The 57,671-nt window shown below is 58.9% G+C and carries 49 protein-coding genes (2 of these 49 only partly in view); 28 read left to right on the plus strand and 21 right to left on the minus strand.

Annotation, left to right across the window (positions count from 1 at the left end):
- The 6 genes from rplR to CA51_RS21735 all read left to right on the plus strand — a co-directional run.
- Nucleotides 1-250, plus strand: the 3' portion of a protein-coding gene (gene rplR, locus CA51_RS21710) for a 50S ribosomal protein L18 (RefSeq protein ID WP_145123252.1). Its footprint begins 119 nt before the window's first position; only the last 250 of its 369 coding nucleotides appear in the window; its start codon lies off the left edge, out of view; its stop codon occupies nucleotides 248-250.
- An 84-nt stretch (nucleotides 251-334) separates the two neighbouring features.
- Nucleotides 335-823: a 30S ribosomal protein S5 gene (gene rpsE / locus CA51_RS21715; protein ID WP_197451380.1), complete on the plus strand. Its 489-nt coding sequence runs from the start codon at nucleotides 335-337 to the stop codon at nucleotides 821-823.
- Between the two features lie 48 nt (nucleotides 824-871).
- The gene (gene rplO / locus CA51_RS21720) at nucleotides 872-1,384 is read left to right on the plus strand and encodes a 50S ribosomal protein L15 (RefSeq protein WP_145123254.1); all 513 of its coding nucleotides are present in this window, start codon (nucleotides 872-874) and stop codon (nucleotides 1,382-1,384) included.
- 217 nt (nucleotides 1,385-1,601) lie between these two features.
- Nucleotides 1,602-2,978 carry a preprotein translocase subunit SecY gene (gene secY, locus CA51_RS21725; protein WP_145123255.1) on the plus strand — a complete coding sequence of 459 codons (1,377 nt, stop codon included), beginning with the start codon at nucleotides 1,602-1,604 and terminating at the stop codon, nucleotides 2,976-2,978.
- 181 nt (nucleotides 2,979-3,159) lie between these two features.
- The gene (locus CA51_RS21730; protein WP_145123256.1) at nucleotides 3,160-3,750 is read left to right on the plus strand and encodes an adenylate kinase; all 591 of its coding nucleotides are present in this window, start codon (nucleotides 3,160-3,162) and stop codon (nucleotides 3,748-3,750) included.
- Between the two features lie 126 nt (nucleotides 3,751-3,876).
- A complete protein-coding gene (locus tag CA51_RS21735) occupies nucleotides 3,877-4,692 on the plus strand; it encodes an aminotransferase class IV (protein WP_197451381.1) in 816 nt (271 codons plus the stop codon).
- A 14-nt stretch (nucleotides 4,693-4,706) separates the two neighbouring features.
- On the opposite strand, the gene CA51_RS21740 is transcribed toward CA51_RS21735, so the two are convergent.
- Complete coding sequence (locus CA51_RS21740) at nucleotides 4,707-5,579, minus strand: SDR family oxidoreductase (protein ID WP_197451382.1); 873 nt, start codon at nucleotides 5,577-5,579, stop codon at nucleotides 4,707-4,709.
- Between the two features lie 197 nt (nucleotides 5,580-5,776).
- Between CA51_RS21740 and CA51_RS21745 the strand changes: the two genes are divergently transcribed.
- Together CA51_RS21745 and CA51_RS21750 are read left to right on the plus strand one after the other, a co-directional pair.
- The gene (locus CA51_RS21745; RefSeq protein ID WP_145123259.1) at nucleotides 5,777-6,814 is read left to right on the plus strand and encodes a S1C family serine protease; all 1,038 of its coding nucleotides are present in this window, start codon (nucleotides 5,777-5,779) and stop codon (nucleotides 6,812-6,814) included.
- 109 nt (nucleotides 6,815-6,923) lie between these two features.
- A complete protein-coding gene (locus CA51_RS21750; RefSeq protein WP_197451383.1) occupies nucleotides 6,924-7,958 on the plus strand; it encodes a PDZ domain-containing protein in 1,035 nt (344 codons plus the stop codon).
- Between the two features lie 326 nt (nucleotides 7,959-8,284).
- On the opposite strand, the gene CA51_RS21755 is transcribed toward CA51_RS21750, so the two are convergent.
- A complete protein-coding gene (locus CA51_RS21755) occupies nucleotides 8,285-8,509 on the minus strand; it encodes a hypothetical protein (protein WP_231745825.1) in 225 nt (74 codons plus the stop codon).
- A gap of 559 nt (nucleotides 8,510-9,068) precedes the next feature.
- Between CA51_RS21755 and CA51_RS21760 the strand changes: the two genes are divergently transcribed.
- Nucleotides 9,069-10,088 (plus strand): polyprenyl synthetase family protein, encoded by a 1,020-nt coding sequence (locus CA51_RS21760; protein ID WP_231745826.1) that lies wholly within the window; start codon nucleotides 9,069-9,071, stop codon nucleotides 10,086-10,088.
- Nucleotides 10,089-10,177: 89 nt separating this feature from the next.
- On the opposite strand, the gene CA51_RS21765 is transcribed toward CA51_RS21760, so the two are convergent.
- Nucleotides 10,178-11,479, minus strand: coding sequence for a protein kinase domain-containing protein (locus CA51_RS21765; protein ID WP_197451384.1), 1,302 nt, complete (start codon nucleotides 11,477-11,479; stop codon nucleotides 10,178-10,180).
- A gap of 396 nt (nucleotides 11,480-11,875) precedes the next feature.
- On the opposite strand from CA51_RS21765, the gene CA51_RS21770 reads away from it, so the two are divergent.
- Both CA51_RS21770 and CA51_RS21775 read left to right on the plus strand, forming a co-directional pair.
- Entirely contained in the window at nucleotides 11,876-12,646 is a 771-nt protein-coding gene (locus tag CA51_RS21770; RefSeq protein WP_145123263.1) for a hydroxypyruvate isomerase family protein, read from the plus strand.
- Between the two features lie 210 nt (nucleotides 12,647-12,856).
- Entirely contained in the window at nucleotides 12,857-13,369 is a 513-nt protein-coding gene (locus tag CA51_RS21775; protein ID WP_145123264.1) for a hypothetical protein, read from the plus strand.
- Nucleotides 13,370-13,465: 96 nt separating this feature from the next.
- On the opposite strand, the gene CA51_RS21780 is transcribed toward CA51_RS21775, so the two are convergent.
- Nucleotides 13,466-13,873 carry a hypothetical protein gene (locus tag CA51_RS21780; RefSeq protein WP_145123265.1) on the minus strand — a complete coding sequence of 136 codons (408 nt, stop codon included), beginning with the start codon at nucleotides 13,871-13,873 and terminating at the stop codon, nucleotides 13,466-13,468.
- 50 nt (nucleotides 13,874-13,923) lie between these two features.
- A complete protein-coding gene (locus CA51_RS21785; protein ID WP_145123266.1) occupies nucleotides 13,924-14,847 on the minus strand; it encodes a DUF1559 domain-containing protein in 924 nt (307 codons plus the stop codon).
- A gap of 708 nt (nucleotides 14,848-15,555) precedes the next feature.
- Here CA51_RS21785 and CA51_RS21790 point away from each other — a divergent pair.
- The gene (locus tag CA51_RS21790; RefSeq protein ID WP_145123267.1) at nucleotides 15,556-16,866 is read left to right on the plus strand and encodes a homoserine dehydrogenase; all 1,311 of its coding nucleotides are present in this window, start codon (nucleotides 15,556-15,558) and stop codon (nucleotides 16,864-16,866) included.
- Between the two features lie 369 nt (nucleotides 16,867-17,235).
- On the opposite strand, the gene nadB is transcribed toward CA51_RS21790, so the two are convergent.
- Entirely contained in the window at nucleotides 17,236-18,870 is a 1,635-nt protein-coding gene (gene nadB / locus CA51_RS21795; RefSeq protein ID WP_145123268.1) for an L-aspartate oxidase, read from the minus strand.
- Between the two features lie 606 nt (nucleotides 18,871-19,476).
- On the opposite strand from nadB, the gene pssA reads away from it, so the two are divergent.
- The 4 genes from pssA to CA51_RS21815 all read left to right on the plus strand — a co-directional run bounded on the left by pssA (nucleotide 19,477) and on the right by CA51_RS21815 (nucleotide 23,497).
- Entirely contained in the window at nucleotides 19,477-20,304 is an 828-nt protein-coding gene (pssA, locus tag CA51_RS21800) for a CDP-diacylglycerol--serine O-phosphatidyltransferase (protein ID WP_145123269.1), read from the plus strand.
- Nucleotides 20,305-20,364: 60 nt separating this feature from the next.
- Entirely contained in the window at nucleotides 20,365-21,048 is a 684-nt protein-coding gene (locus CA51_RS21805) for a class I SAM-dependent methyltransferase (RefSeq protein WP_145123270.1), read from the plus strand.
- A 323-nt stretch (nucleotides 21,049-21,371) separates the two neighbouring features.
- Nucleotides 21,372-22,604 (plus strand): GTP cyclohydrolase II, encoded by a 1,233-nt coding sequence (gene ribA / locus CA51_RS21810; RefSeq protein WP_145123271.1) that lies wholly within the window; start codon nucleotides 21,372-21,374, stop codon nucleotides 22,602-22,604.
- The gene (locus tag CA51_RS21815; protein ID WP_145123272.1) at nucleotides 22,601-23,497 is read left to right on the plus strand and encodes a prephenate dehydrogenase; all 897 of its coding nucleotides are present in this window, start codon (nucleotides 22,601-22,603) and stop codon (nucleotides 23,495-23,497) included. The genes ribA and CA51_RS21815 overlap by 4 nt, the downstream gene beginning before the upstream one ends.
- Here CA51_RS21815 and CA51_RS21820 read toward each other — a convergent pair.
- The 5 genes from CA51_RS21820 to CA51_RS21840 form a co-directional block, all read right to left on the minus strand.
- Nucleotides 23,489-24,034, minus strand: a complete 546-nt coding sequence (locus CA51_RS21820; RefSeq protein WP_145123273.1) for a hypothetical protein — start codon at nucleotides 24,032-24,034, stop codon at nucleotides 23,489-23,491. The two genes, CA51_RS21815 and CA51_RS21820, sit on opposite strands and share 9 nt — an antisense overlap.
- Nucleotides 24,035-24,472: 438 nt before the next feature.
- Nucleotides 24,473-25,399, minus strand: a complete 927-nt coding sequence (locus tag CA51_RS21825; RefSeq protein ID WP_145123274.1) for a PIG-L deacetylase family protein — start codon at nucleotides 25,397-25,399, stop codon at nucleotides 24,473-24,475.
- Nucleotides 25,400-25,608: 209 nt separating this feature from the next.
- Nucleotides 25,609-27,723, minus strand: a complete 2,115-nt coding sequence (locus CA51_RS21830) for an alpha/beta hydrolase family protein (RefSeq protein ID WP_197451385.1) — start codon at nucleotides 27,721-27,723, stop codon at nucleotides 25,609-25,611.
- A gap of 481 nt (nucleotides 27,724-28,204) precedes the next feature.
- On the minus strand, nucleotides 28,205-29,665 hold the full coding sequence (locus CA51_RS21835) for a hypothetical protein (protein WP_145123276.1): 1,461 nt from the start codon (nucleotides 29,663-29,665) through the stop codon (nucleotides 28,205-28,207).
- 189 nt (nucleotides 29,666-29,854) lie between these two features.
- Nucleotides 29,855-30,178, minus strand: coding sequence for a hypothetical protein (locus CA51_RS21840; protein ID WP_145123277.1), 324 nt, complete (start codon nucleotides 30,176-30,178; stop codon nucleotides 29,855-29,857).
- A 338-nt stretch (nucleotides 30,179-30,516) separates the two neighbouring features.
- On the opposite strand from CA51_RS21840, the gene CA51_RS21845 reads away from it, so the two are divergent.
- Nucleotides 30,517-31,386 carry a DUF1559 family PulG-like putative transporter gene (locus CA51_RS21845; RefSeq protein WP_145124294.1) on the plus strand — a complete coding sequence of 290 codons (870 nt, stop codon included), beginning with the start codon at nucleotides 30,517-30,519 and terminating at the stop codon, nucleotides 31,384-31,386.
- Nucleotides 31,387-31,396: 10 nt separating this feature from the next.
- Here the strand turns inward: CA51_RS21845 and CA51_RS21850 are convergent, their stop codons facing one another.
- A complete protein-coding gene (locus CA51_RS21850) occupies nucleotides 31,397-32,539 on the minus strand; it encodes an iron-containing alcohol dehydrogenase (protein WP_145123278.1) in 1,143 nt (380 codons plus the stop codon).
- A 304-nt stretch (nucleotides 32,540-32,843) separates the two neighbouring features.
- Here CA51_RS21850 and CA51_RS26560 point away from each other — a divergent pair, with 304 nt between their 5' ends.
- The 3 genes from CA51_RS26560 (at nucleotide 32,844) to CA51_RS21860 (ending at nucleotide 35,409) form a co-directional block, all read left to right on the plus strand.
- Nucleotides 32,844-32,942 (plus strand): 50S ribosomal protein bL37, encoded by a 99-nt coding sequence (locus CA51_RS26560; protein ID WP_391556736.1) that lies wholly within the window; start codon nucleotides 32,844-32,846, stop codon nucleotides 32,940-32,942.
- A 69-nt stretch (nucleotides 32,943-33,011) separates the two neighbouring features.
- Nucleotides 33,012-33,539 (plus strand): 3-hydroxyacyl-ACP dehydratase FabZ family protein, encoded by a 528-nt coding sequence (locus tag CA51_RS21855; RefSeq protein ID WP_231745827.1) that lies wholly within the window; start codon nucleotides 33,012-33,014, stop codon nucleotides 33,537-33,539.
- A gap of 379 nt (nucleotides 33,540-33,918) precedes the next feature.
- Nucleotides 33,919-35,409, plus strand: a complete 1,491-nt coding sequence (locus CA51_RS21860) for a Do family serine endopeptidase (protein WP_145123279.1) — start codon at nucleotides 33,919-33,921, stop codon at nucleotides 35,407-35,409.
- 61 nt (nucleotides 35,410-35,470) lie between these two features.
- Here the strand turns inward: CA51_RS21860 and CA51_RS21865 are convergent, their stop codons facing one another.
- Nucleotides 35,471-36,073, minus strand: coding sequence for a metallophosphoesterase family protein (locus tag CA51_RS21865; RefSeq protein WP_145123280.1), 603 nt, complete (start codon nucleotides 36,071-36,073; stop codon nucleotides 35,471-35,473).
- 253 nt (nucleotides 36,074-36,326) lie between these two features.
- Here CA51_RS21865 and CA51_RS21870 point away from each other — a divergent pair, with 253 nt between their 5' ends.
- Entirely contained in the window at nucleotides 36,327-37,775 is a 1,449-nt protein-coding gene (locus CA51_RS21870; RefSeq protein ID WP_197451386.1) for a DUF1501 domain-containing protein, read from the plus strand.
- 97 nt (nucleotides 37,776-37,872) lie between these two features.
- Nucleotides 37,873-38,721 (plus strand): rhomboid family intramembrane serine protease, encoded by an 849-nt coding sequence (locus tag CA51_RS21875; protein WP_145123282.1) that lies wholly within the window; start codon nucleotides 37,873-37,875, stop codon nucleotides 38,719-38,721.
- 54 nt (nucleotides 38,722-38,775) lie between these two features.
- Here the strand turns inward: CA51_RS21875 and CA51_RS21880 are convergent, their stop codons facing one another.
- Both CA51_RS21880 and CA51_RS21885 read right to left on the minus strand, forming a co-directional pair.
- On the minus strand, nucleotides 38,776-42,864 hold the full coding sequence (locus tag CA51_RS21880; RefSeq protein WP_145123283.1) for a family 10 glycosylhydrolase: 4,089 nt from the start codon (nucleotides 42,862-42,864) through the stop codon (nucleotides 38,776-38,778).
- 170 nt (nucleotides 42,865-43,034) lie between these two features.
- On the minus strand, nucleotides 43,035-43,280 hold the full coding sequence (locus CA51_RS21885) for a hypothetical protein (RefSeq protein ID WP_145123284.1): 246 nt from the start codon (nucleotides 43,278-43,280) through the stop codon (nucleotides 43,035-43,037).
- Nucleotides 43,281-43,296: 16 nt separating this feature from the next.
- Here CA51_RS21885 and CA51_RS21890 point away from each other — a divergent pair, with 16 nt between their 5' ends.
- Complete coding sequence (locus CA51_RS21890) at nucleotides 43,297-44,940, plus strand: hypothetical protein (protein ID WP_145123285.1); 1,644 nt, start codon at nucleotides 43,297-43,299, stop codon at nucleotides 44,938-44,940.
- Here CA51_RS21890 and CA51_RS21895 read toward each other — a convergent pair.
- Nucleotides 44,925-45,275, minus strand: coding sequence for a 4a-hydroxytetrahydrobiopterin dehydratase (locus CA51_RS21895; RefSeq protein WP_145123286.1), 351 nt, complete (start codon nucleotides 45,273-45,275; stop codon nucleotides 44,925-44,927). The two genes, CA51_RS21890 and CA51_RS21895, sit on opposite strands and share 16 nt — an antisense overlap.
- A gap of 262 nt (nucleotides 45,276-45,537) precedes the next feature.
- Here CA51_RS21895 and trxA point away from each other — a divergent pair, with 262 nt between their 5' ends.
- The 3 genes from trxA (at nucleotide 45,538) to hisA (ending at nucleotide 48,477) form a co-directional block, all read left to right on the plus strand.
- Nucleotides 45,538-45,864, plus strand: coding sequence for a thioredoxin (trxA, locus tag CA51_RS21900; RefSeq protein ID WP_145101349.1), 327 nt, complete (start codon nucleotides 45,538-45,540; stop codon nucleotides 45,862-45,864).
- Nucleotides 45,865-46,027: 163 nt separating this feature from the next.
- Nucleotides 46,028-47,389, plus strand: coding sequence for a right-handed parallel beta-helix repeat-containing protein (locus CA51_RS21905; protein WP_145123287.1), 1,362 nt, complete (start codon nucleotides 46,028-46,030; stop codon nucleotides 47,387-47,389).
- Nucleotides 47,390-47,715: 326 nt separating this feature from the next.
- Nucleotides 47,716-48,477 carry a 1-(5-phosphoribosyl)-5-[(5-phosphoribosylamino)methylideneamino]imidazole-4-carboxamide isomerase gene (hisA, locus tag CA51_RS21910; RefSeq protein WP_145123288.1) on the plus strand — a complete coding sequence of 254 codons (762 nt, stop codon included), beginning with the start codon at nucleotides 47,716-47,718 and terminating at the stop codon, nucleotides 48,475-48,477.
- A 388-nt stretch (nucleotides 48,478-48,865) separates the two neighbouring features.
- Here hisA and CA51_RS21915 read toward each other — a convergent pair whose 3' ends face one another.
- From CA51_RS21915 to CA51_RS21925, 3 genes are all read right to left on the minus strand, one after another.
- On the minus strand, nucleotides 48,866-49,327 hold the full coding sequence (locus CA51_RS21915; RefSeq protein ID WP_145123289.1) for a hypothetical protein: 462 nt from the start codon (nucleotides 49,325-49,327) through the stop codon (nucleotides 48,866-48,868).
- 40 nt (nucleotides 49,328-49,367) lie between these two features.
- Complete coding sequence (locus CA51_RS21920; RefSeq protein WP_145123290.1) at nucleotides 49,368-50,303, minus strand: DUF1559 domain-containing protein; 936 nt, start codon at nucleotides 50,301-50,303, stop codon at nucleotides 49,368-49,370.
- A gap of 749 nt (nucleotides 50,304-51,052) precedes the next feature.
- Nucleotides 51,053-52,045 (minus strand): NHL repeat-containing protein, encoded by a 993-nt coding sequence (locus tag CA51_RS21925; RefSeq protein ID WP_145123291.1) that lies wholly within the window; start codon nucleotides 52,043-52,045, stop codon nucleotides 51,053-51,055.
- Between the two features lie 402 nt (nucleotides 52,046-52,447).
- On the opposite strand from CA51_RS21925, the gene CA51_RS21930 reads away from it, so the two are divergent.
- Complete coding sequence (locus tag CA51_RS21930; protein ID WP_145123292.1) at nucleotides 52,448-53,326, plus strand: MYG1 family protein; 879 nt, start codon at nucleotides 52,448-52,450, stop codon at nucleotides 53,324-53,326.
- Nucleotides 53,327-53,597: 271 nt separating this feature from the next.
- Here CA51_RS21930 and CA51_RS21935 read toward each other — a convergent pair whose 3' ends face one another.
- Nucleotides 53,598-54,329, minus strand: coding sequence for an SGNH/GDSL hydrolase family protein (locus tag CA51_RS21935; RefSeq protein ID WP_145123293.1), 732 nt, complete (start codon nucleotides 54,327-54,329; stop codon nucleotides 53,598-53,600).
- Nucleotides 54,330-54,664: 335 nt separating this feature from the next.
- Entirely contained in the window at nucleotides 54,665-56,743 is a 2,079-nt protein-coding gene (locus CA51_RS21940) for an FAD-dependent oxidoreductase (protein ID WP_145124296.1), read from the minus strand.
- A gap of 563 nt (nucleotides 56,744-57,306) precedes the next feature.
- On the opposite strand from CA51_RS21940, the gene CA51_RS21945 reads away from it, so the two are divergent.
- A protein-coding gene (locus CA51_RS21945; protein ID WP_145123294.1) for a Gfo/Idh/MocA family protein crosses the window boundary here: on the plus strand, nucleotides 57,307-57,671 show its beginning. 592 nt of this gene lie beyond the right edge of the window; only the first 365 of its 957 coding nucleotides appear in the window; it begins with the start codon at nucleotides 57,307-57,309; its stop codon lies beyond the right edge, outside the window.

The raw sequence follows: 57,671 nt of genomic DNA on the forward strand, positions 1-57,671 counted from the left end.
CAGTTGCCAATTGGTTGACGATATCAACGGCAAGACCCTCGCCAGCGCGAGCACCAAAGATAAATCATTGCGCGATGGTTTGAAATTTGGTGGGAGTTGTGAAGCTGCTGCAGCGATTGGCAAAGCCGTCGCTGAGCGAGCAGTCGCAGCAGGAATCAAACGCGTCAAGCTGGACCGCGGTCACTGCAAGTACCACGGTCGCGTCAAAGCCTTCGCTGAGGCTGCACGCGAAGCAGGACTGGAATTTTAATTTCGCTTTGAATCGTTGGCCTTGGCATCAGCCTAGTCAGCGAGCATAGCACCACCGCAATCAATCATCGAAGAGAACGAACTGGTGTCTGATAATTCTGGACAAGGCGATCTGCTTGATCGCGTCGTAAAGATCAAACGATGTGCGGCCGTTGTAAAAGGCGGTCGTCGTTTCAGTTTCGCTGCGATGGTTGTCGTTGGCGACGGAAAAGGCAAAGTTGGCTGGGGCTACGGCAAAGCTAACGAAGTACCACCAAGCGTGCAGAAGGCCACCAAGCAGGCTACTCGCGACATGGTCGCTGTTCCGTTGATCTCCGGAAGCATCCCGCACCAAGTGTGGGGCAAGTTTGGCGCTGCCAAGGTGCTGCTGATGCCCGCGGGTGCTGGTACTGGTATCATCGCCGGACAAGCTGTCCGTGCCGTCTGCGAATCGGCTGGTATTCACGATATTTTGACCAAGAGCTACGGAACCAACAATCCTGTGACTCTTGTGAAGGCGACCATCGACGCACTCAGTAAATTGCGCACGCGAGAGACGATCGCGGCCCTGCGTGGCGTTGAGCTAGACCAATAGATCGACTGAACAATTCGCCCAATTGTTCTACAAATCAGAGCACACGAAATGAAACTTCACGACGTCAACACCGGCATTACCAAGAATCGCAAACGCAAGCGGATCGGCCGCGGCCCCGGATCGGGACACGGCAAGACTGCCGGTCGTGGTCATAAGGGTCACAAGAGCCGTAGCGGTTACAGCCGCAAGCCGAGCTTCCAAGGTGGTTCGATGCCGTTGTTCCGCCGCATTCCTAAGCGCGGTTTCAACAACGCATTCGCGCCGACCATCAAGGTCATGAACGTTGCAGATCTGGAAGCGTTGTGCGATGACGGCATGGAGATCACTCCCGAATTGCTGACATCGACTCGCGTGCTGACCGGTATCTTCGATGAACTGAAGATCCTCGGTAATGGCGAACTGACGAAGAAACTGAAGGTTTCGGCGCATCGCTTCAGCAAGAGCGCTGTTGAAAAGATCAAAGCAGCGGGCGGTGAAGTCACCATCCTGACAGCCAAGCGTCTTCCAAAGGAACGCGCCGAATTGTTGAAGTCGGGCGAAGTTCAACGAGCTCACAAATAGTGTGGCTCTTCGGGGTCGTTCCCGAAGGAAGCACAAAAAAATTGGGCGATGCCCCGACTGTTTGTTGTCCATTGACGATAGGACAAACGTCGTTAAGCAGTCTCAAGATGCCAGACGCTTGTCGCAAACGAAACCAAAATTTACGAAGCTCAAGCATCTGATGAGGTCCCCGTTAACGAGGGACGCCGGTGGCGTGGGCCAAGGAACGGATTAGACCATGCTGGAAAAATTACGCGTCGTTTTTACGATCCCTGAGCTACGTAATAAAATCCTGCTCACGCTTGGATTGCTAGCCATCTATCGCATCGGCTTTCATATCTCGCTGCCGATGATGAACCAAAACCTGGCCCCTTCGGCCGGTGAGGACACCGCGTCGCAGTTCTTTGAGAAGGTCAGCTTGTTCGCCGCGAGCGATCTTCGCCAGGCGACGATCTTCGGTCTGGGTATCATGCCCTACATCTCGGCCTCGATTATCTTCCAGCTGCTCGGTAGCGTTTGGGCTCCTATCGAAGAGCTGAAGAAAGAAGGCGAAGCTGGCCGTAAGAAGATCAACGAATACACACGTTATCTGACCGTTGTCTTGTGCTTGATTCAGAGCTACATGTATCTGAAGTTCTGGCTGATGGCTGGCGGCGAGGGCGAAGCCAGTAAAGTCAATCCAAACTTCTTTGCCGACGATAGCAACACGCTGTATTGGGGTTGGCAAATCACCGCGGTCTTAATCATGACCTGCGGTACCATCTTCCTGATGTGGCTGGGTGAACAGATCGACGAATACGGTATCGGTAACGGTATCAGTTTGTTGATCATGGCAGGCATCTTGGCTCAAATGCCAGGTGCGTTGTTCGACCTGATCCAGAATATGAAGACCGAACTGGTTGGCCTTTCGAAGGGTACGGTCGGTATTGAGACGCTCATCATCTTGATAGTGCTCTTTGTCGCGGTGGTCTTTGGCGTGGTCTTTATCACGCTGGGACAACGTCGTATTCCTACTCAAAGTGCAAAGTTCACCCGCGGACGTCGCGTCTACGGTGGGAACCGCCAGTTCCTTCCACTGCGTATCAACCAAGCTGGCGTCATGCCGATCATTTTCGCTAGCAGTTTGTTGATGATCCCAGGCGTAATGCTTCAATTCCTGTCGAAATCGTTCACTCCCGGCACGATGATGTTCTCGGCTCTGAACGGCTTCGGATCGATCATGAGCAGCGGCACATCGTTTGTCTACAACATGCTGTATGTCGCTCTGATCTTCTTCTTCTGTTACTTCTGGACGGCGATCACTTTCAATCCGAAAGAGATGTCCGATCAATTGAAGGATCACGGAACGTTTATCCCCGGATATCGTCCCGGTAAGCGAACCGCCGACTATCTTGAGAAGGTTATGGTTCGGATCACCTACGTCGGTGCGGCGTTCCTGGCAATCGTCGCCATTGTTCCGACCATCGTTTACGGTTCGCTGGGCGTATCGTATTCGATCGCTGGTTTCTACGGTGGTACCGGATTGTTGATCGCGGTGAGCGTCGCGTTCGATCTGATTCAGAAGATCGATAGCCACCTGGTGATGCGGAACTACCGCGGTCTGCTGGAAGGCTAATTCGCCGGCTACGGCGATGTTCAAGTAGTACGCAGCGGCCGATCTTTCGGCGGCCGCTCGGATCGCCGATTCAACGTCGGTCGGTTGGCTTCGACGCAAACGTTGTTATGCTAAGGCCTTTTCGCGTCGCGGTTAGGCTTTGCGAGCGAATCGGCATCCTGCATTCCAAGGGAGAGATCCAATGCGAATCATTTTCATTGGGCCTCCTGGCGCGGGCAAAGGAACGCAGTGCAAACAGCTTGTGGACCATCTCTCGGTGCCACATCTTTCCACCGGCGACATGCTGCGTGAGATCCGTGGCGAATCCAGTTCGCTTGGAAAGCTTGTAGCATCGTACATCGATACAGGCCGTTTGGCCCCCGACTTTCTTGTCGTACGAATTGTCGAAGAGTTCCTGCGTCGCGAGCAATGTGACAGCGGATGCATGTTCGACGGCTTCCCGCGGACCCTGCTGCAGGCTCAATTGCTCGGCGAACAATTGGCGAGCAAAAACGACCGGATTTCGATGGTCCTGAATTTGGACGTTGATGAAGATGCGTTGGTGCAACGCTTGCTCAAACGAGCCGAAATCGAGAACCGCGCCGACGACAACGCCGAGACGATCCAGCAGAGACTGCGCGTCTACCACCGCCAAACCTCGCCGCTGTTGGACTTCTACGCTCAACGCGGTTTAGTCGAACGCATCGACGGCTGCCAAAGTCCCGAAGCTGTCTTCCAACAGATCCTCGATCGCGTTCGGGCCCGCATGGAACTTATGCGTAGCGCAAACTAGCAATTGATGGGCACAATGGATCAGTCGTTCTCGCGTCTGGTCCATCCGGCTTCATGACACGCTGAAGGCCTTCGCTCCAGGGCTTCTTTTTACGGTTTGCTTGTCTCCCAAATGGGTTTCACCGATATGTCGATCTGGTATCGCAGTGGGGAATGGATCGATGGGGAAGTCGCGTTGCCGGTCGACGACTTGGGAGTGTTCCAAGGCGTGATCGCTGTCGAGCGGTTGCGGACCTATTCGAGCCGAGTGTTTCGCTTGGACGATCATCTCTGTCGACTTCGCCACACGACGTCGCTGCTATCGATCGACGCAGGACCGGCTATCGATGCGATGCCCGCCTGCATCGAAGAACTCCTACGGATCAACGCGGCTCCACCGGACGTCGGGATTACTTTACTGATCACTCCGGGCAAGCTACGCGACCGGACGCCGACGGTGATTGCGCACCTATCGCCGCTCGATCTCGCCAGGCTGCAGCGTCTGCAGAGCGAAGGAGAAGCGTTGGTGGTCACTTCGGTGATCCAACCTCCCGATGAATCGATCCCCCGAGCTGCCAAACATCGCAGCCGAATCCACTACTACCTGGCCGGGGAACAGGCTCACCAGATCGATCCCTCGGCAACGGCTGTCTTGGTCGATACCGATGGTTCGCTTACCGAGACCGCATCGGCGAACATCCTGCTGGTTCGAGAAGGATGCATCTATTCCGCACCGCCACATCGCGTGTTGCCGGGCGTTTCGCTGGGCGTCGTCCGGCAATTGGCCGACGAGGCAGGGATCGCGTGGCGAGACCAACCGCTGCAACCGGCGATGTTCGCTGCCGCCGATGAGATCCTGCTGACAGGGACAGGCGCGGGCATCTGGTTCGGTAACAACCGCAGCGGTCCGATCTATCGACAGCTGGCCGATGCATTCCGGGCACTGACGGGCGAGTCGCAATGATCGAACCGACCGCGCTAGCGAAGCACGTCGCGCAGCCCGGCGCGGTAATCGGGGAATGCTAACCGAGGGCAGAGGTCGCGGCGAAAGCGAGCCGTCCAGATTCGCTTGCTGGTTGTCGCTCGTCGACTAACCATCGCCGCGGGGTCGGGTGAGACGAAGGTTGGCAATGGACGACCGAGAACCCGCGCGATCTCTTCGTAATAGGTGCGTCGAATCACCGGGGTGCCGTCGGCAACGACGTAGGTCTTCGCGCCGTCGGAATTGGTTTCCCAAGCCGCCATCACCGCGGTGGCTGCATCTTCGATATGGATCAGATTCAGATAGCCCTCGGTCGGTGCGGCCAACGGCTGCCCCGAGAGGATATCTCTCCCGCGGGGAACTCGGCCGGGGCCATACAGCCCTGCCATCCTCAGAATCGTTGACGGCGAGCCGGGACGGTTCTGCCGCAACAGCGCCTCGGCTTGTAGATGCGCCCAACCTCCCGATCCGATCGCGGGGCAGCAGGGAGAGGCCTCCTCGACCCATAGCCCCCCTGATTGATGGTAAACGCCGGTAGAACTGACATAAACCAAATTGGCTTGGGGCGATGTTGCTTGCAATGCATTCCGCAGCCCCCCAACATAAACGTCGTACTGGGATTGTCCTGCCTGGGGGTCCCAGCCAACGGCGATCAGGATCCGATCGGTTTGTGGCAGATCGCGTAGCATGGAGGGCCGGGTCCAATCAGCAACGATCGGAGCGATTCCGGTGGCTGATAGCTCGGTTGCCGTTTCGCGGCGGCGGGTCACCGCGCTAACATGCCAATCGCGATCCAACAATCGCTGGGCAACCCTTTTACCCAAGTATCCACAACCGAAGATCAGGGCCGTTTTTTTCGAATTTTCCAAAGATCTGGTGCTCCAGGGCGGTATCGATCGGTAGAAACGCGGGTTAGAAGAGTATTGGGTTCAGTTTTCTTAGGCGATTGAATGTTTGACGACGCGGCGGCAAATTGGCCATCTGGGGTCTCGAGCGTCTACAATGGACAAACCTATTTCGGGGCGACGTGTTCTATTCTTTTCCTCATTCGATCATTGGACAATAGATGATTTCTCGATCTCTTGTTCGCATCCAATGCGGCTTGCTGGCGTTTGCTGTCGGTCTATCGGCGTTACAGGCCGACGCCCAGCAGAAACCTTCGGGGTTAACCTTCGTATCGGCTCCCTCGGCGTTGACCGGCGTGCTGCAGGGCGAAGCTCCCAATTCCCTCGCGGAACTGAGAGCGTTGGAACACCAGCAGCAAATCGTTTCGCAACGCGTCGCCAAATGCACCGTCAGCGTGCAGATAGGCTTTGCCCAGGGCAGCGGCGTCGTGATCACGGCCGATGGCTATGTCCTGACAGCCGCCCACGTGGCGATGCGACCGGGCCAACAGGCGCTGATGACTCTCAGCGACGGGCGGCAAGTCCACGGCACGACGTTGGGTATGAATCGGCACGTCGATGCCGGTCTGATCAAGATCGACGATCCTGCGCCAGCCGAAGGGTGGCCCTTCGCCACGCTTGGTTCTTCCAGCGGAGTTGCTCCGGGAACTTGGTGCGTCGCCGTCGGCCACCCCGGCGGTTATGAACCCGACCGCGGCGCTGTGATCCGGATCGGCCGCGTGCTGATCAAACGCGAGACCTCGCTGGTCACCGACTGCGCTTTGATCGGCGGCGACAGCGGCGGACCGCTGTTCGATCTGACGGGCAAATTGATCGGCGTCCACAGCCGGATCGGCAACGACGTCACCGACAACTTGCACGTCCCGATCGATCATTACGATGAACACTGGACTCGGCTTGCCCGCGGTGAACTCTGGGGCCACCTGCCAGGCTTCCGTCCCCGAATCGGCGTGCAAGGTCGCAAGATCGACGAACGGGCGGTGATCGAAGTCGTCGGCCAGAACTCTCCAGCCGCCGAAGCTGGAATCCGGCCCGGCGATGTGATCATGAACTTTGGCGATGTCACGATCGCTGACTTTGAGTCGCTCAAGGCAGCCGTCGCCGACACGATGCCAGGGGAACATGTGCAGATCGTTCTGGAACGCGATGGGGTTCGCAAACGGATGATCTTGGTCGTCGGACGCGATCCGAACTCATAACCCATTCCGCGTCGTTCTCTCGATAGCTTGCACGTTCAAAATGCTTGCTGCCATCCGCCTAATCAACAGCAGCCACCAGGCCATGATCCGATCGAACCTTGCTCGCCTAATGATCCTCGCGCTCCTGGCCACCAGCACTCCCGCGGTGCAACCGGCTGTGGCGCAGCCCGCGGTGCGGAAACCGCTCCCGTCGGAAACCCTGTTGCCTGGGTACCTTCGCGATCGCATGCTGCGGCGGGTCGCCTCGCGTCGCGACAGCGCTGCGATGACCCTGCTGATGCAGCCGCTGGCGGTTCAAGCGGGCTCCAGCACCGTCGAAGTGCTACTTGGTGGTCAGCGGGTGGCGTTGGGAACGGTTGTCACCGCCGACGGCTACCTGGTCAGCAAGGCCAGCGAGTTAAAGGCTGATGGTGAACTGCGAGTGCGGTTGGCCGACGACCGGATTCTTCCCGCGAGGCGAGTCGATGAGAGGCGTTCGGTCGACCTGGCCCTATTAAAAGTCGAAGCGCAATCGCTGGTTCCGATCAGCTGGAACCCGCACGAACCTGCCGTCGGCAGCTTTTTGTTCAGCGTCGGCCGTCAAGGCGATCCCGTCGGGATCGGCGTCGTCAGCGTGGCGTCGCGCGAGGTGCAAGATCACGGACTACTGGGAGTGATGTTGCAAACCGATACCAACGGCGCTCGCGTGATCAGCGTGGTTCCGGGCAGCGGTGCCGACGATGCCGGCATCGGTGTCGGCGACTTGATCACCCAAGTCGAAGGGCAACCGATGACGACGCAGAAGCAGGTGACTGCGGAACTGCGAGCGCTTTATCCTGGCGATTCGGTGACGCTGACGATCCGCCGCAAGGATCGCCAAGACGACTTTGAATTGAGCGCCGAAATTCGCGAACTCTCCTCCTTCTCCGAATCGCAGGACGATACGCGAGTCAACGGGCCGCGGAACAGCCGCTTAGCCGGTTTCGAACTGGCTCTACAACACGACACGGTCCTGGGCCCCGATCAGTGCGGCGGTCCGGTGATCGATACCAACGGCAGGGTGATCGGAATCAACATCGCTCGCGCCGGACGCGTCTGCAGCTATGCCGTCCCCGCCGCAGCAATCCAACCGATCGTCGATCAAATGATAGCGGCGACCAAATAACGGCAGCGACCGGAGCGGTTGGCATCGCGCGAGAAACATCGGTGGTAAAGAAAACACCGGTGCAGAGAACCCCAGCTTGCGGGGGGAGAGTCGCATTTCAGCGAATCGGCCCCCGCTATCGCGTTGGGGTCGCGGAACCCAAGCATTGGGTTAGCGAAAAATCTTACAGCGTCCTGCGTTTCACCGCAGGGGTTCCGAAAAGCAGATCGGATCTCAAACGCTTCGATGGTTGCGTCGCGTCGGCGCCAAATGGGGACGCGGCGCCAGCCGTCCAGCTTGCGGCCAAACGACTCAAATGCCCTGGGAAGAAAGAGCCCAACAGGCGATTAACGGCGTCGGATCCGCTGCTTCCAATAGGACACGCCCATTTCGTTGACAGTTTCGCCGTTTAGTGTGACCTCGATTTTATCGGTGTCATCGACGACCTGCTTAAGCTGTTTGGCGGCTGCTTCGCTGCTGACCGCTTCGACCTGTTTTTCAGACAACACGGTCTTCTGAGAATCGATTTGACGGATGGTGTAGACGTTGGTGGTTGCAAATTCCGAAGTCAATGTAGCTCCTTGTGGTTGTGAAACGAACATCAATGGATCTCCTTACAACAAAGAGCATTCTGCGGCAGAAGTCAACCGCAAATATTTTGAGTTCCAACGATTCGTGCTGCTAGCGGCGGTAAAAGGGAGCTGAACGAAGCCCCCCGATTTACTTGAAATTCTTCGCTCCGGCCATCCGCTTCGCGCCGGAACTCTCTCTTCGGCAGCCCCCCTCGCCATCCGCATCGCAGGTCTCCGTTTGCATCGGTGGCGCAGGGAGGGCAAATCGCGGTTTCATTCTGAGGCATCATCCGCCACGCGCTCGCGTTCGGTTCCCTTCCGCGTTCGCTTCGCTTGCACGTCGCCGCGCTCGCGCGTGCCGGCGAATTCGGCTGAGCACAAACACTTAACAGCCTTGCCGGCGCGGGGATGCCCCTTAGCAGAGAACCTTAAGTCGTGTTAACTTTTCTATTTGAATTCGGTTATAACCCGTGTCACGCGCCGCACGCAGAATCTGCAATTGGAACCTTATATTGCGCTCGGCCGTCGGCTCGACTCCTGATCATTTATTTGGGCCGTGATGGATACGCAAACAACACTCCCGACAGACCGCGCGAAAGGCAAAGTTCCTGGCGGACGAGTCGACGCAAGCTTCGAGTGCATTCGTGAACAGATGCAGCAAGTGGAGCAATTGCTGCGGGAGCAGATGCAGAGCAAATACGAGGACCTCTCCCCGCTGCTGGCTCACGGTGCGCTGTTGGGCGGGAAACGCTTGCGTCCCGCCTTGGTCCTGCTGGCTGCAAAAGCCTCCGGCAAATCGACCCAAGATCATGTCGTGCTCGGCACGGTGATCGAGATGATTCACACCGCCACGTTGATTCACGACGACGTCCTGGATGCGGCGGATCAGCGTCGCCATCTGCCAACCGTCAACGCAAAGTGGAACGATCAAACCAGCATCCTGTTGGGCGACTATCTGTTTGCCCAGGCCTTCACGCTCTCGGCGACGCTTGGTTCGACGCAGGCGTGCCAGTGGATCGGCGATGCAGCCAGGCGAGTCTGCGAGGGAGAACTGCGGCAGATCTTCAGCAGCGGTTCGTCGCAGCTGAGCGAAGAGGACTACTTCGACATCATCCGCGGCAAGACCGCCGAACTCTGTCGGATCAGTTGCCGATTGGGAGCCGAACACAGCGGTGCGGATCAGGCGACGCAGACGGCACTCGCCGATTTTGGCGAGAACCTGGGGATCGCGTTCCAGATCGCCGACGATTATCTCGACGTCTGGGGGAGCACCGAACGGGTTGGCAAAACGCTCGGCACCGATCTTTTACAAGCGAAACCGACGCTGCCGCTGATCCGGTTGCTGCAATCGGATCCCGCGATGCAGTCGCAATTGGATGAACTCGCCGCGATGCCCGACGGCCCTCGTTGCGAAGCGATTATGGATCGCATGAACCGATGCGATTCGAAGCAGTACACGTTGGCGACCGCCGAACAGTTTGCGGCCAACGCCGTCGCGGCGATCGACTTCCTTCCCGAATCCGCCGCCAAGAGATCGCTCCAAGAGATCGCCTTCTTCAGCGTTCATCGCAACGTATAACCGGCGGTCAATTCTACGCTGCCGACCAACGTCGCTGGCAGGCAACTGCTGCGACGCGACCACACGTCAAACCCGATCGCCATCGGCGCCTACACCACACTGCGAGCGACAGCAAAGATGATGTTGTCGTTATCGACCGATTGGGCCATCCATTCGAGCACCTTGAAGTCGCCGCTGGCAGTGCGGTAGCGATTGCGAAACCCGACGACAGCTTGCCCCTGCTGCAACAACTGCATCTGCTTCACCGTTTCGGCAACGTCATCGGGGTGAACAAAGTCGAGGAACGGACGGGCCAACAAATCCGCATCCGTGTGCCCCAAGACTCTCGAAAAATTGGCGTTGATGCGTTGGAAGTAACCATCGGCGGTCGCGATGCAGAAGAGATCCAGCGACAGCTCAAAAAAGCGATTCATGTCGCTTTCCATCCGCTGAAACGCCGACTCGTGATAGGTAGCCATCGCTTGGGCGACCTCGACTGCCGACCGCGGACGATCTCGAACGCGGCGAGCCAGGCAGTTTTTGGCTAAGCGCACCAAAGCACAATCTTGGGCAGATTGATCGAGCACATCGAGCGTCTTTTGCATCGATCCCTTCATCGCCCGCCGGTGGATCTGATGGAGATCCTTCCCCTCGTAGGGAGCGTGCCCGATCAAGATCTCGCAGAGAATTGCACCGAGACTGAAGACGTCGGCTCCCGGCCCCAGCTTCCGCCCCCGCGCCTGCTCGGGAGACATATATCCAGGGGTTCCGTTGACGGTCCCCTTTGGTGCATCGGTGCGGCCAGCCCAATCGGACCCTTCGGGAGGCCCGGCTTCGAAGCGAGCCAAGCCCCAGTCCATCACATGGACCTCGCCAAATTCGCCGACCATCACATTCCCCGGCTTCAAATCGAGATGCACCACGCCACGCGAATGGGCAAAAGCAACGGTCTGGCAAACATCGGCGAAGATATACAACAGATGCGACGTGCTGAACGTCTGCGAGGCCAGCATGTCGGCCAGCGTCGTCCCATCGATCAATTTCATCACATAATAAGGACGGCCATCTTTGCACGTCCCCGATTCGTAGATCGGCGTGACTCCGGGATGCGACAAGAAGCTCATGATCCGAGCTTCGTCGTGGAAACCTTGCCGCGCCGAATCGTTTTCGATCCGGTCGGATCGCAGCACCTTGATCGCGACTCGACGCAACAACTGCAGATCGCGGGCGGAAAAGATCGCCCCCATTCCACCGCGCTCGATCTCCTCATCGATCCGATACCGCGGATTGTCCAACTCCGGTGTATCGTCGGTTAGCCCCGGCCCCGTTTCTTCGAGGCCTATCGAAGTCGAAAGCGGACGCGTTGAAACATGCTCCGCACGCCCATCCGATTCATCCGGAAGCTTATTCATGGTATCACGTGCTTGCCGTTTGTCATGCAACCTCGCCCTGTCCCAAGACGCCATTCTAATCCAGGGCAGCGACAGCAAAAAAGACCACCACCCCCAATCACCACTCAATTCCGTCCGATTCAAAAGCCAGCTTGCCCCCCGCCCCCCGAGCCTCTTGGTGTCGCCATGACGTCCTGCGCATTCAAGTTCCGACGGCGAGCCAGCAGCCGACGAATCGTCGCTGAGTCTGTCGCTGGTCCATCGCCCTGTTGATATACTGACGCCGCGCGATCGGCCGACGCAGCGTCTGCGAAACAAGCCAATCCTGCGTCGCCGCACGACATACAGATGGAAGAGAGTTCTCGATCCGGGAAGCTACTTCCGCCCATCCCCCCGAACGACAACCTCGAGTTAACGATGAAATTTGAATCAGGACTCCACCCCTCGGTTTGTATCGATGCGGTCTTTGAAAGCCTACCCGCCCCCCAAGCGATCCAACAAGTTGCCGACTGTGGACTCAAAGCCTTCGAGTTCTGGGGCTGGTGGGATCGCGATCTCGAAGCGATCGCGGCGGCGCGAGACCAACACGACATGACCATCTCCGCCTGCTGCACCCGTTTCATCAGCCTGGTCGATCCGACCCTCCGCGACGATTATCTCGCCGGCTTGGAAGCTTCGATCGCCGCGGCACAACGTCTGCAATGCAAGACACTGATATCGCAGGTGGGCGACTTGATTCCGGGGGTCGATCGCGAAGATCAATTCCGCAGCTTGGTCGACGGACTCACACAAGCGGCACCGATGCTCGAAGCTGCCGGCATCACCTTGGTGATCGAACCGCTCAACGAATTGGTCGACCACCCCGGTTACTATTTGATCCGCAGCGACGAAGCCTTTGCCGCAGTCGACCAGGTCGGGAGCGACAGAGTGAAGGTAGTTTTCGATATCTACCACCAACAGATCAGCGAAGGGAATGTGATCGCCAACATCGCGAAGAACATCGATAAGATCGGCCACTTCCACGCCGCCGGAAATCCTGGACGACACGAACTGACGCGCGGCGAATTACACTACCCGTCGATCTTCGCAGCGATCGCCGACGCCGGCTTCGATGGCTTTGTCGGACTGGAATATTGGCCTCAGGATGATCCCGCCACCGGATTGCGGCAGATCGCCGACTGGTTCTAACCAGCCAGCGGGCTCCACCGCCAGCATCCATCCACTGTAGAAATCCCTCCAAAGTGCAAGTTCACACGCACTGCGCTGCATGCTGCGGCGGGTTAATTCCCACAAAATGGATCTTTACAGAATTGGCGCTGGTCGATCGGGAAGACTAGAATCGGTCGGTCGACATTCGACAGTCTCAATTCACCCCGTTCCAAGAGGAGCACTTCCACGATGAGACGCAACACATTGGTGATGGTCATGCTTGCTGTTATCGCCCTACCTGCAGTTGCAGAAGAGGAGAAAGCGGGTAAGGGTAAAGCGAAGAAGGGTGGCCGAAACGTCGCCACTCAAATTCTCAAGCAACTGGCCGACGTCGACTTGACCGACGAACAGACCGAAAAGATCAAGGCGGCTGGAAAGGTTGCAAGCGTCGAGATGGCCAAGATCCGCGATGAAGCGGGGATCACCGGCGAACTGATGAAGAAGCGTGCGGAAGCTGCCAAGTCGCTTGCCGATTCGGACAAAAAGGGAAAGCAGCGGAACGACGCGATCAACGAAGCGGCGGGGCTGACCAAACCGCAGGCCGAAGCGATGACGAAGATGAACGCAGTCCGCTCGAAGTTCACCCGATCGGTTGTGGCGATGCTGACCGATGCGCAGAAGGAAAAACTGCCCAAGCAATTGCAGCGTGCGGCGCGGCCCGAGAAAGGTAAGAAGCCGAACAAGAAGAAGGCCGCCGCATAAGCGTTGGCAAACAAGCGTTTCTACGCTTTGAGAGATAACGAAAGTGGGTCGCGCAATCGATTGCGCGACCCACTTTTTTTGTAACGCAAGCCGCTGTTAAGACGACTGCAGATCAAAGTCGAACGTTCCGTCTTCCTCGGTAACTACAACCGACAACTCCGATTTGGAGTTGTAGTTTTCGGGGATGAACTGCTCGGTGATCTGAATCTTTTCACCCGGGTTCGATTCGTCGAACTTTCCCGGAACCGGGCGTGTCGCGGTGATCAACACCGTCTTCTCGCCTGGCATCGATTCAAAATCGAAGCTGCCGTCGACGATCGGGCCGGCGGCACTGATCGTCTTCCCATCGTTCGCTCGGAAGATAACGTGACCGGTGGTGACGGGTTCACCATCAAAAGTAACCTTGCCCGACACCTGCGACATCGCGGGTCCGCTGCTGCCACAGCCGATCGATGCGAGTGTCAGCAGCGCGACTGGCAACAAGGCAAATAGTTTGGTTTTCATGCAAATAGAACTCATTAGAGAAAGTTGACTCGTTAACGATCGAAGGCTGCTTAAGGATTGTCGCTGACGACTTCGCCATTGTCGATCGTCGCCATCGCACGATAGACGTCCAACTGGATCGTTTCGGACAGGAACTGAGTCGAACCATCGATTCGGAAACACTGCACACCGCCAGGATGTCGGCTGCGCAACGAGTTACGAGTCTCATCGGCACCGATCAAGCTGATGCAAGGCAGGTCGCGATAGGTGGTCGATTTGCAGGTGTAGTGTTGATCGGGAACCGGTGTGTTGGGAGCTTCCATCGCGGTGAAACCGTATCCACCCCAACGACCACCACCCCAGTATCCGCCAGCACCGCCCCAACCGCCGGTGTCGCCACCGCCACGGATCGATTCACCGCCCATCAGCGAGGTCGACGTTCCGTCGGTCACCGACGAGAACTTGGTGTCGGAATAAGCGTAGATCAAACCACGCCCACGAGCGGTGTGATACATGTATTGGTCGCCGGTGCACATGACATAGTTGCCTTGGAAACCAGCTCCGCCAGATCGCACGCCACCGTTGGCGCCAAGACCAGGAGTCGCGGTGTCCGATGGACACAACAACGCGGCGATCTGCCGGTCCTTGATCGTAACGTCGACATCCATAATCCACTCTGGATTCTGTTGTTCGTACAAGTCTTGCATGTTTCCTTCTTCGAAGAAGGGCAGCAACCGCTGCATCCAGCAATCGCGTTTACGCGTGACCATCCCGCTATCGACGTAGCCGTAGGGAAACTTGCGGAACGTATCGTGGTAGTTGTGCATCGCCAGGCCCAGCTGTTTCATATTGTTAGAACAGCTCATTCGGCGAGCCGCTTCACGGGCCGCTTGGACCGCTGGCAACAACAGGCCGACCAAAATTCCAATAATGGCGATAACCACTAACAATTCGACTAGGGTGAACGCACGCCGCGTCGGGGCATAGGTTTTCATCAAAATACTCTCAGAAAGGAAAGAAATCAGGAAAGCGGAAGTAACAGGCAGGCCCGGTAGGAATGTCGAGCGACTGCTGGAACGCTGGGCGCCAAAAAAAAGAAACGCCTCAGCCAGTGCCGACCTACCGGTAATGCAAACTTAATACCATCCCCCCCAACCGCAACCACCCAAGAAGAACAGGTCTCTTTCACCAACGGTGCTACCCATTTTTTTTGAGGTGCGGATTCCCACACCAACGCCTCCTTAACGAGGGCTGCTTCACGAAAAAGAATTCAACTTTTTTCAATTTCGTTGGAGCATCCGGTGCCGGCTTGGAGGGAGTGGCAACGATTGTTGACGCGCGGAGCATGCGATCTGAGCATCGCCGCCTAAGAATTGACCATTTGTGCAGCATCACGCTCCCGCCCCCCAAAATGCCGATTTGGCGAGCGTCGATCTAAATCGCGCCCGATCGAGGCTTTGCCAGAACATCCAGCGGGCAATCGCTCCGTAAATCGAGCAGCCGATGGCGGAGCGGTGTGTCGCATTTCAAGAAAAGATGGCAAAATTTGGAGCTGACGGGGGCCGAACACCGCTTCGGACATGGATTACGGTCGCCCATATGCCCTCTTCAAAGCAGCCGTGCTAGTAGCCAACGGTGGGAACGTCTACCATTCCGAACATCAGAACCTTAATAATATCTGCGATTTGAAGATTAATAGAACAATGGAAAAGACGAAGGTTGCAATCGTTGGGCTGGGTACCGTGGGAACCGGTGTGGCGAAGCTGTTGTTGGATCACGGCGATCGCACGGCGCGGCACGCCGGCCGCACGCTGTGGCTGCAACGGGCGGTAGTTCGCGATGCCAGCAAGCCTGAATACGCTGATTTGCCCGAGGGAGTTGTCACCGAAGACCTCGACGATGTCCTCAACGATCCGGAAATCAAAGTCGTCGCACAATTGATCGGCGGCTTGGAACCGGCCCGCACGATCATGCTGAAACTGCTCGAAAGCGGCAAAGACGTCGTCACCGCCAACAAAGCCCTGCTGGCCGAACATGGCCCCGAACTGTTTGGTCGCGCTCGCGAATTGGGACAGTGCATCGCGTTCGAAGCGGCCGTTGCCGGCGGCATCCCGATCATCACGAACATCAGCCAGTGCCTGTCGGCCAACCAGATCCTATCGCTCGAAGGGATCCTCAACGGGACCAGCAACTTTCTGGTCACGCAGATGGATCGCCTGGGGATGTCCTTCGACGACGCTGTCGCCCAGGCGCAGGAACTTGGATATGCCGAAGCCGATCCGACGATGGACGTCGACGGCACCGATGCCGCTCAAAAACTGGCGATCCTCGCCCACCTCGCCTTTGGTGCCCATCCACGCTGGGCCGACATCCCGCGTCTGGGCGTCGACCAATTGGACCCAGCCGACCTGCAGTACGCTCGCGAGCTGGGATATCGCATCAAGCTGCTAGCTGTCGCCCGCTTGGGCAGCGAAGGGCTCGAACTACACGTCTCTCCCACGCTGGTCAAAGCGGGAACGCCGCTGGCCGAAGTCCAAGATGCGTTTAACGCGATCGCGGTCTGCGGCGATGCCGTCGGCCCCGTCTTCTACCACGGTCTCGGCGCTGGCCAGATGCCAACCGCATCGGCTGTCGTCGCCGACATCATCGACACCGCAGTCGGACGCACGCGGCTGACCTTCCAGACGCTAAAGCAGTTCAACGGAGACGAACAGCCGCGTGTCAGCTTGCGTCCGTTCAGCGAACTCCCCGGACGGTATTATCTGCGTCTGCACGTCACCGATTCCCCCGGCGTGTTGGGCGAGATCACTGGAGTTCTGGGACGTCATCAGGTTTCGATCGCATCGGTGATCCAACACGAACCTGCCAGCGATGGGACCAACGATGTTGTTCCATTGGTGATCATGACCCACAGCGCTCCCGAAGGAGCCGCCGGTCGCGCCGCCAACGAGATCGAAAACCTCGATTGCGTCGTCGGCAAGGTGGTTCGCTTGCGAGTCAAAGTCGGCGAATAAGAACTTCGCCCCAACGTGAGCCGGCCACTCCCCGCACTTCACCCGCCCAGCGCAGCTGGGAGGATCGAAAAACGAGCGTCTAGCGAGTTTTTCGGGGAGGGCCCACCGACGCCGGATCCGCTGCACTTCCCTCCCCCAACCACGCTCCGCGGGTTCGACCCTCCCTGAGGGAGGGTGAAGACGAGCGCAACGGCCTGAGCGTCTCAAACTCCCGCGTTTCACCCGCTCAGCGGAACGCTGGGAGGGTCGAAAAATGAGCGTCTAGCGAGTTTTTCGGGGAGGGCATACCGCTGTCGGATTTGCCGCACTGCGATCCCCGAACCACGCTCCGCGGGTTCGACCCTCCCTGTGGGAGGGTGAAGTTGAGTGCTACAGGATCGGGGTTTGACGCGGGCGGCCGCCGTCGCGGTCGATCTGCACCGTTAGATGCCGCCGCCATTGCTCGTCGTTTGTCTCGGGGAAGTCGTTGCGGAAGTGAACGCCTCGCGACTCCTCACGGGCCAGCGCGCTGGCGGCCATCAAGCGAGCGGTCAGCAGCATGTTCTGCAACTCCCAACCCTCGACCGAATCGAACTGCCGCGGCAACGCATAACTGCAATAGGACTCCAGCGAATCGAGCGCCTGACGCAGCGACGCGGCATCGCGTTGCACGCCACACAACCGCCCCATCAGGCTTTTCATCGCGTTGCGAATGTCACCAATATCAAGCGGTTCCACGGGGGCAGATGTCGCTGGTCCTTCGATCTTAAGCGCTTCGTAGCGGTCGGGCATTTCAGCCGCAGCCCGCGCGGCACCTTCGCCGGCATGGGCTCCGTAGACGAGTCCCTCTAACAAACTGTTCGACGCCAACCGATTCGCGCCGTGCAGCCCGCTGCTGGTCACCTCTCCCGCCGCCCACAATCCCGGCAGCGAAGTCCGGCCTTCGATATCGACCGAGACACCGCCGATCATGTAGTGGGCGCCGGGACGAACCGGAATCCGATCCTGGGTGATATCCAAACCGAATTCTTGGCAGACCTTGGCGATCCCAGGGAATCGCGACTTCACCTCTTTCGGATCCAGATGGTTCAGGTCCAAGTAGACGCACGGATGCTGAGTCTTGCTCATCTGGCAGACGATCGATTGGCTGACCACATCGCGCGGTGCCAGTTCGCCGCGGGGATCGTATTCGGGCATAAACCGATGCCCCGAGGCATCGACCAAATGCGCCCCTTCGCCTCGAACCGCTTCGGTGATCAGGAATCGGGAACTGCCGGCGATGTAGAGGACCGTCGGATGGAACTGCATCATCTCCATGTCGCGCAATTCGACACCTGCCCGGTAAGCCGCAGCGATCCCATCGGCAGTCGCTACCGGTGGGTTCGTCGATTCGCGGAAGATCTGCCCACAGCCACCGGTGCACAGGATCGTCTGCTTGGCCCAAACCAGGGTCGGCTTGTCGGTCCCGACGCCCAGGGCGGCGCCGTGGCAGCGTCCTTCATGGGTTAACAGATCCATGGTGAAGGCGTTTTCCATGATCTGGATGTTCTGCCGTTCGCGCGTCCGCTGGATCACCGCCCGCATCACCTCGCGTCCGGTGGCATCTCCCAAGGCGTGGACGATCCGCTGGTGGCTGTGCCCTCCCTCGCGGCCGAGCATCAGCGAGCCCTCTTGGTGCGAATCAAATCGCGTCCCCCAAGCGATCAGCTCTTCGATCCGGCGGGGGGCTTCGCGAATTACCGTGTCGACGACCGATCGATCGCACAGATTGCCGCCGGCGTTCAAAGTGTCCTGAACGTGATTCTCAAAAGAATCGGTTTCGTCGATCACGCCGGCGATCCCGCCCTGAGCGTAATTGCTGTTCGATTCCTGGATCCGATCCTTGGTCACGACCAGGACCGATTGGTTCGCCGCTGCAGCATTGGCGGCTCGCAAACCCGAAAGCCCCCCACCAATAACCAAGAGGTCGGTGAAGCGATGCAGGGCCCGTTTTGGATGAAAAGCGACCAGATAGCGAGGTGTCATAGATTCTGCGGCCGGCGCGAGAGGAGATGATGGGTGCGAGGATCAAGGTTGCAGGAAGTGGCGTGGGAAAAGCCCGCATCTGCGTTAATTCGCCTCACCGATCCGATTGGACCCTTGTGTCGAATACGTTAACATTTTGCTAAATATAGTCGAGTATTGGGCCTCAATCATTGGTAGACTACGGCTGAAATGGCGGGAAAGGCCTACCTTTGCTCGGCATCTCGCGATTGTCGTCCCCGCAAATCGCTCAATTTGAATGGCCTTACCAAGGTCAACGCCCTCCCTTCGAAGCACCATGATTGCCACAGCGGATCAATCCTCCCAGCCCCCAGCCGCAGATCGTTCCAGCAAAACGATCCGCTTTCATGGCGCGGCAGGGGAGCGTGTTGGTAGCATTTCGAGGGCGGCCGAGCGATCATCAGAAGGAGTTCCCCGCCACGGCAGGCAGTCAAACTCTCCCATTTCTGCACAAGAAATGGCTCAGCGGTGCGAAGAGGAACATGGTTTGCGGTCTCAATTACCATTGAGTTGGAAACTCACGACGGGCAGCCCAGCGCCCGCGACCTGCCAACGATCCTTCAATTCCCTAGCGGAAACACCAAATACATGAGTTATCGACCCGCCCGCAAACGACGCCGCCCACGCATGAGCCTCAGCTTCCTGCCGACGATGCTGACCCTGGGCAACGGGGCCTGTGGCATGGCTAGTATCGCCATGGCTTATAATGCCGAACTGAACTGGTCGACCGAAAACAAGCTGTTTGCTGCCGGTTGCCTGATCTTCGCCGGCATGTTGTTCGACGCGTTTGACGGTTGGGCGGCCCGAGCGACCAAGCAGACCAGCGAGTTTGGTGCGCAATTGGACAGCCTGTGCGATGCGATCACCTTTGGCGTCGCCCCCGCGGTGCTGGTCTGGCAATACTCCAACGTCCTGCCACTGCGGGTGATCTACCCAATCGGCGTCCTCTTTACGCTCTGCACAATCCTGCGACTGGCTCGATTTAACGTCGAAACGCCAAGCGACGACGCCGAGGACCACGCTTATTTCGAGGGTTTGCCAAGCCCTGCTGCTGCGGGCACGATCGCCACCTTTGCGATCGCCACGCCCGAACTCTCGGCCATGCAGACATCCGTTGCCGATCCACGAGCTCAAGAATTGGCGGCCACCGTCCTGGCCAGCTGCCAATACCTTTTGCCAGCTCTGGCGGTAATATTAGCTTACCTGATGGTATCGCGATTTCGGTACGAGCACTTTGTTCCGAAATGGCTCGGCGGACACTGGTCTCCATTCCAGATCGGCCTGGCCCTTTTTGCTATTATGACAGTCGTGGTCGTGAAGGAATTAGCCCTGCCGCTGATGTTCTGCTACTACGCCTTTGAATCCCCGATCCGGAATTGGATGCGTCTGCCTGAATCGGCACGCGCAAGCGGTTAGCATCCCCCCCCCCTGCGAACCTCTCATTACCCAACAATCCCCCAACGGAATTGAAGAACAATGGAAATCGACGTCGCCCCGGCGGAAGACGAAAAAACTCAGCAGGCTGCCCCATCGCGCTCCGGTTCGAAAGTGAAGGCTGAGCGAGCGCAGTTGTACAAGCAACTGGCCCCCGCCTACGAAGTCCTCTTCCCGTTGGTCATCCGCAACCACATCCGCACCAGCATTCAATCGTTGAACATCCCCGAGGGAGCCAAGGTGCTCGAAGTCGGGATTGGGACCGGAATCTCGATGCCGGTCTATCCCCAGCACGCCAAGATCACCGGGATCGACCTCTCCGAACCGATGCTGGAAGTCGCTCAAAAACGGATCCAACGCGAGGGTTGGGATCATTTTGACCTGCGGGCGATGAACGCCGAACAGCTCGATTTCCCCGACGAAAGCTTCGACTTCGTGACCGCTTTTCACGTCGTGACCGTCGTCTCGAAGCCGCAAAAGATGATGGCGGAGATCACGCGGGTCCTCAAACCGGGCGGCCGTCTGCTGGTCATCAACCACTTCCGCAGCCGCCGCAAGTGGATCGCCAACATGGTCGATCGCGCCGACAGCGTCACCCGGCACCTCGGCTGGCGGACCAATCTCGAATGCCAATCGATCGTCGAGAATCTGCCGCTGGAAGTCGAGCACCGCTACAAATCGTCTCCCTTCTCGCTCTTTACGATCGTCAAGGCGAAACGCTGCTAGACGTCTCGGCATTGGTGGAAGCGTTTCCGACTTCCCCCGACGCGAACCCTCGCGGTCGCTGCCGGCTCCTAACCGACAGGACGCGAATCCCGATGGAGTCCACCGACGGCCCTCTTTAAGGGGCCTATCGCGTCGGCGTTTGAGCGATCGTTGCTCGAGCTGCGTGGGACAAACTCCAGCCGTCTCCTTCGCAGGCCCCTTTATCATCCCCGCGGGCTTAGAATAATAGGCAGTAGGCAGAGGCGTTCTTAAATTCAACCCGCTGCCCGCTTGAGCCACCCTTCCTCGACGACCAGATTGGTCAAATCAGGTGTTTCCGATATATGAGTTCCCCGTTCAACAGCGTCCCCGAAGCCGTTGATGCGATCGCGCGTGGCGAAATCGTGATCGTTCTCGATGCCGAGAATCGTGAAAACGAAGGCGACTACATCTGCGCGGCCGAAAAAGCGTCGATCGAAAACGTCAACTTCATGCTCTCCGGACGCGGCCAGCTGTGCGTCGCCGTCCTCCCCGACGTCTGCAATCGCTTGGATCTGCACCCGTTGGTCGAACGCAACGACGCACCTTTGAAGACAGCCTTCCAGACGCCCGTCGATCATCGCAACGCCAAGACCGGCATCACCGCGGCCGAACGTTCCGAAACGATCCAGGCGCTGATCCAACCCCACAGCCACGCCGAAGACTTTGTCCGCCCCGGGCACGTCTATCCGCTGCTGGCGAAAGAGGGAGGCGTGTTGCGTCGGGCTGGGCACACCGAAGCTGCTGTCGATCTCGCCCGCATGGCGGGGCTGGAACCAGCCGGTGCGCTCTGCGAAGTCCTCAACGAATCGGGGGACCGCGCCACCCGCGACGATCTGCTGGCTCTGGCCAAGAAACACAACCTGAAGATCATCACGATCGAAGAACTGATCGCCCATCGCCGGGTGAATGAAAAGCTGGTCTCGCGGAACGCACAAGCCGATCTACCGACATCGTTTGGCGACTTTAAGATCATCGTCTACGACGTCCAGTTCGAAGACCAAGAACCGATCGCGCTGGTCTACGGCGACCTCGCCTCCCAAGACGGCCCGCCGCCGTTGGTGCGAATGCACAGCAGTTGCTTCACCGGCGACCTAGTCGATTCGCTTCGCTGCGATTGCGGCGACCAATTGAAGATGGCGTTGAAGGTGATCAGCAGCGAGGGACGCGGTGCGTTGGTCTATCTGCCGCAAGAGGGACGTGGCATCGGGTTGGCCCAGAAGATCCGCGCCTACGCCTTGCAAGACCAAGGGCTCGATACCGTTGAAGCCAACCACGCGTTGGGCTTCAAAGCCGACATGCGCGACTACGGCATCGGGCTGCAGATCCTCAAAGACCTCGGGCTCCGCGAAGTCCGCCTGCTGACCAACAATCCCAAGAAGACCGAAGCCTTCAATCTCCGCGGCTTCGATCTGCAGGTCGTCGATCAAGTGCCGATCATCTCCGAATCGAACGTTCACAACGCGCGTTACTTGCAAACCAAGCGAGACAAGATGGGGCACCAATTGCCCAGCGATCCGGTCGAGTCGGCCGAATGAACCGCGAGGCGCAGGAAGCTTGGCGGCCGCGACGGATCGCCGTAATCGGTGTCGGTTTATTAGGCGGTTCGGTCGCGTTGGCAGCGAAGCGCCGCTGGCCCGACGCAACGCTTGTCGGTTCGTCTCGCAAGCCCGAGACGCGGCAGACGATGCTCGACCTACAAGTCGTCGACCACGCGTTTGCCGATGCGATCCAGTGTGTCGCCGATTGCGACCTGATCATCATCGCAGCCCCCGTTGGCCACATCGCGCGGTTGCTGCCCGAGATCGCCGATGCCAGCGATCCCAATGCGATCATCACCGATGTCGGCAGCACCAAACATGAAATCGTGACGGCAGCCGAATCGCACCCCGCCGCGGCGCTGCGGTTTGTCGGATCGCACCCGATCGCCGGCAGCGAGCGAACGGGAGTCGAAAACGCTTCGGTCGATCTGTTCCAAGGCAAGCTATCGATCACCACACCGACCGACCAAACCGATCCGATCCGCCACGACCGCGTAAAGCAGTTTTGGCAAGAGATCGGTTGCCGCGTGATCTCGATGAGTCCCGCCGACCACGACCTCGCATTGGCTTCTGCCAGCCATATGCCGCACATCGCATCAGCCGCTTTGGCCCTGGCGCTGCCACAAGAATTTGCCCATCTGACCGGATCGGGATTCCGCGACGCGACGCGGATCGCTGCGGGAGATCCATTGATGTGGCGACAGATCGTCGAAGCCAACGCGCCGGCGGTCTTGGCTCAGTTGCAGCAATACGAATCGGCGATCGGCCAGTTCCGCGGCGCGATCGCTAGCCAGGATTGGACTGGAATCGAAAAGCTGTTTGCCGACGCGCAAACCGCAAAACAAACGATCGATGCCGCGACGTGTGGCCCCGAAGACGACTCAGAATAACAACGTCTTCTGATGGGGCGGATCGCCGTCCCGGTTCTCCAGTTCGCGGCGGACCTCGCGCAAGCCGTAGGCGCACATCTCAAACTGCTCGCTCAATCGACGCAGCAGATCGCACGGCGGGCGATCGTCGCCCCCTTCGATGGAGCTTGCGATCGCGTAGGCTCGCTTGCCTTGTTGGCAATAATCGACGAAGTGATCGGCGTGGTCGCGCGACTTCATCTGCCGCAGGCTCTCGGGATACATCCCGCTCCAGAACAGCGTGAAATCGCCGACATGGCGGTGGACTTCGCGGCGAGCGACGCCGATTCGCTTGTCCGCTTCGATCAGCATCTCGACAACTTCGGTTGCCGGTCTGCCGGTCGCTCGGCGAACCGTATGCAGCATATCGGTGCGAACGAACCGAATCAGCAGGCTGTTGATGTAGTCGACTAATTGGACATCGACCACGCCCAATTGACCATGAAAGATCGATTCGGAAACCCCAGAAAAGAATCGTTGCAGTAGCGTACTTGGCGCTGAATCACGTTTCTCTGTCATCGGTTGTCTTCCTCCTGTTGCAAGGAAGAGGAAATGAATCCTCTACCTTTCAACCTAATTACGCCCCAATCGCCAGGTCAAGAGAGAAATCGAATCGGCAAAAAAATTGCGGTTGCCGTAATCCGGCCCTTTGGGGCAGCGATCGCATTGGCAAATCCAGCGTGCCGGAGTTGCCAAGGGTTGGCGAAAAGGCAGGGCCTCATGAGGACCGAAGGTCCGGCAATTTGCATAGCCCAGGCGTAACGCCTGGGTAAACGGCAAGGCGAACAGACACAACAAGAAGGGCCAACGGCCCGCCGGTCGATCGACGTGCGACCGCGTTGCGGGCCGTGCGTGTTACGACGATCGAACCCGGTGGTGTTCGCTGTGCTCAAACCACCGGCTACCTTATTTGGTCCCATCGGGATCCGGGATCGATCGACCGTGGTCGCGATTCCACTAATCCGACGTACCGAAAAACGGGAACATCTTGCGAATCTCTTCGTTGGACGGCTGAAAACCATACTCGCAGATCTCGAAGGCTTCAGCATATTTAACCTGCTCGCCCCGTTCGGGTCCGTACCAGCGATTGAGTGCCTGGCGATACTGACGCGACTCCGCACCGGCCCGTTGATCCCAACGTTCGCGCAGCCATTCTCGACGCAACTCGGGCTGCGACGCTGGCGGCACCAGTGCCATTTTTTCGGCGTTCCCCAACGCTCCTCCCTCAAACGTTTGCGACTCCAACGCCATCAACGCGTCGACTTTCTGTTCGAAGACGTCATCGATAGCTACCGCGATATCGGGATCAAACGGATAGGGTTTCTTGAAACGGTCGCTCGAATAAAGAAACAACGGGTTCTTTTTCAGAGCGGGGACGTCGGGGCAGAAAAAGGGAACCGTGACCATAAACGCGGCATCCTGTACCAAGACACCGACGTAGCGATGGTCGGGATGATAGTCCCAGGGCCGATGCGCGATCACGATGTCGGCGTCCCACTCACGAATCAAGCGCGTGATCGTGCGACGATTTTCGAGCGTCGGCATCAATTCACCGTCGTGGATATCGAGAACCTGCGAAGTCACTCCCAACCGTTTTGCGACCTCCGCCGATTCCGCGATGCGTCGTTTTGCCAGAGCACCGCCGGCCATCTGCCAATGGCCGATATCGCCATTGGTTACCGAAACCAGTTTGACGTGATGCCCCTGTTTGGCCCACAGCGCCGCCGTCCCGCCGCTCTTGTATTCCGCATCATCGGGATGCGCTCCAAAACAGATGATCCGCAGCTTTGCGTCGTCGCTATCCTCGTTGCCCTCAGCCCAAATCGAATTCGAACTCGCAACCAACATAACCGCCAGCGTGAACAACAGCTTGCAGTATCTCATGGTCTCTTTCCTTTACGGCGTTATAAAATCGGTTGCAGCGTCGCTCACGTTTCGCTTGCCGCAACGGAGTCGCCATTCTCATTGAACGACGACTCAACTTCAAGAAATCGATTGGCGAGTTTCATCGCCAGCGGGCTCCCTGCCCATCGAGCATCCGGTGGAGCGGCGAGACCGAGGCAACGACGCTCCACCGCCGGATCAAACACGTGCTACGGCAGCAACGTCTTGATCAAGAAGTCGCCCGCCGCCTGATCGGACTCTTTGCCGGTGGCTAGCTGAGCGCCGGACTCCGCAGCCGTCGCGCGATATGCGGCAAACACCGGATCGAACAACACCTGGCCGTCGGCGTCCGACAGCGACTTCTTTTTGCCATCGACGGGATTGGCCAACAGCAGAGGTCGCGGCGCACAGAGTGCAGCCAGCTGAGAAACATCGGCCACCTTGAGAAGGTTCGGGGCATAAACCCACATCGGTTGCGGCAGCGGATCGGCGATCGCATCGACGAAACTGCCGATCGTCCACTGTGTCGCCACGGCATCGATCTCATCGGAAAGGGCGGCGGCGAGCATCGCGATCAAACCAGTACTTCCGCGACCGTAAACGGCGACCTTGCCAAACTCTTCCTGCCCCGAAAGCGTGCGGGCGGCAGCGATCACATCCCAAGCCTGCTGAGCCAACAGCGGCCGACCGAGCACGATCGCGTCGCTGGCACACTGATTCGGATTGACCTTCCCTTCTCCCAGAGACCGCACGTCGAGCGCCAAAACGGCGATCGGTTGGTCGAGCAAACGTCCCACCGTTTCCGACTTCATCGCGGCCTGCTTGCCACCGGCGTCGAGAACGATCACCAACGGCAACGGCCCTTGGGCATCTTCGGGCTGGATCAACAGAGCCGGAACTTCCAGATCGCGTTCGGTTCGAAGCGAGAGCCGCTTGACGCTGCGTCCTTCCCAATCAAATGCTCCGTGATCCGCTGGAGCCGATTCGAATTCGACCGGCTTGCCACCCAAGGTCTCCCAGAGCTTGCCGCGCAAGTCTTTCGCCCAAGCAGCATATTCGTCGGCGTCGCTTGGCACGTCAGCATAACCTTGCACCAATCGGTCGGCTTCTTCACGCACCAGATCGACGTAGGTCTTCGCATCAGCCGGCAATTTGCCGTCTTTAAATACATACAGATCCTTTGAACTTCGGTCTTCCAACGGAATCTCCGGTTCGGCAACGGGAGATCCATCGCCACGCCCCTGCAGAAAACGGTTGAACCAGCCATACCCTGCCTCGCGCAGCGGCTTCGACCATCCGTGACCAGCCGGTGCTTCGCTCAACGCTACTTGGTCGGCCGAATCGTAGAGACCATAGATCTGTTGAGCGCGACGAATCGTATCGCGAGTACCAACGATCGGGAAAATCGGATCCTTCTGGCCATTGCCCGCCATAAACGGACGCGGCGCGGCGAGGCCAACAAACTGGAACTGCTCCATGTGCTGAGCGATCCCCGGCAGATGATTGCAGATGCAGTGATTGCCCCCGTCTTTGATCCAAGCTTCATAAGAACACAGACAACAGAACGACGCCCCCGCAGCAAACCGACTCTCGACCGGCATCGCATACATCGTGTTTAGCCCGCCGCCGGAATTCCCCGCGATTCCAATCCGCTTCGGATCAACATCCGCACGCGTCTCCAAATAGTCGACCGACCGGATGCTGTCCCACAACATGTAACGCAGGTTGGTGTGCCCAACCAGCATCGCAGGGTAGCTGACCGCGTGCCCATTGCCCCGCAGCCTTCGCTCCCCTTGGCCAACCGGATCATAAGCCAACACCACGTATCCCTGCCGGACCAATCCCAGCTGGGCGGTGCGATAGAGATCGTAATTCTTCCCCTCTTCCATCGCATGTCCCGCGGTCACAACGATTGCCGGCATCGGTTCTTCGATACCTTTTGGAACATAGAGATTCGCCGTCACATAAAAGCCGGGGAAGCTTTCAAATGCGAGATTCTCGATCGTATAGCCATCCCGATCGGCTCGCCCCGTCACCTGAACGTTCAGCGGCGTCTTCTCGGGCCACGGCAACAAACCGATCGCATCTCGCAACTCATTCGCAAGCGGCTCTTTTGCGTTTTCCCAAGCCTGCTTTCCCGTGGGATCGACATGCTGGCGGCTGATCTCCACACAGGCGTCGATATTAAATCGCAACGCATTGGCACTGTCGGGCAGGCCGTCTTGATAGACGTTCCACGGATCGGGTTCAGCGGCAAACGCCGAGCCTGAGACAACCGCGTTAACGAGAAGCGCCATCGCGATGGCTGACTGCAAGAATTTCATGGTGCAATTTCTCTTAGGGTGGGAGAGTGTTGGGGTGGGGAGAGCGAAGCGATCTGCCGGAATCAGAACCCAACAAAGGAGGTTCCACCGGAACACCGGCCACGCGTCCATCGCAGCCGGCCAGTCCGCTCACCAACAGGATACAAACAATCGATCGAGCCAACATCGAATCGGTTCCTGAAAACCAAAATATTACGTCGGCCGCCGACTAAGACATCAGCCTCAAGAGGACCGAAGGGCCGACGATTTGCATAGCTCAGGCAGAAGGCCTGGGTAAACGGCAACGCGAACAACGCACTCACGAGGACCGAAGGTCCGGCGATTTGCATAGCCCAGGCAGAAGGCCTGGGTAAACGGCAATGCGAACAACGCACAACAAGAAGGGCCAACGGCCCGGTGCCCGATGGCATTCGCTACGCTCAAACGACCGGCTACCTTCGGGAACCGACCGTGCGATTGCTGGCGTTTGCGAAAGCAGCGTCTAACGTTTCAGACGGACTACCTGTTCAGCGATGTAGTGCGGCGTTGCACCTTCGGAACGAGTGCTCAATCGACCGACGATCCCGACCTGTTGGTTGAGCATTCGCCGGGCGTTGATTCCAACCGCTGGGGACAAGTAGGCGATCGTCTGGCCATCGCGATCGGTCAGCGCAAAGGGTGGTGCTTCGGGTCGCGAAGAATAAACTTCGACTAACCAGCCCTCCCGATCGTACCGCGGCGCCGATGCGACACGTGGCGACGTAGTGGTTGGTGCGGCAGCGGGCGCCGCTGGTGCGGGTGTCGACAATCCCATCGGTTGTCCACTGCGGCGACTAGCGATCTCACGATACTGGTCGATCCGATCGATCAGCAATCGAGCGCGGCCGCGATCGACGGGGTCGGTCGAGGTTTGGATCAACAGTTCGACATCCGAACGCAACGCTTCGGCTTGCCGCGGCGAAGCTTCCGACGCCATCAAGCGAGCCAACTCCATCTGCATCTGCTGCAACTGCCCCGAACCGGCTCCGGTTCGATCGCCCGGGAACGCTGCCGAAGCTGGCAGGTTCTGGCTGGCAGTCCGCTCGCGCGGCGGAGCCGATCGATAGGCCTGCGTCCACGAAGAATCGGTCGCTTCGACTTGTTCGACCTGTGAATCTTGATCTGCCATGTCGCGGACGCGGATGTCGTTGGCAACACTCATCCGACTGCGAAACGATCCGCGTGGCTCGACTTCGACATGACTCACCTGAGCGATTTCCGCGTCCCCGATCACGCTCCCTCCCGCCTCGACGACTTCGCGCTGAGCGGCTTCCATATCAAACGGAGCTGGCGGGGCATCGACATCATTTGCCGAATCGGCTGGTTCGTCGCTCGCTCGCTCCGCTGTGGGAACCGCGCCGGCGAGCAACATGTTCTTTCGTTCGCTCTGCAATTTCGCCATCGCCTCGCGGCTCTTAACGATCTGACTGTCGTGAACCCAACGGAACTCTCCCGGTGGCGGGACGATCCGCAGCCACGATTCCTGCTCGCCCGATTCGGTCTCGCGGCTGGTATTCCCGATCAACGCAACGGTTTCGCCGACTTGGAACTGGACCTGCCAGCGATACTTGCGAGCTCGACCTAGGTTGGTGCCGATCCACGCGACCGCATCGGGATCGAGGATCGTTCCCGTCGTCCCATCGGCATCGATCTCCACCTGGTCCGCTGGCACCCAGCAGAAACTCGTCTCCGGTGGCCGGATCCCCAGCCAACCGTCGTCGGTTTCCAGATAAACCTCCAGCGCTTCGCCCTCGATCAACCGATCGGTTCGATAGTGCTCGCCCGATGGTCCGCAGCGGGCGTAGCTGCCAGCTTCGCTGACATACACGGTGTAGGGTTCATCGACCGGACCGGCGGCAAAGGCAGCCGAGGTGAGGATCGAAACTGTCGTCGATAGAATGGTGACGCAAAGTGTCCGCAGCATAAGAGATCTCCTTGATGCTGCGTATTACAGAATCTACCCCGGGGGGAACAACCCCGATCGGCGCACGATCGACTCGCCGCCCTAACGATTCGACCAACCAATAAAAAACGCTGCAAAGCCGATATCAGCATTTGCAGCGTCGATGAAATGGTGGCCGCCCGAAGCAGCTACGAATTCCAGGCGATAAACCTAGAATCCAATCCGCAGCGACATGCCAGGACTACGGACCGATACGCCGCCATACGGTGCGTATACAGGGACCGGAGCGTAGACGGCAGGGGGTGCGTAGTAGCGTCGGACGGGTGGCGCGACGTAGTAGCTGGCGCGGGGAGCATAGTAGCTCGTATACGGCGCACGATAGCTGTAGGTGTACGCGGGTCGATAGGCGCGGACAACCGGCGCCGGTGCATAATAGCCGCGGTATCCCATGCGGTAGGGATAGCGAGCCATCGCGGTTGAACTGGCCGACAGAATTGCAACGGCCGCGCATAATAATAAGAGCCGTTTGAACATTGTTTTCCCCTCGAGAGTCGGTTTGCTGAAAAGTGTTTCTGTTTTAAAGTAAGCTCTGCAGGCGAAATCGAATCGCCGCGGCTAGCGTTATGTCAGTTCCAATTTTACGCTGCCGCAAAGCGAACTGGCGCGCCGAGTTGTGAATTCGCCGATTATTCTGCAAGCCGCCGCCATCGAGCGCGTCAATCGCTCGAAAAAAATGCGCCGACAACTCCGCGGTTCCTGTTCGCCGAAGAGACACTTAGCCGCCGACGCACCTTCGGCTCCAACATCTCGCCCAGTTTTACTCCACACGCCCCCCAGTGACTCTCCACGCAAAGCGAAGTCGAAGGATTGATATGAAACGGTTTTCCCCACGACACGGATTCACCCTTACCGAGGTGCTGGTGGTGATCGTCGCCGCAGCCATTCTGCTGACCTTGGCTCTGCCGATGCTGCTGTCGATGCGCGAGAACTCGCGGCGGATGACCTGCGAGTACCGCCTGACTCAAATCGGCGTGGCGATGGCGGAATACCAACTGACCAACGAACACTATCCCGCCGGCACGATCGATTCGCAGTCGCCAATTCAAAACGTCGCCGAGGGCTTTCATCAAAACTGGATCATCGCGTTGCTGGCCGACTTGGACCAACAGACGCTCGCCGATCAGATCGATCCCGACGCCAGCGTCTATGCCGCCGCCAACGCCGCGCCGCGCGAGACTCCCTTGGCAATCGTCCGCTGCCCCTCGGACGCCAGCACCTCGCTGCCAACGACCAGCAACTATGCGGGCATCTACGCCTCGCAGGAAGTACCGATCGACGAACAGAACGACGGGATGCTTTTCTTGAATCGAGGCGTGATGCCAGAAGAGATCGACGGCGGGCTGGAATACACGCTGTTTGTCGGTGAGAAGTTGAGCGATCCCGCCGAAGACCTGGGCTGGATGAGCGGTACGCGAGCGACGATCCGCAACGTCGGCCATCCGCTGGGGGATGGTTCGCACATCGACTCGATCCCGACCGATGCCAACGGCGAACCGAACCGACTGTGGGTCGGCGGGCTGGCGAGCCGGCACCCGGGGGGCGTCAACCTGCTGCTGGGGAGCGGCCGCGTGCGATTCTATTCGGCAAGCGGCGACCAAGAGGTGTTGCAGCAGATGGCGCGGCGATCGAAAGAGCTAGCTGAGACCGACGACACGGAGATCGCTGTCGAGACGAGCGAGTAACACCCGACGGCTAATACGCCGCCTGATAGAGCGCCAGCAGGTTCTCGGCGTTCACTGGAATCGGATTAAACGTGCCGGTCCACTGCTGGGTGGCATCTTCGGCCAGCTGAGGCAGGGCTTCGCGTGGGATCTCCAATTCGCTGAGCTTTGTCTTGAGTCCCGCCTTGCCAACCAGTTCGGTCACCCGCTGGGCAATCTGCAGCGGCGCATCGTGCTGGCTCTCGCCGGGATCGATTTCCGCCAGCAGTTCCGCATAGAGTTCGGGATAGTCGCGGCCGTTAAAAAGGACGACGTGGGGCAACATCAAGCCGACGGCTTGGCCATGCGTGATGCCAAAGCGCGCGGTCAGCGGATTTGCGGTGGCGTGAGCCGCGCCAAGCATCGAGGTTTCGATCGCGATTCCGGCCAGACAGGCACCGAACTGCATCTCGCCGCGGGCTTCGAGGTCGTCGCCGACTTCCAAGACTCGCGCCAGATTGCCGGCGATCATGCGGAAGGCTTGGCGGCTGAAAGTCGAAGAGACGGCGTTGCGCCGCGTCGTGACATGGGTCTCCAGCGCGTGCGACAGAGCGTCGATTCCGGTCAGCGCCGTGACAGCGTAGGGCTGCGTGAGCGTGAGCGCCGGATCCAACAACGCCACCGCACAGGCGGCTCGCGGATCGCCGCAGGCCATTTTCACATGGGTCTTCGCATCGCTGATCAACGCAAACGACTGCGCCTCGCTGCCGGTCCCCGAAGTGGTCGGGACGGCGATCATCGGCAGCATGTCGGCTGTCGCTTTGCCAACGCCCCAATAATCTTTGATCTCGCCGCCACAGCTGTAGACGAAGTTGATTCCTTTGGCACAGTCCATCGAACTGCCGCCGCCGAGCCCCACGATCAGGTCGGGTTTGACTCGCCGAGCGACTTCGACTCCCGCGTCGATAAAGTCGGTCGTCGGATTTTCGGTGAAGTCGTGGAAGGAATGGACCACCAGCCCAGCGGCTTCCAGCGACAGCAGGCCGGTACCGAAGTGCCCCGCTTTGACGACGCCGGGGTCGGAAACCACCAACACGGTCCTGGCGCCAAGTTCGACGGCGAGGGGGCCAAGTTGCTCGATCACACCAGCGCCAAAGACGATCCGAGGGCGCAGCTGGAAGTCAAAAGGTTGCATCAGCAGGCGGGAAGTGGAGGGGGAGGGGGGAAGACGCTTCGCAATTCGAGCCTCTTCGTATTGGGTCCGTTCTATTTTTTTAGACTACAGCAAATCTTAGCGGCGGGGAAAGGTCAGGGAACTGTCTCCAGTTGCCGATGTAGGAGATTGAGCGGATTGAAAACGGGCCAGCAGGGGAGTCTAGGCTTTCGGGCGAGCCCATTTTTTGATATTCTGCGAGGCTTATAAATATGATCTGCTGAGCCGCAGGGCGCTCGCACGCGACGATATTCCGATCACAACTCACTTTGAAACGAATTAAATCATGGCAAAACCGCACCGAAAACTGAAGAAAGCGAACCACGGCAAGCGTCCCGCCAACGCAAAGGCTCGCAAAGCGAAACGCAAAAAACTGCGTACCTAATCGCTAGCCGTCGCCCGTAGGTTCTCCAGCTCGCCCGTTCGCCAAACTCTTTCGAAAAGCGTAAATCCTTTGGCTGCCAAAGATCTCATTTTCAATCTGGACGATCTCGATTTTGACGCACCGATTGGCGATCTCGACGAAATCTGCAAGGTCAATCCCCAACGCCACGAGATGCTGCAATTGACAGCAATCGTGGGGGAAGACATGCAGCGAAATGCTTGCGCCGCCTACAAGGATCTCTCGCAAGACGAATTCTGGGTTCGCGGCCACATGCCTGGCATGCCGCTGATGCCGGGCGTCGTGATGCTCGAAGCCGCCGCTCAATTGTGCAGCTACTTCACCCAGAAGCACGATCTGCTGGGAGCCGACATGGTCGGTTTCGGTGGCGTCGATGAAGTCCGCTTCCGCGACCCCGTCCTCCCCGGCGACCGCCTGGTGCTGATGTGCGAACTAACACGCATTCGCCGCGGCCGGATGATCGTCGCTCGCTTCCAAGGAGTCGTTCGCGGCGGCTTGGCTGTCGAAGGGATCATCAAGGGGATTCCGATCCCGATCAGCGCTCTGAAAGAGACGCTTGCGGCGCGCAGCAACAGCTAGCCCGCTCTCGGCAAATTCACTCTATCGCGCGCTGGCCATCTTCTTCCGCCGCGCGCTCGAAATCTCGCCGCTCTCGGTGGGAGCTCTTTTCGGCCGCGTTAGCGTTGCCGCAATCCCGCCCCCCCGGCACTGGCTAACACTCGCCTCGCCGAGCGCTCTATCATGGACTGGTGACCGATCGCAGCGGCGACAGTAACCACCCCCGCCGATGCAAATCGCAAGTCATTGCCCCGCGGCGACTTGCCGCGCCGCTGACCGCTATTGGCCTGGGATTTGCATAACCTGGCTCTGTTCGCTGTGACGTTGCAGATTTGGCAGAATCTCATGTAAAAACGACACGGGGTTTACAATTCTACAAACGAATGAGGAGTAACATCCGATGGAAAGAATGTGGAAGGGTGTGTCTTTTATACTGGGCAGCCTGTTGGTCGGGACGCTGTTGAGCGGTGTGTTGTTGAGCTTGCCATCGGGCTTGCAGTCCAACGTATTGGCTCAACGCGACATCAATCCGCAAAATTTGCAGACGGCAAACGACCTCTCCACCACTTTTCGCCAGGTCGCAAATTCGATGCGGCCAAGCGTCGTCAGCATCAATTCGATGCAGAAGGCTCGCGTCGTCCGCGGCGGCACACGCGGGATCCCCGACGGAATCTTGGAAGGCTTGCCGCCAGAGATCCGCGACCAACTGTTTGGCAACGGATTTGGTGACAGCGGATCGACTCAGCCACAAAAGTCGGGAGTCGGCAGCGGAGTGATCATTCGCGCCGACGGCTACATCCTGACCAACAACCACGTCGTCGAAGGGGCTGATGCGTTGGAGGTCGAACTCTCGGACCGCCGCCGAATCGAAGCCACCATCGTCGGCACCGATCCGCAAACCGACCTGGCGGTGATCAAGATCGATGCCCCCAACCTCGAACCGGCGCCGCTGGGCGATTCCGATGCGATGCAGGTTGGCGATTGGGTGTTGGCGATGGGCAGCCCCTTCGGTCTGGACCAAACCGTCACCGCTGGCATCATCAGCGCCAAGAACCGCGTCCAGGGAATCGTTGGTCAGGGCGAAGGCTTTGAAGATTTCCTGCAGACCGACGCGGCGATCAACCCAGGCAACAGCGGCGGCCCGCTGGTCAATCTGCGTGGCGAGGTGATCGGCATCAACACAGCGATCGCGTCGCGGAGCGGCGGATACAACGGGATCGGGTTTACGATCCCCACCTCGCTGGCCGGTCCGATCGTCGACAGTTTGATCGAATCGGGGTCGGTTCGCCGCGGATTCCTCGGTGCCAAACTGGGACCGATCGATGAACAGCGGATGCAACAACTGGGGCTGCCCAACATGGAGGGCGCCTACATCGACCAAGTGCTCGAGGGCCAACCGGCTCACCTCGGCGGCTTGCAACCTGGCGACGTGGTCGTCGAAGTCAACGGCCGCGAGATTCGCGACCTGTTGCAACTGCGGAACATCGTCGCGTTAACGCCTCCCAACGGAACCTTAAAGTTCAAAGTCATCCGCAACGCCGAACCGGTCATGCTGACGATCGTGTTGGGCGAACGAACCAACGCTGCGCTGGCGCGGTTTAATCCCGCCGGCGAACTTTGGGGAGCCGACTTGGAACCGCTGACCGAAGAGACAGCGCAGCAACTGGGAATGCGAAGCACAACTGGTTTACTGGTCACCAACGTCACCGAGGATAGCGTCGCGTCAGCCGCTGGACTCGACGCGGGCGATGTGATCCTGCGTGCCAACGGCCAACCGATCGGCAGCATCGATCAACTGAAACAGATGATCGCTCAAGCCGAGCAGGTCGGCCGACCGTTGCAGTTGGTCGTCAAGCGAGGCAACAGCCGCGGATTGGTGACGATCCAATAGAGCGGCGACGGACCTTCGAATTAGCTAGCCAGCGGGCAGCCGAAAACGGCTGTTCGTTGGCTTAATCGATCGTATGCCAAACGCCTCGCGGGCCAGCGTTGATCACGACCGAATCGCCGACGCGATCGGTCTGTTCCCAACTGTCGTGCACATGCCCGCAAACAACCAACCGCGGCTTGTTCGCTTCGATCGCTTGGCGGATCGTGGGGCTGCCGCGGTGCGTTCCCGAACCGTCGATATCGACGCAGTTCCACGGCGGCGAATGCGTCACCAAGACGTCCTGTTCCGCCATCGGTCGCAGCAGCTCAGCCGCCTCTTCTTCGCTGAAGTCGTAGCTCCAATCGCCGAAGGGAGTCGTTGGGATCCCGCCGCCGATACCGAAGAACGAGACTCCGGCTACGCTCGCGGCGGTGCCATGCAAAACGTGGGCCTGCGGCCAATCGCGACACGCCTGCGTCAACTCTTCGACCGATTCGCCGTTTCCCGGCACCAAGATCGCGGGACAGTCGGCGGTCCGCAGGATCTCGATCGTGTCGGCTAATCCTTTGCGTTTGATAGCAAAGTCTCCCGCGCCGATCATTACGTCGGCGTCTTTGGCCAGTTCGACCAACGCGGTGGCGGCGTCGCGATCGCGGTGCAGATCGCTGAATAGAAGTAATTTCATCGCGGTATCTCAATCGTTGCTAAGCGGGCAGGGGCTATTCAGTGTTTACATCCGCACAAATCAGCCGCCAAGCGTTAGCGTCCGGTCCTCACGGCAACCGGACGCTAACGCGTGGCGGCTGATACCTATATCGCGCTGCCCATCGGATTACGGGCGTCTAATGTAGCGTCGCGCCTCGGGAACGGCTACGATGAACATCCCCCCAAATAGTACAGCCCCCTCGCCATTCCGTTACAGCGGGAGCATGTCCACGATGTTGCCTTCCCACCCTCACCGTAGCAATCGGCTATCGCGTCGCCAACTGCTCCGCTTCGGAGCCGCCGGACTCTCTGCGTCGAGCCTGTTGCAGATCCGATCGGCAGCGGCCGCCACGAAAACCGAACAAGCGCATCCAACAACAGGAACCACCAACGCGTTTGGCCGGGCGAAATCGTGTATCGTGCTGTTCGCGTGGGGCGGGATGAGCCACATCGATACGTTGGACGTGAAGCCCGACGCGTCGTCGGACATCCGCAGCATCTTCCATCCGATCGCGACTCGCACGCCGGGCTACTACGTTTCCGAACACCTGCCAAAAATTGCTCAACAGACGCACCGGATGGCGATCGTTCGCAGCGTGCATCACAACGCGCCGTCGCATCGTTCGGGAGCCTACTGGAACCTGACAGGGCATGAGCCACCGAACCTGAGCGGAAACTGGGAAGCGTCGCGCGACGATTGGCCCTGCATTGGATCGATGGTCTGGGACGCCAAACTCAATCAACATGGCAGCGATCTGCAGCAGCGGCTCTCCGCCGATGGACTCTCCGGCGCCGTCTGTTTGCCCTACTCGATGTACGATGGCGGCCGCGCCAACGGTCAGGACGGCGGCTTCTTGGGCATGCATCGCGACCCGATGATCATCAAGCCGCGCGAAGGGAAACCGTACGACGGAGTCAGCCCTAGTTCCGGCCACATCGACTTGGAACTCGTCGAAGGGCTCGACCGCGAGCGCTTGTCGGCCCGCCGAAAACTACTGTCGCAGATCGATGCCAGCCGCGACGTGCGGACGAACGAAGGGATGCAGGGGATGGCCCGGCATCAGACTCAAGCGCTCGACATGCTGCTGAGCGAACGGGTGCAGCGAACGTTCGATCTGAACAGCGAACCCGCGGCGGTTCGCGAACGCTACGGAATGCACGTCTGCGGACAGAGCGTTCTGACGGCGAGGAAGCTGACTGAGGCGGGAGTCCCGCTGGTGACCGTCTACTGCAGCGCGGGCGATCTCAACGGCAGCGTTGGAGCCCATTGGGACACGCACGGCGATGGCTTCAACCGACTCAAAAATCAAATGATTCCGCCTTGGGATCAAGCTTCGGCGGCGCTGCTGGACGACCTGTCCGCCAGCGGGCGATTGGATGAAACGCTAGTCGTCTGGTTGACCGAATTTGGCCGCACGCCGCGGGTCAATCCCGGCGGCGGCCGCGACCACTACCCGAACGTCTATTCGGTCGCATTTGCTGGCGCCGGCATCGCGGGAGGCTTGGTCTACGGCAAGAGCGACAGGAATGGAGCCGAACCGCTGGATCAGCCTTGCGGGCCAGCGGATCTGCATGCGACGATCTTTCATTCGCTGGGAATTTCCGATCACTTCACGCTCTACGACACGTTGGGGCGACCGCTGACGGCCTGCGATGGCCGCCCGCTGCCGCTGTTCGCCTGAACCATTGGGTACAGACGCTACTTGAGGTGGCATCGCCTTGCGATACACTCAGTGGACAGAATCTCTTTCCTGACCGCCCCTCAAGGATCCCCACGCAATGGGTCTATACGATCGACCGTATTACCAGGACGAAGAACGCTCACACCTGCCTCCCTCGCTGGCGTCACAGTCGTTTGTGATCGTGTTGATCGTCATCAATGTCGCGGTATTTTTCGCCGACTTCATCTTCGGCGGCGAAGGCTTCGCGCTGCGAACGGCGATGGAGGTCACGCCGCAGACGATCGTCAAACCGTGGCTGTGGTGGCAGTTTGTGACCTACGGGTTTGCCCACGGCAACATGAACCACATCCTGTTCAACATGATCGGGCTGTTCTTCTTCGGGCGGATCGTCGAACAGCGGCTGGGGAAAATCGAATTCCTGCGGTTCTATCTGGTCGCGATCATCCTTGGCGGAATCGCCTGGTCGCTGCGAGCTAACCTGACCGACTCCCTTGCTCCCGGCGTGATCGGTGCCTCCGGCGGCGTTATCGCGGTCACGATGCTGTTCATCTTTTGGTACCCGCAGACCGAGATCTATCTGATGATGGTCCTGCCGGTGAAAGCCTGGATCGTCGGCGTGCTGATGATCGCGGGCAACCTGTTTGGCATGGGGTCGGCAACGACAGCCTTCGACGTCCACTTGGTCGGCATCGCTTTTGCCAGCGCCTACTATTATTTCCACTGGAACCTCGCCTCGATCTCGCCGGCGGGGCTGTCGAAGCTAACCCGCCCGAGCACGCGATTGAAATTGCACGATCCCGATCGTCAGTCGCGGCAGGAGCGACGCGATGCGGAGGAGGCGGAGCGGATTCTGCAGAAGATCCACGAGCATGGCGAAGGGAGTTTGACCAACGCCGAACGGAAGGTGCTCGAGCGCCACAGTCGCCATCTGCGCGACCGACGCTAACGGCGAGCGTCGATTCGCTTGAGCGTCGGCTTGCCGCTGACGCTCGGCGGCGGTCTAACGCTTCCGGCTGTTCCAGATCTGGAACCCGGAGACTCTCTCGGTCGTTTCGCCGTCCGTTTCGCGATCCTTCTGCGGACTCGGCTGCGGCTTGTCGCGGTCGCTATCGCCGCGGAACCAGTTGACGATTCGCCGTCCCAAGCTCGGCTTGGCTTCCGGCTTGCCATCGCTCGCCTGATCGCGGCTCTCGCTCTGCTTCGACGGCGCGACCGCCTTCGCTGGCTTAAAGAGCTGCGGCCGCGTCGGTGCCGCGGTCGGCTCCGATCCGATCATCCCTAGTTCGAGGTCGTCCAAGATCGCGAGCGCCGATGCACGGCGGGCCTGACTTTGCGAAGACGCTTTGGTTTTGCGAGTTGCCGCGATCGCATTGGTCCGACGCGAGGAACCGCCCGGCGGAACGCGATCGAGTTGTGGGACCTGCGAGGACGCATCGGCGACTTCTCCCGGCGGCATCGTTGCCGGCGACCGACCGGCGTCGCTGATCGACGCGGTCGCACCGCTGGACGCTTCCCCTGCGGGCAGCTCCGTTTTGGCGAGCACCACCGGCGTCTGATTTAGCAGCCTGTCGGATTCTTGCGACCGCTTCAACTGAAGATACGGACCAAACTCGCTCGACTCGACTCCCGCCAGCGCCACGTCGTGTCGACTCTCCAAATCGGCGATCTCCTCGCTCGTCAAAAAGCGATCGTAGATGGTGACATGGTCGACCCAAACTCGCCCGCCACCATGAACTTCGAAGCGGACCTGCAGACTGCTCTCGCGCTCGGTTGGGATCTCCAAGATCTGGAATCCCGCCTGGCGGTAGGGCGTATCGGTCGGGATATCGTGTTCGTCGCGAACGCTTTTGGGGACCGAGCTATCGATCCAAATCGATTCTTGATACGTCTGCTCACCAATCTGTCCCGAGACCACCATCTTCAACCGCGTCGTGGCAAAATCGTCTTCCGCTCGGACGCGGGCGATGCACAACATCCGTCCCGATTCGGGAGCAGCAAAAGGCTTCGATCGCGCCCATCCGATCGGCGGCGTAGGCCAGCCCAACGGCGGTTCGGTCAGAATCAGCAGCGATTTGTCCGACTGCGAATCGTCGTTCTCCAACCGCAATCGCATCCCCGCACCGCGAGCCAATTCCCAACCGACAACCTGTCCGTTGGAGTCGCTTTCGGACAGATCGGCGTTGGGCAGCAACGACGCTTCTTCCAGCTGAAGGTTCTTGGCAGCATCGAGATGTCGCTTCAGCGTCGCGAGCCACTGACGCATCTGCTTCGAAGCGACGCGATCGCGCTGCATGCTCCAATCGCGAATCTGAACATCCGCCTTCGGCACGCGGAACGATACGATGTCGAAAGGAGCGACGCGAACCTGCCAGGTGTTTACATCCAGCGCCGCGGTCGTGGCGTCCGACGCCGTCTGCACCTCGGCGCCATCGAGATCATCGAACTCGATCAACACGTCGGTCGACCAGGCGGAGTTGTTGACGACGTAGCCGTAGCGAGCGACAGTCGATGCAGCGGTCCGCACCATCACCGTCGGATCGTCGGTCTTGGAACTGTCGGCGGGCTCGAAGCGGCCGCTGGGCAGAGCTCCGATCGCTGTGAACAGGTTCCGGCGGGCTTCGATCTGCCCCAGGCTGAGATCGGGCAGCGGATGAACGACCCAATCGGCATCGCTTGCCGCGAACTGCCGAATCCAATCCGATCGGCCCGCGGCGCCGACAATCTGCACCGGTTGCTCGGGCGACAGCAACAAGCCGACCTGTTTGGCTAACCGCACAGGCTGCAACAGCTGTTCCTCTTCATCGACCACGTCGCCGCCAGCTTGCCGTGTTGAACCAGCACCCGCTTCCGAATCGCCGATCCAAACGACTCCCGGCAGCTTGGTTTGCGAATCGGTAAACGCCTGTCGCAGTTCGCGATGAGCCGCGGTCGGCTGGCCGGTCCGATCGATCACAAACAGCCTGTGGTTCGATTTGTTCGCAGCCAACGATTCTCCCAAGCCAGCCAACAGCAATCCCAATTGCACGTCGCGCCAACTGCGCAGCTCTTCGTCCGAAAGCGAGTCGGCTTTTGCATCGCGTTGCTCCGGCTTCTGCAATGCGACAGCCCGGTCGTGAGCCGCCGGATCGCAGCCCCATCGCTCGCCGGGAAACTGAAGGTAGGTCTGTTCGTCGATCACAACGGCGACGCCGCCAAACGACGGATGCCGCGAGTACCCGTCGACCAATTCCTGCACGATCTGCCGAATCGCCGCTTGGACATCGGGATGGGCAGGGTTGTAATAAGGTCCCTGTGGCGGCGACGTCGGACTCGCCTCCCACCATGTTTCGTGCTGGTCGTTGCGGAGTCGCAGGCTGTGATCGCCGGCGAGGATCTGCGCCTCCAGCCCAGCCAACGGGAAATCGAACCGGACCGTTGGGATCAAGACCATCTGGTGGCGATCGTACATCTGGAACAACAATTCCAGCACGTCCTTCCGCGGCGAACCTCCGCCATCGGGGAATTGCTCGCCATTGTCGAACAGCACCGACGGCTCGATCCAATTGCTCGGATAGATCGATCCGCCGCCACCGGCCACCGTGATCATCGCCGCGGAATAGCCGGCGTTGTTCAGCAGTTGAGCCTGACGAGCGGTCGAATCCAGATAATATTGCCAGTCTTTCAGATCGGCAGCCGCGGGCGTTTGCACCTGCGTCGCGCCGAATCGCAGCCCCATCTCGGGCGAATCGAGGAACGCCGCTACGACGCGCTGTCCGCTGACGCCTCGCGAATTGACCGCCGGCAGCGTCTCGGGCCCCGCGTAGACTTTCATTTGCGTTGCCGACGCCTGCGACGAATCGCTTCGCCGCGTCACCTCGATGCCGACTTCGCCAGCTCCCGGCCAGAAGACCAACTGGTGGTTTGTGACTTTCCCCGACCGTTCATCGATCCGAAAAACGGATTCGACCATCGTATTGGCGTCGCCCGCATCAACTTGCAAAACCGACACCTGATATTCCGCCGGCTCGCTCCCCTGACAGACGAGTTCGAGAATGTGAGGCTTCCCGGCGTCAGCACCTTCGATCCGTACGGCGCGAGTCGTCGCGTGACGCCCGCCACGGTCGGCGTCGGATTTGCGCGTCGAGTTGTCGACGGCAGCCAGTTGTTCCAGATCAACCTCTTGCAACAGCTCCCACGTCGTCGCGTCGACGACTTCGGTCAGCGGGCTGCCTTCTTCGAGGACCAGCAACTGCACTCGGCGGCGACTGTGCAAGATCGATCCGCCGCGCGATCCACCGACCGACGCGATCTGCAGATCGATCTCGTAAGCCCCTTCGGTCTCGGGCAGTGGGATCGCAAATTCTCGCAAATCCTGGAACTGTCCCAACGCGTCGGTCGTGATTTCCTGAACGACCTCCGACAGCGATTCGCCACCGCGGGCAGGCGTGAGCTTCGCGGTGAAACGCATCTGCGCATTGGCGCGAGTCGGCACTTCGTCCAACAACGCCTCGAACTGGAACATCTCTCCCGGCTGGAAGATCAGGTGGTTGCGTGGATAGATCAGCTTCGTTGGGACCGGTTCGACATGGGCGCTAACGCGCAGCGCACCGGGCAGTTCGATGATCAACGGCTGCTCGCCGAGCGACGCCAGCGCGATCCGCTGCGTCTCGGCAGCATCTTCAGCCGCCTGGTCGCCTTGCAATCCAAACAACAGCGTCGTCTCGGCGGTCAGATCGGATTCGAACACGAACCCGCCGCGGGTATGCGCCGCAGCGGCAAAGATATCGATCTCGTCGCCGGCCTGCTGGACCGACGCGACCTCGTCACCGGCGGTACCCAGACGCGTGAAATTCAAGATCTCACTTCCGCGCAGCGCGAACTTACCGGTAACGCGCTGCGGCTGATCGCTCTCCCACTGAATCCAAACCCGCTGAAATCCGACCGAACGGACGGCGTCGGCCGCCGCCTGACGCTGTTGGCGAACCTGTTGGAACGGCGCCGCCGAAACCTTGTGCTGGGCAACGCGCACCGGCGGATCGGCAAGCGCTGCCGATCGACCGATCAACAGCGCGATGATCAGCAGTCGTGTGATTTGAAACAATTGGTTCATTACATTGCTACCCGTTCGGCGTATCGATCGCCAACACAACCCCACAGGGGGTGTCGCTATTAATCGATATCGTCGGCACAATCGGTGGCAAATCAGGCGAACTCGGTTCGTTCGCTACCATCCCTACCAGCGGTGGTTTGGGTCGTTCGGGTCAGGCAAGCTGTAATTTGCTAGCGATCGCGGCGCCGCGGCTGTGCGGTCCGTTTTTCCGCCAACCTTCCGATCCGCCCCCCGGCGATGAAGCCCAGCCACCGCCGCTGCGTCAGCCGTTCCAATCGCGAGATGCTACCGAGCATCGACGTCCTTGGGGTGGCTTGCATCGGTCGCGCGATCGATCCGATAATAGGTCGCAGGGCTTTCAGTTGCAGTTGCCGCAGCTGGCGAAGCCGCAACAACGACGCTGCACGATCGGCCACCATTGGTACCCGACGCATGACACCAAAACGACAGCTTCGCTACGAATCGCTCGAAGGCCGCCGATTGCTTGCAACCGATCTGGGCGCAGACGCTGTTTTTCCCGGCGATCCGATCGATGTCGAACTCCGCAGCCATCCGCTGCTGGCGACGTCTCCCTTCGATTCGGCAGCGATTATTGCGGCGGGCGACTTCTCGTCCCAGGGAATGATCCATGAAAACGACGGCCGTGTCGTGGTCGTCGACAGCTCCCATCGCTCGGGTTTTGCCAGCCGGTTGTGGATCTTCCAGCGCGGCGAGGACGGAGCGTTGGGGCCCGCGCGAGGTGTCATCGATCCCGGCTTCCACGTCGACCAGATGCTGATCCAAGGAGACCAAGCCGTTGTGTTTGGCACTCAGTGGTCCTGGGGCTCCGGCCAGACGGAAGCTCAATCGCCGGCGGTCGCCGACCAACCACAAACGCTTGTCGCGACGATCGATCTCGAATCTCAGCCCGATCCTACCCGCGCGGCGATCCAACAGACGGTGCCGGGGATCCTGAAGGAACTGCATCGCGCAGGGGAGCAATTGCTGATGGTGATGCATTCGCCGCCGTCGACGACCGAGTTCCCCTCCTCGCCAACATCGGCGGAAACCGTGCACGCATTCGCGCTCACCGAAGCCGGCTTACAAGAGATCGCGTCCCAGCAGATCGATCCCGGGATCGTACAGGTTCGCGGAGACCGCTTGCTGAATCTGACGACCTTCGGCGATTCGATCGATTCCCCGTCCGGTGCGTTCTCCGATCCGCTAGCGTCGCCGCACAACTGGATCACGCAATACGCGATCGGCGGCCAATCGATCGCCCCGGTTGCGCAGATCGACCTGGGCAGCGGATGGATCGGCAGCTTTCAAATCGCCAGCGACCAAACGGCGACAGCGATCCGCACCGATCGGTCCGACGATGCGACGATCGTCACCGCCGTCGATCTCCTGGACATCTCGGGAGACGAGATCCGGTTGTTCGATTCGTTACACGTCGCGAACTTTGCTGGCTACGCGATCGCCGCTCAGCCCGATTTTGTGTTGCTGTACGATCAAACGACGCCCGACTGGTTGGTTCTCGTCGACACACAGACGCGATCGGCATCGTCGACCGAGCGAGTGCGGCGGATCGAGATCGATTCCGACTTGACGCTCCACCCCGCCGGCCTGCGGTTGTCGAACGACCGCGTTGCGATCGCGGCGACGCGCCCACAACACGCCGACCCGATCGACCGCTTGCGCGACCTATCGCTCGATGCACAGCGATCCTCCGACCTGCTTCTGCTGACGATCTCGTTGCAGGATGCGACGCTGCAAGCGATCAGCCGATTGGGCAGCATCGTCGATCGACCTCAGTTACACGCGATCGATGCGGACGCCGACCGGATCGGATTGTTTGTCGACCAATTTGAATCGGCCGCCACCGGCCCCGGGTTTCTGTTTGGCAGGCTGGACAGTCGCGGCAGATTTGTGGCCGATGGAATTCTCCGCGATCTGGAACCGCAAGACGACATCGACATCGACGCTTTGCGCCTACTGGCACGTCGCGACGGACGACTCGTGCAGCACCGCTGGGATCAACCCGATCGACCGCAGATCGACCTGCCGCTGGATCCCGCCGATTATGGGGCGACCTGATCGATCTTCGCCGCCAGGATGAAATCGTTTTCGCTCAGCCCGCCGATCGCGTGGGTGCTCAGTTCGATGTTGACCTTTCGGTAGCCGATCAGGTGGACGTCGGGATGGTGCCCGTCCTGCTCGGCCACTTCCGCCACGCGGTTCAGGAACTCCATCCCCTGCACAAAGTGCTTCACATTCCACTGCTTGCGAATCCATTTCCCATCGTCGGACAGCTGCCAGCCCGGAAGGTTTTGCAGCTGGTCCTGGGCTTCGGCCGCCGAACAAGGGTCCACTCCCCCCTCGCACGGCTTGCATTTTTTCTTCGCCAATTGATCCATTGAACTGATATCCATCGAGGGAACCTTTCGATTGTGAGAGATGAACCGACCTATATCTCACTGTACGGCGATCCGGAAAGCCTTGGCAAGGATCTCGGCACGAGATTCGCTCATGAATCTGGGCGGTTTGAAATCCGCATGCCAAATTGACACTTTCCACCGTTGCGCTACAATTTTGTTCTTCGATGGACAGTTCGACCAAGCATCGAATTTCTGAAACGCATGTTCTCAGAGGCGGCATCGGCTGCCTCGATCACACCCAACTGGAGTAGTAGTTATGGCTGGAAACGTAGCCGAATTCACCGATCAAAATTTCGACACCGAAGTGCTCCAGTCGGACGCGCCTGTTCTGGTCGATTTCTGGGCGCCTTGGTGCGGTCCCTGCCGTCAGATCGCGCCGATGATCGAAGAACTGGCTGGTGAAAACCCCGATCTGAAAATCGGTAAGGTCAACATCGACGAAAACCCCGGCGCTGCACAGAAGTACGGCGTCAGCAGCATCCCGACCATCTTGGTCTTCAAGAATGGTGAGATCTCCGAAAGCTTCGTCGGCGTTCGCCCGAAGGGTTCGCTGCAAGCGGCACTGGATACCGCCAAGGCGTAACGCCTGCGGAATCGATCGCCAAGCGGGAATGTGACCCGAGCGACATAATTGTGATCCCACGGAGAGAGACGGCCGCAGGCTGCTTTCTTCCGTGGCGTCACCGATTAGACTGTCCTCTGCTCACGTTGGGCTTTCGATTCCTCCTGCACAGGTGTATCCGACTGTGATCTCAACTCCCGCCTTCCCCTCCCTCCTTTCGTTCCGCTCCGCACCGTTTTCTACCTCGCTGCGTGTTGCGATTCTCGCCCTCCTTTGCCTGCCCAATTTCTCTGCGGCACAGGACAACCCCGCCGATAAACTGATCTCTGAAGGTCGCTTGCTGTTGCCAGCTGGAACGCTGGAGATCGACCAACCGCTGGAGATCGATCTGTCGAAGACGGGGCCGCTGCATATCGTTGGCCAAGGTCATTCGCGGATCGTGATGAATGGCCCAGGCCCCGCAATCCGGATCACTGGGACACTCAAAGGAACCGCCGCCCCGAAAACGATCAAGCCGCAGGTCTTTGAAAAAGAGAACGCACCGCTGATCGCCGGTTTCGAAATCATCGGCAATCACCCCGAAGCCGACGGGATCGAACTGGTCGGCGTGATGCAGCCAACGATCCGCGATCTGACGATTCGCAAATCGCGGCACGCGATCCGATTGACATCGCGGAACCGCAATCTGATCGTCAGCGATTGCCACCTGTATGAAAACAGCGGCGCCGGCGTCTACTTCGACCACGTCAGTTTGCACCAAGCCAACATCGTCGGTTCGCACATCAGTTACAACGCTGCGGGAGGCGTCGTGATCCGCGGCGGCGATGTCCGCAACGTCCACATCTCCGGCTGCGACATCGAAGCGAACATGGGGACTCCCGACGCTCCGGCGGCCGCCAACGTGCTGCTGGATTCCGAAGAGGGAAGCATCGGCGAGGTGGCGATCACTGGCTGTACGATCCAACACACCCACCACGGCAAGGATTCGGCCAACATCTGGATCGACCTGCAAAGCAACCGGCAGAAGTTCACCGAAGAACTGCGGCACGGCAACGTCACGATCTCCGGTAACATCCTGTCCGACGTCCAGCACAATATCTACGTCCAGAACACCCGCGGCGTGGCGATCACCGGCAACACGATCTGGAAGGGATACGACCGCAACATCCTGCTGAAAAACTGCGAAGCGGTTGTCGTCTCTGGGAACACCTTCGACCGCAACCCGCGATACGGTTACGGCGATGCCTCCGACGCCAAACTTGGCATCCGGCTGACCCAGTGCAGCGGATGCCTGCTGGTCGCCAACGCGATCAATGGCGTGGGCGATGTCGATGGAGCGATCGAACTGCACCGCTGCAGCCAGATTGTCGTCAGTCAATCGACGATCCGCGGCTTCCCGAAAGCGGGGGTCCTGTTGGACGAATGCGTCCAATCGATCGTTAACAACTGTATCGTCACCGAAGAAAATGCAGCCGCCGAAGCGATTCGCCAGCTGGGTGGCGAGGGGAATCGGATCGTGGAAAACATGGTCATCGAGACCCCCTGAATTCCCCAACAGGGTTATCCAGCGTTTCAATTTGAGGTATCAGCCGCCACGCGCTAGCGTCCGGTCGGTTTAGTCACAACCAGCTTCCTTCCATTAGCCGTTTGGGCGTTAGCCCCGGTTCCGCCGCCACCAAACCGGGGCTAACGCCCAAACGGCTAATTAAACCGACAAGCCGCTAGCGCGTGGCGGTTAATTTGCCGAAGCGCAAACATTTATTAGCCCTGATTCCCCAACACCCCAAGTTGTCGGTCTTTCGAGGGTGTGCGACAATGCGTTCAGAAGGGACCTTCTGAATCCGAGATATTGCAAGCAGCGAGGAGCCGCGAGTGGAGATTTGGCCAGCGATTGATTTGCGTGGTGGCAAATGCGTTCGTTTGAAACAGGGTGATTACGCCCGCGAGACCGTCTTCAGCGACGAGCCGGCCACGATGGCGCGGCAGTGGGTCAGCCGAGGCGCCCAGTTCCTGCACCTGGTCGATCTGGACGCCGCTCGCGGCGCACCGATCCCCGAAAACCGGCAAGCGATCGCCGACATCCTGCACGCTGTCGATGTTCCCTGCCAATTGGGCGGCGGCGTTCGCGATGACGCAGCGATCGACGACCTGTTTGGTCTCGGACTGTCGCGTCTGATCGTCGGCAGTGCGGCGCTGAAGCAGCCCGATTGGTTCGCGCGGATGTGCGATCGTTATCCAAAACGACTGGCCGCTGGGATCGATGCCCGCGACGGCATGGTCGCTACCGATGGCTGGTTGGAAACAAGCCAACGATCGGCTGTCGATCTGGCGAAGGATCTTCGCAGTAAGACCGAAAACATCGCGGCGATCATCTACACCGACATCGCCAAAGACGGCATGTTGTCGGGCCCCAACCTGGAAGCTCTGGCGGAGATGCGTGCCGCGACCGACATCCCCGTGATCGCCAGCGGTGGCGTGACGACTGTCGAAGACGTTCGTCAACTGACGGCGCAAAACACGCACGCCTGCATCATCGGCCGCGCTCTCTACGATGGCTGCTTGGATCTGCCGGCGGCTCTGGCCGCTGTTACGGAAGTTCTGCAAGCATCCGGCGGCGACTCTACAAACGCCTAACGTTGCGTTACCACTCCAGGTTCGCGAGACCGCTCCGGCGGTCGCGTACCAAACGCACTACGCACTACGCAAAACATCGGGAAACAGCCACAGTTTTCGTTTCGGAAACCGTGGCGGCTTCTAACATCTCGATGAACCAACGCGTCGGCGACGTCTATAAAAAGGAAAAGGCGGCACGCCTTAGTTGACGTGCCGCTCTTTGCAGACTCAGTGGGAATGAGTCCAGGCGGGAGATAAGTGAAGGGAATGCGATCAGGACGATCGCATCGTAGTGAGGTGGGATTCGAACAAAGGTGGGAAAGTTAACTGGCGATGCGACCAGAACAGCCGCATCTCGGTAGGGTCTGATTCAAACATGGGCAACTGATTCATCAGGCGATAAAGCCGATCACTTCAACGGCCCTTCTAATTCAAAATCGACAGCGTTTTCGCCATCGCTGACTTCGGCCGTTAGGCCCGACATCTTGGAACTGCTGTATTTTGTCGGAACCAAAAGCTTCGGATCCGAAGCGGGATCTTCGGGAGACCCGGTGGCCAGCTCGATCGCAGAGATCGTCACAGCGTGCTTGCCAACGACAGCTCCATCTTCGGGCTCGTAGGTCTTCAGGCTATAGCTGCCATCGGGCTGGATCTCTCCCGTCGCAGGCGGTCCACCGCCGCTGGGGATAAACATCACGGTCCCAGTTGTCACCGGGGCCCCCTTGTAGACAACTTTTCCTTTTACCGGTGCCGTGGCAACCCGTTTTTCAGCGGGCCCACAGCCGACGATGCACAGCAGAGCGATCGCGGCACCGCTTGTGGCAAAGCGAACCAGCGAGGATCGGCCGGCGAAATAGTTCATGGACTTCATTGGATAGCTTCCAAACTCTTAAAGACGGGTAAACGAGAAACTACTCGAACGAAACAACTTCACCACGAGCTCGGGTCGCCATGGCGTCCAACACGACGTAGTCCATCGTTTCGGTCAAGAAACGAACGCTGCCATCGCACAGCGAGAACTGGGCACCGCCGGGATGAGCACTGCGATAAGCCGTCACGTTCGTTGACGTCGTCCCTTCGAAGTTGATCGGATACTGAAGGTTCTTGTTGTCCATCTGCAGGAAGCCCCCGGACGAGTAGGAATAATAGCCCCAAGTCCAAGGCAGAATCCCACCCCAACTGTTGAGCATCGAATCGGTCCAGCCCTGGCGATCGGAGCATTCGCCAACCAAGATCGTCGAACTCGTTCCGTCGGTGATGTGAGCAAATTTGACCTTGCTCTTCGGATAGATCACACCCGAGGTGCTGTAGTCTTGGCTCGAACTTGAAGTGTTGACCATGTCATAATTCACCGAACCGGCATTGGCGTTGTAGTGCAAGGTTCCTTGGTCGATGCTACCGATCTGACCTGCCGCTTTCGCAGTACCGCCCAACGGCGAAGAAGGACAGGCGAAGCTCGGCATCGGATCGGTGAAAATTTGATTGTCACCATAGTGCGGAGCCGTCGTGAATCGATACGGTTGCATGGTAACCAACGCGTTGGGGGACAATCCATCCATCGCGTCGATACGGTTCCCCTCTTCGATAAAATCAAAGATTCGGGCGGGCCAGCCGATCCGGTAACCGCCGACATCCAAACCACCTGGCGGAAATTTGAGATGCACATCGTGGTAGTTGTGCATCGCCAAACCAAGCTGCTTCATATTGTTGCTGCACTGCATCCGGCGAGCGGCTTCGCGAGCGGCTTGTACCGCGGGCAACAGCAGTCCGACAAGGATGCCGATGATCGCAATCACGACTAACAATTCGACAAGAGTGAACGCACGTTGTTTTCTTAGAGGTCTCAAGGCAGGGGTTCCAGGAAGCAAGGCGAGAAAAACGGAGATCAGATCACAAGCAGATAAGCCTCGAGCGAGCTGAAAAGATCGACTCAGCGACGATCGAAGCTACTGCTCCCAATAAGCGACTGGCGTGCCAATCTCCCGCCAGCTCAATCGCTCTTCCCGTTTCCCCGTGATCTCCAAACACTTCCGCTCGCAGCGAAAGGCCATCCACGCGACACTACCAGCCATTTAGCGAAGGCATCCACTCACATTACAGCCCTTCACCCAAACCATGAACTTTGCGAGTTTTTTTCGCCAAAAGGCCTCCAACAACCCCTTCCGAACGTCACGCCGCACACCACAAGAGTGCCTCGCGTAGTAGCAAACCACCGTGTCCTTGCCCAACATCGCGGCACCACCAGCTAACATCGCGAGCGGATCTGCCGTTTAAAGAGACGCTGCAAACCGCCGGCATCGACCTGATCCAGACCGAGGTTCTATTAGCCCCGCTCGAGACGTTGCAGAAATGATCCGGAGAATCGGATCAGCAACACCGCATACGTTCCAACAGTCAAATCGCCCGCCAAACCGGACTGGCCGCAACGCGTCGGATAAATTTGCAGGACTCGAGATTGGCAGAATGATGAGGGCAGAATAATGTTGCGCGCCTCATCATCCTGCCACTCATCATTCTGCAGATTTCCGTCAACGACACACTCAGCAAGATGTGGTCTCGACGCGATGGGATCGCTCGGCGGAGTTGAGCGGCCACGCTATTGATCGGCAGATTCTGGGGTGGCGAGTGTTAAGCGATAGATCCAGTCAGCCTGCCCCCGGGCTTCGTGGCTGAACATGGCGATGTCCAATCCATCGGCGTGAGGCGTCAGGAAATAGGGGACAACTTTGCTGGGCAGCAGCGAACTCAGATCGTCCCACTTTCCCGTCTTCAAATCGTCCCAGGTCTTGAAGCGAATGAACTTGTTCTCGTCGCAATCTTCGTTCCCCGCATACGCTGGACAGAAGTAGCTGGTCGCATACCAATGCCCTTGATAGTAGTCGACGTCGTTGAGTACCAAGCCGGTGGTTAGCCAACTGCCAGCGACAGCGTTCTTCTTTTTCCCAAAGCTGGTGTGGATCTGGAAGGCCTGTTTTTCAAAGTCGGTCACTTCGACCACCACGCCATGGCTCGAACCGATCACATACAACGTCCCGTTATCGATCGTCAACGCACGGGAATAGCCCAAGTGTTTCGAGAGATCCAACACCGCCACGTCACCGCCGCTCCCTTTAAACCGAAACACCTCGCTGCTATTGGGATTCAGAGCATACATCCAACCGGTTGCATCATCGAACACGATGTCGTGGGGGCGCTGTAGTTTGATCCCGGCCAGCGAAGTCGCAAAAGTGTCCCATGTGTCGCTCGCCGGATCCGCAAAAGTGATCAAACGATGGTTGCCCGTATCGGTCGCGTAAAAAAGCTTTTCGACAGGATTAAAAACAACGCTGTGCGCGTCGACCAAAATATCGATCGGGGATCGAATCAGCGGCGACTGAGAATCGGTCCGATAGAACAGCCGATCGCTGCTAGTCACGATCTCCGTCTCGCCGTGACGAGCGATATGAGTACACGCAGGCAGCGACCCGCTCTGCGGCACGTACCTTTTAATCGAGACGCCATCCAACACACTCCCCTGCTCATCCGCCTGTACAGAAAAGCAAAAGGAGCCGAGCAGCCCCAGGGCAACGATCGATTGAGAAATGTTCATGGGGAAAACGGTTTACGAGGAACAAGGAAACATCCGCCAGCAGGCAGACCGATCGACATCATAACGCAAAGCCCCCCCCCACCAAAACACGGAAATGAAGAGATACCCCGCAGCGGACCTCGTCAACGGCTTGTCGATTTAGTCGAAACGAGCTTCCTTACATTAGCCGATTGGGCGTTAGCCCCGGTTCCGCCGCCACCAAACCGGGGCTAACGCCCAAACGGCTAATTCAACCGACAAGCCGTTGACGACTTCCGCTATGGCAATGACCGCCGCGGTCGCCAGCCCGTCTCTCTTCCTCGGGCGCGACCAGGTTCCCTCCATCGGTTTTGCCTGTATGTTTTGGGATCTGCTTCTTGATTTCAAATCCCCTCCCAAAAACAACCTGAATAGCGCGACCTTATGGCGATACAGTTGATCGTGACCCATCCGGGCGGAGCCCACAAAGACGACTTCCTTGCTTGCAGCCTGCTGGCGCATCTGCACGGTGTCCCGATCCAACGCCGCGAGCCGACGGAAGAGGATTTGGCCGACAGCACGATCTGCGTCGTCGATGTCGGCGAGGTGCACGATCCGGAACAAAACAACTTCGACCACCACCAGTTCCCGCGCGATGCGCCGCCGCTGTGCGCCCTCTCGCTGGTGCTGCAGAACATGGGACTCTACGACGACGCCCTCTCGTTCTGCGCCTGGCTGCGCCCTGCGGAATGGCTCGATACGCTGGGACCAAACGAAGCTGCCAAGCTGATGGGGATCCCACGCGCGGCGTTGGGAGCGCTCAACTCGCCGCTGGACATCACGCTGCTGAACCGCTTTGCCAGCCAAACCGAACTGCGTCCCGAGAGCCCGGTCTACCAGGTGATGTGCATGGTGGGTGAGGATATCGTCAACTACTTGCGCTCACTGCGCCAACGGTTGGACTACCTGAAAGAGCACGCTCAGTACTGGACGATCGAAAGCGATGGCGAATCGATCCAAGCGTTGTTCTTAGAAAAGAGCGACACGCTCGCAAGCGATCCTTCGTTTGGAATCTACGCGTTCATCGAGAGCGAAGGCAAAGAGAACGAGATCCAGGCGACGGTCACTCCCGATCGCCGCGGCGACGGATACGGGCTGTCGCGATACAACGACAGCCAGCGTTTGGACTTTTCGCAAATCGAAACCCACGAAGAAGTTCGCTTCGCCCACAAACGTGGCTTCGTCGCAAAAGTCACCACCAACGATCCGACCCGGCTGAAGGAACTTTTGAAAGACGCGATCGTGAAAAGCGAAGCGATGTAGGCGTCACCTGTACTCACGCCCTGGCTCGGTATTGGTCTACTCAGTGCCGCGGGCACGGCAAGTGACGACTCGCAAATCGGCGCAGACATCATTTCCGAGTAGGCCAATCCCCGCCTTCCACGTCCAGCAGGCGATTTTGGCACCACTCGAAAACATGCGCTGCCTCGGTTTTGTGGTCTCGAGGACTGGCAGAATGACGGGGACAGAATAATGTTTTTCCCGCATTATCATCCTGCCAAAGTCATTCCGAACGCAAATTAATTTTGTCGGTTCACTTCCCCGCCAGGCCAGCCTTCGCTGCGATGGATGCAAAGATCGCATCGGCGATGGCTTGCATCCCTTTGTCGCCCGGATGGGCTGCAACGCCGGCGTGCTGGAAATCCTGCTCCGCACTCGCTTGATACGACTTGTCATTACCCAGTGCAGAAATGTCGACGAACGTCGCCCCGGCATCTGAGCTGACCTGGCGCATGATGCCATCCTTGACCGGACTCGGCCAGAACGAACTGCGCACGAAGATCACCGGATCGCCAGCCTGCTGAAGGGTTGCGAGCAACTGCCCGAACGCCGCGGCAAACGCCGCTTTGGCGGCATCGGTAGCTGGCGTGGTCACATTTTCTCCGATCGCCACGATCACCAAGTCAGCCTGAAAGTCCAGCACGTCCTTGAGTCCTTTTGCGAGCTCGAACGTTTCGTACTCGCGTTCAAACGAAGCGAGGTTGCGAACCTTGATCTCCGGCTGCGAACCACTCGCCTTGGCAATGTCTGCGGTCAATAAATGAACGTAGTCTTTCTCTGCAGCACTGGCAGCCATTCCCCAGTTCCCGGTCCAGCCGATCTTGGGAGCGGGTCGGTGCAGGGTGATGCTGTTCCCAAGGTACAACACCCTGCCCACCGGCAACGAACCAACCGTTGGCTTCACAACATCCGAATCCGCTGCGTCCGCGACAGGGCCAACGACAACAGCGAAAGTAAATAAGACGAGCGAGCAAAGATATTTCATGGTGAGATCCTGAGCAGAGACAGAGCGAGAGGGTATCGCGAAACCGCTTCTTCGAATTCCACGACGCCCCCAGTCTCGTAGACCGGATTGCCGAAGTCAATTTGCCCGGCAAAAGCAAACAGCATCCGTGCAAAGCCCATCAGCCATTGGGTCGCCGCGACGGTGTCCACAGTTCTGCTTGAAATAAAGGCATTACCCTCGCAGGCACTTGCTGTCTGGCATCCGTTTCCCCGGACTCGCGATCCGATGACATCCCAGCATTTTGTTTTTTGCCAAACCGAGGCGTTGCAAAAGCTGCTGCTTTGTAAAAATGCCAGACGACAGGTCCACGCATTTTATTGTGGCAACAACTGGATCGCGTCGACGATCACATGGCCGTCGGTTCCCTTGTTGCCGATCTCGATGGTGGCGTCGCCCGCGGGAAATTCAAACTCGCCGACGGAAGCGAAGGATCCGTGCGGGGGAGCTTTCTTTTGGTTGCAGGTGGCTGACTGGGTTTTCCCACCCGCACGAATCGTGATCGGGACATTGGTCGCTCGATTGGCGTTTGCGGTATATGCGATTCGCACGTCATAGCTGCCTGGTGTTTTGATCTTCACCGGAAAGCGAATGCTCTGATGTCCCTTGTCGTTGTCGCCGTCATGACGATAGCCGGTTCCAACAAACGGACCAACAACTTGGCTGATTGCGTCAAAGCCGGTGCGAGCAGCCGCTTCATCGTCGACGACGATTCCCTTTAACGTCTTGGGATCAATCGATGCCGCCGGCTTCTTTACTGGTCCCGTCCACGTCAGCACTTGGCTGTCGTCCAGTAGTTTCTGCCGCAGCGCGTCGTAGTCGATCGCTTGCACGGCGCGATCGGTCCTAATCGCTTGCATCGCAGCCGTGGCCGACGACTGGCCCAGAACCATAAAGACAGGTTCCATGCGGATGGAGCCAAAGGCGATGTGCGATGCGCTCAAGCAAACCGGAACGAGCAGGTTTTCGCATTGCTCCGCTTTCGGAGTCAACGCGCCATACGAGATCTCATAAGGCGAGAAGCCTCCGACTTCGACATCGCCTTCGTTGCGGACGTGTCCGTTGGCATCGACATACCGTTGGGTGTTGTGGGAATCCATCGTGTAGGCGGCCAATCCGATGGAGTCGTCGACCGTCTGGCGTCCTTGGCAGTGATGTTGCGTCATCACGGTAGCGCCCACCATCCGCCGGGCTTCGCGAATATACAGCTGCTGTTGCCAACCATCGGCGCGCTCAAACTCATCCCGGCACGTGCCCCATCGCGCAACTTCGCCGCGAATGTGATCGGGCACGCGGGGGTGATTGGCTAGCGTCCACATCAATCCTTGTTGATAGGTGCGGTGGCGTGCGACAATCGATTCCCGCTGGTCATAGCTCGCCTCGGCGTAGTCGTAGTTCTGGCCGATAAAATCGGTCGAGAAGGCGGTTCGGTTGTTGGTATCGGTTTTACGATTGGGCATGCTGGAATTGATCCAAGGCATCCCCTTCTCGCCCGCTTCGAAATTGCGTAGCAGCAATTCGAAGACGAGCGGGTCATAGCCGTCGGGTTTCGCAAACGGAATACGATTTTCCGGGTGATCTGTCAGGCACATCCGAAAACAGAAAGCTTGTGCGCGGGCGTCGCCGCTCCCCTCTTCGCCGGGGCCGTCGGCATCGATGCCTGGCAACAAGCCGCTGGACTTGTCCCCTGGGACCACAAACGGATCGACTCCCGGCACAAATTGATGGTACTTCGCATGCCGTGTCTGGACGCCGTTGAGCGTTTCGTCATAGACCGCATTCGCTTCACGGCCGACGGTGAACGAGACGCCAGCGGCGGCCAACAGGTCTCCTTCATAAGTCGCATCGATGAACATCCGGCCTCGATAAAGCTGGCCCCCTTCCATCGCGATTGCCACGATCCGTCCGTTCTCAAGCGTCACGCCGCGGGCACGATGACCGGCATCTGCCAACGGGGTCCGATCCAGTCGCTGTTCAAAGACGACGGGGATCTCGTACTCGCGAACCAGATCGCGCATGATCGCCAGCGCCGCCGAGGGCTCGAAGGTCCACATGGTTGCTTCAGCGGAACTCGTACGCGTTTGTCCGCTGTCTCGATAGGAGGTCGGTTTTTGCCATTTCCAAGCCTCGGGTCGATCGTAATAGGCGCGCACTCGTTGATAGAACTCCCGCGCGATGCCGCCGATCGCGGCTTTGTTGCCGATGTCGGTCTGCCCCAGTCCGCCGGTCGTCAAACCGCCGATCCTGCGACTCGGTTCGATCACGATGACCGATCCTCCCATCCGCCGCACCTGCACCGCCGCAGCGATCCCCGCCGACGAACCGCCATAGATCACAACGTCGTACGATTTCTCCTCCGGCTCCGCGGCGAAGGTCGATGGAAACGGAAGACTCATCAGAGCAAAAACAGCAAGTAGCGGCAGTAATCGACGGCGATTCATGGGGGATCCTGAACGGGGAACTATCGAGCGTTGTTATATAGATATTAACCTATCGCGACGCCATCGTTCATCAGGCGAGGTGCAGGACGATTCCGTTTTTCAAACGGAGTTATCAGCCGCCATGCGTTGGCGGCTTGTCGGTTTAATCAGCCGTTTGGGCGTTAGCCCCGGTTCCGCTGCCACGAAACCGGGGCTAACGCCCAAACGGCTAATCCAAGGAAGCTCGTTGTGACTAAACCGACAAGCCGCTAGCGTCCGGTTGTCCAAGGGAACCGGACACTGGAGCGTGGCGGCTGATTCGTTTAAACTCAAATACGGGATTTGCCTTAAGGCAAAGTGCGAGACACGGCGGCGGTTTCCGATTCGGGCCTAACGAGATGTGTTTGCGTTGCGGCCGCTGGGGTGAGGTGCGAATCCATCGATGCCAATTGGGGACAGGCACAACTTTTGAGGCAGGGGATGCTGTCACAATCTGAACACATGCCCTGGCCCCCTTTCACAGCGATGGAGTAGAAAATTTGACGATTCGATGGGGACTGGTGGGTGTCGGTGACATTGCCAATAAACGTGTTGCCGCGGCGATTCAGAGCGATCCAAATTCGGAACTAGTCGCGGTTTGCCGTCGCAGTGAACCGCAATTAGATCAGTTTGCGGATCAATTTGGTGTGCCGCACCGATTTACCAATGCAGATGATTTGATCGCTTCACCCAATTTGGATGCCGTCTACATCGCAACTCCAGTCGACTGCCATTGCCCGCAAACGATCGCGGCTGCCCGAGCTGGCAAGCACGTTCTCGTCGAAAAGCCAATGGCTCTCAATCCCGCCGAGTGCGATCAAATGATCTCCGCGTGCGACCAGGCAGGCGTCTCTCTTGGTGTCGC

This window comes from Rosistilla oblonga (assembly GCF_007751715.1).
GTDB lineage: Bacteria > Planctomycetota > Planctomycetia > Pirellulales > Pirellulaceae > Rosistilla > Rosistilla oblonga.

Bases quoted from the DNA above. Each gene is read 5' to 3' on its own strand.
- rplO (WP_145123254.1), top strand. From the start codon at position 872: ATGAAACTTCACGACGTCAACACCGGCATTACCAAGAATCGCAAACGC.
- secY (WP_145123255.1), top strand. From the start codon at position 1,602: ATGCTGGAAAAATTACGCGTCGTTTTTACGATCCCTGAGCTACGTAAT.
- CA51_RS21730 (WP_145123256.1), top strand. From the start codon at position 3,160: ATGCGAATCATTTTCATTGGGCCTCCTGGCGCGGGCAAAGGAACGCAG.
- CA51_RS21735 (WP_197451381.1), top strand. From the start codon at position 3,877: ATGTCGATCTGGTATCGCAGTGGGGAATGGATCGATGGGGAAGTCGCG.
- CA51_RS21745 (WP_145123259.1), top strand. From the start codon at position 5,777: ATGATTTCTCGATCTCTTGTTCGCATCCAATGCGGCTTGCTGGCGTTT.
- CA51_RS21750 (WP_197451383.1), top strand. From the start codon at position 6,924: ATGATCCTCGCGCTCCTGGCCACCAGCACTCCCGCGGTGCAACCGGCT.
- CA51_RS21760 (WP_231745826.1), top strand. From the start codon at position 9,069: ATGGATACGCAAACAACACTCCCGACAGACCGCGCGAAAGGCAAAGTT.
- CA51_RS21765 (WP_197451384.1), bottom strand. From the start codon at position 11,479: ATGAATAAGCTTCCGGATGAATCGGATGGGCGTGCGGAGCATGTTTCA.
- CA51_RS21770 (WP_145123263.1), top strand. From the start codon at position 11,876: ATGAAATTTGAATCAGGACTCCACCCCTCGGTTTGTATCGATGCGGTC.
- CA51_RS21775 (WP_145123264.1), top strand. From the start codon at position 12,857: ATGAGACGCAACACATTGGTGATGGTCATGCTTGCTGTTATCGCCCTA.
- CA51_RS21780 (WP_145123265.1), bottom strand. From the start codon at position 13,873: ATGAAAACCAAACTATTTGCCTTGTTGCCAGTCGCGCTGCTGACACTC.
- CA51_RS21785 (WP_145123266.1), bottom strand. From the start codon at position 14,847: ATGAAAACCTATGCCCCGACGCGGCGTGCGTTCACCCTAGTCGAATTG.
- CA51_RS21790 (WP_145123267.1), top strand. From the start codon at position 15,556: ATGGAAAAGACGAAGGTTGCAATCGTTGGGCTGGGTACCGTGGGAACC.
- nadB (WP_145123268.1), bottom strand. From the start codon at position 18,870: ATGACACCTCGCTATCTGGTCGCTTTTCATCCAAAACGGGCCCTGCAT.
- pssA (WP_145123269.1), top strand. From the start codon at position 19,477: ATGAGTTATCGACCCGCCCGCAAACGACGCCGCCCACGCATGAGCCTC.
- CA51_RS21805 (WP_145123270.1), top strand. From the start codon at position 20,365: ATGGAAATCGACGTCGCCCCGGCGGAAGACGAAAAAACTCAGCAGGCT.
- ribA (WP_145123271.1), top strand. From the start codon at position 21,372: ATGAGTTCCCCGTTCAACAGCGTCCCCGAAGCCGTTGATGCGATCGCG.
- CA51_RS21815 (WP_145123272.1), top strand. From the start codon at position 22,601: ATGAACCGCGAGGCGCAGGAAGCTTGGCGGCCGCGACGGATCGCCGTA.
- CA51_RS21820 (WP_145123273.1), bottom strand. From the start codon at position 24,034: ATGACAGAGAAACGTGATTCAGCGCCAAGTACGCTACTGCAACGATTC.
- CA51_RS21825 (WP_145123274.1), bottom strand. From the start codon at position 25,399: ATGAGATACTGCAAGCTGTTGTTCACGCTGGCGGTTATGTTGGTTGCG.
- CA51_RS21830 (WP_197451385.1), bottom strand. From the start codon at position 27,723: ATGAAATTCTTGCAGTCAGCCATCGCGATGGCGCTTCTCGTTAACGCG.
- CA51_RS21835 (WP_145123276.1), bottom strand. From the start codon at position 29,665: ATGCTGCGGACACTTTGCGTCACCATTCTATCGACGACAGTTTCGATC.
- CA51_RS21840 (WP_145123277.1), bottom strand. From the start codon at position 30,178: ATGTTCAAACGGCTCTTATTATTATGCGCGGCCGTTGCAATTCTGTCG.
- CA51_RS21845 (WP_145124294.1), top strand. From the start codon at position 30,517: ATGAAACGGTTTTCCCCACGACACGGATTCACCCTTACCGAGGTGCTG.
- CA51_RS21850 (WP_145123278.1), bottom strand. From the start codon at position 32,539: ATGCAACCTTTTGACTTCCAGCTGCGCCCTCGGATCGTCTTTGGCGCT.
- CA51_RS26560 (WP_391556736.1), top strand. From the start codon at position 32,844: ATGGCAAAACCGCACCGAAAACTGAAGAAAGCGAACCACGGCAAGCGT.
- CA51_RS21860 (WP_145123279.1), top strand. From the start codon at position 33,919: ATGGAAAGAATGTGGAAGGGTGTGTCTTTTATACTGGGCAGCCTGTTG.
- CA51_RS21865 (WP_145123280.1), bottom strand. From the start codon at position 36,073: ATGAAATTACTTCTATTCAGCGATCTGCACCGCGATCGCGACGCCGCC.
- CA51_RS21870 (WP_197451386.1), top strand. From the start codon at position 36,327: ATGTTGCCTTCCCACCCTCACCGTAGCAATCGGCTATCGCGTCGCCAA.
- CA51_RS21875 (WP_145123282.1), top strand. From the start codon at position 37,873: ATGGGTCTATACGATCGACCGTATTACCAGGACGAAGAACGCTCACAC.
- CA51_RS21880 (WP_145123283.1), bottom strand. From the start codon at position 42,864: ATGAACCAATTGTTTCAAATCACACGACTGCTGATCATCGCGCTGTTG.
- CA51_RS21890 (WP_145123285.1), top strand. From the start codon at position 43,297: ATGACACCAAAACGACAGCTTCGCTACGAATCGCTCGAAGGCCGCCGA.
- CA51_RS21895 (WP_145123286.1), bottom strand. From the start codon at position 45,275: ATGGATATCAGTTCAATGGATCAATTGGCGAAGAAAAAATGCAAGCCG.
- trxA (WP_145101349.1), top strand. From the start codon at position 45,538: ATGGCTGGAAACGTAGCCGAATTCACCGATCAAAATTTCGACACCGAA.
- CA51_RS21915 (WP_145123289.1), bottom strand. From the start codon at position 49,327: ATGAAGTCCATGAACTATTTCGCCGGCCGATCCTCGCTGGTTCGCTTT.
- CA51_RS21925 (WP_145123291.1), bottom strand. From the start codon at position 52,045: ATGAACATTTCTCAATCGATCGTTGCCCTGGGGCTGCTCGGCTCCTTT.
- CA51_RS21930 (WP_145123292.1), top strand. From the start codon at position 52,448: ATGGCGATACAGTTGATCGTGACCCATCCGGGCGGAGCCCACAAAGAC.
- CA51_RS21935 (WP_145123293.1), bottom strand. From the start codon at position 54,329: ATGAAATATCTTTGCTCGCTCGTCTTATTTACTTTCGCTGTTGTCGTT.
- CA51_RS21940 (WP_145124296.1), bottom strand. From the start codon at position 56,743: ATGAGTCTTCCGTTTCCATCGACCTTCGCCGCGGAGCCGGAGGAGAAA.